The sequence below is a fragment of the Citrobacter sp. Cpo089 genome, assembly GCF_030332695.1.
GTDB classification, from domain to species: domain Bacteria; phylum Pseudomonadota; class Gammaproteobacteria; order Enterobacterales; family Enterobacteriaceae; genus Citrobacter; species Citrobacter portucalensis.
The window spans coordinates 1-57,671 of the sequence record NZ_JAOWHJ010000058.1; the positions used below are offsets into that span (position 1 = coordinate 1).

Below are 57,671 nucleotides of genomic sequence, written 5' to 3' on the forward strand. Positions count from 1 at the left end.
GACAGGCTCCGGAAGACGGTTGTTGCGCACGTATTCGGTGAACGCACTATGGCGACGCTGGGGCGTCTTATGAGCCTGCTGTCACCCTTTGACGTGGTGATATGGATGACGGATGGCTGGCCGCTGTATGAATCCCGCCTGAAGGGAAAGCTGCACGTAATCAGCAAGCGATATACGCAGCGAATTGAGCGGCATAACCTGAATCTGAGGCAGCACCTGGCACGGCTGGGACGGAAGTCGCTGTCGTTCTCAAAATCGGTGGAGCTGCATGACAAAGTCATCGGGCATTATCTGAACATAAAACACTATCAATAAGTTGGAGTCATTACCTATCGTGACATTTATCTTTCCTTTGTTAGACTCAAAATCAGATTGTATTAATTTGAGACTGAGCGCAGATGAAAAAACTTACCTTACCAAAAGATTTTTTATGGGGTGGCGCGGTTGCGGCGCACCAGGTTGAAGGCGGCTGGAACAAAGGTGGCAAAGGCCCCAGCATTTGCGACGTACTGACCGGAGGGGCACACGGCGTTCCGCGAGAAATCACTCAGGAAGTTGAACCCGGTAAGTACTACCCCAACCACGAAGCTGTCGATTTTTACGGTCATTACAAAGAAGACATCAAGCTGTTTGCTGAGATGGGCTTCAAATGCTTCCGCACCTCAATCGCCTGGACCCGTATCTTCCCCAAAGGGGATGAAAGCCAGCCGAATGAAGAAGGGCTAAAGTTCTACGACGACATGTTCGATGAACTGCTGAAGTACAACATCGAACCGGTCATCACCCTTTCCCACTTTGAAATGCCGCTGTACCTTGTTCAACAGTACGGTAGCTGGACCAATCGTAAAGTCGTCGATTTCTTTGTCCGATTTGCTGAAGTCGTTTTTGAGCGCTACAAACACAAGGTCAAATACTGGATGACCTTTAACGAGATCAATAACCAGCGCAACTGGCGCGCACCGCTGTTTGGTTATTGCTGCTCCGGCGTGGTGTATACCGAGCATGAAAACCCGGAAGAAACCATGTACCAGGTGCTGCATCACCAGTTCGTGGCCAGCGCTCTGGCAGTGAAAGCCGCACGCCGCATCAACCCGGAAATGAAAGTCGGCTGCATGCTGGCGATGGTGCCACTGTACCCGTTCTCCTGTAAGCCTGAAGATGTGATGTTCGCGCAGGAATCGATGCGTGAGCGCTACGTTTTCACCGATGTTCAGCTGCGCGGCTACTATCCATCATATGTACTGAACGAGTGGGAACGCCTCGAATTCAATATCCGAATGGAAGCCGGAGATGAGCAAATCCTGCGTGAAGGCACCTGTGACTATCTCGGATTCAGTTACTACATGACCAACGCGGTAAAAGCGGAAGGCGGCAGCGGCGATGCCATTTCTGGTTTTGAGGGCAGCGTACCGAACCCGCACGTAAAAGCGTCCGACTGGGGCTGGCAGATTGATCCGGTCGGTCTGCGTTACGCCTTATGTGAACTGTATGAGCGCTATCAGAAACCGCTATTTATCGTAGAAAACGGATTTGGTGCCTACGACAAAGTGGAAGAAGACGGCAGCATCAACGACGACTATCGCATCGACTATTTGCGCGCCCACGTTGAAGAGATGATGAAAGCGGTAACCTATGATGGCGTAGACCTGATGGGCTACACGCCGTGGGGCTGCATCGACTGTGTCTCGTTCACCACCGGTCAGTACAGCAAACGTTACGGCTTTATCTACGTGAACAAACACGACGACGGCACCGGCGATATGTCGCGTTCACGCAAGAAAAGTTTTAACTGGTACAAAGAGGTGATTGCCAGCAACGGCGAGAAACTTTGATTTTTTGCCGGATGGCGGCGTAAACGCCTTATCCAGCCTACAGATTAAATTCCCGTAGGCTGGATAAGCATAGCGCCATCCGGCGATTAAATCCTACTTCCCGCCAGCCAGTTCCAGAAAACTTCCCGTTACGTAGGACGCCTTCTCGCTCAGCAGCCAGGTAATCGCCTGCGCGACCTCCTCCGGTTGTCCGCCGCGCTGCATAGGCAACATCGATTTCACGCGATCGACCCTTCCCGGCTCGCCGCCTGATGCGTGCATTTCAGTGTAGATAAGACCAGGTCGCACGCAGTTTACGCGGATCCCTTGCGCCGCAACCTCCAGCGCAAGGCCGGTGGTGAGCGTGTCCACAGCGCCTTTTGAGGCTGCGTAATCAACATATTCGAATGGCGCACCAAGCCGCGATGCAGCCGAAGAGACATTTACAATCGCCCCGCCTTGCCCTCCGTGTTTGAACGACATCCGCTTTACCGCTTCCCGACAACACAAAAAATAGCCGGTAACATTGGTCGCCAGCACGCGGTTAATTCTTTCAGCGGTTAGGCTTTCCACCGTGCTCTGTTCAAACAAAATCCCGGCATTATTCACTAACGCAGTCAGTGGTTCACCTTCGCGGTCAATAGATTCAAACATTGCCACAACCTGGCTTTCATCGCTGATATCAGCCCGTAGAGCAAACGCCTTTCCCCCGGCAGCGACAATGGTATTCACCACCTCCGTTGCCGCACGGATATTGTGATGAAAGTTAACCGCAACCGTGTAACCCTCTTGCGCTAACTGCAGCGCAGTTGCCCGCCCGATGCCGCGACTGCCGCCAGTAACCAGTGCGATTCCCATGGATACCTCCAGATATGAAAAAGCCGGGAGGCGACTTCGCCTTACCCGGCCTACAAAAGCTTTACTGCGCGGAAAAGTTACTGATATTCGCTCATCGGCACGCAGGAGCAGAACAGGTTACGGTCACCGTAAACATCATCAAGGCGTTTCACGGTCGGCCAGTATTTGTTCGCCACACCAGCCGGGAAGACGGCGATTTCGCGGCTATAACCGTGATTCCACTCCGCGACAAGCTCGTTTTGCGTGTGCGGCGAGTTAACCAGCGGGTTATCTTCCAGTGACCATTCACCGGCTTTCACGCGATCGATTTCAGCGCGGATTGCCAGCATCGCATTGATAAAGCGATCAAGTTCCACTTTGCTTTCAGATTCAGTCGGTTCAACCATCAGGGTACCCGCGACCGGGAATGACATAGTCGGCGCATGGAAACCGTAATCGATCAGACGCTTGGCAATATCCAGTTCGCTGATGCCGGTCTCTTCTTTCAGTGGGCGAATGTCGAGAATACATTCATGCGCCACGCGACCGTCGCGACCGGTATACAGTACCGGATAAGCATCTTTCAGACGGCTGGCAATGTAGTTAGCGTTAAGGATAGCCACCTGGCTTGCCTGCTTCAGACCTTCTGCGCCCATCATACGGATGTACATCCAGCTGATTGGCAGAATAGATGCGCTACCGAACGGCGCCGCAGAAACTGCGCCCTGACGGGTGAGCATTCCTTCAATCTGCACTACGCTGTGACCCGGTACGAACGGTGCCAAATGTGATTTGACGCCAATCGGTCCCATACCTGGGCCGCCGCCGCCGTGCGGAATGCAGAATGTTTTATGCAGGTTGAGGTGCGAGACATCTGCGCCGATAAAGCCTGGCGTGGTGATCCCAACCTGAGCGTTCATGTTCGCGCCATCAAGGTAAACCTGGCCGCCAAACTGGTGTACAACGTCGCACACTTCACGGATCGTTTCTTCATACACGCCGTGAGTAGACGGATAGGTCACCATGATGCAGGAGAGGTTCGCAGCATGTTGTTCTGCTTTTGCTCGCAGATCGTCCAGGTCAATGTTGCCGTTCTTATCACAGGCGACAACCACTACCTGCATCCCCGCCATCTGTGCGGATGCCGGATTGGTGCCGTGGGCAGAAGCCGGGATCAGACAGATATCGCGATGGCCTTCGTTACGGCTTTCGTGATAGTGACGAATCGCCAGCAGACCCGCATACTCGCCCTGCGCGCCGGAGTTCGGCTGCATGCAGACGGCGTCATAACCGGTCAGTTTTACCAGCCACTCGGAAAGCTGGCCGATCATCTGGTGATAACCTTCTGCCTGCTCTGGCGGGCAGAACGGGTGAAGTTCAGCGAATTCCGGCCAGGTGATAGGGATCATCTCGGCGGCAGCGTTCAGCTTCATGGTGCAAGAACCCAGCGGGATCATTGCCTGGTTCAGCGCCAGATCTTTGCGCTCCAGCGAGTGCATGTAGCGCATCATCTCGGTTTCGCTGTGATAGCGATTAAACACCGGATGGCTGAGGATCGCATCGTCACGCAGCATGCTGTCCTGAATGGAACGGCTGTCGAGCGCCACATCTTTATCCAGCGTATCGATATTCAAACCGTGGCTGTCGCCCAGCAGAACATTGAACAACTGCACCACGTTTTCACGGGTGGTGGTTTCATCAAGCGTAATACCTACCGCGTTATGGATATCGCTACGCAGGTTGATTTCTGCCGCTTCGGCACGCGCCAGCACAGCCGCTTTGTCGGCCACTTCAACACACAGAGTGTCGAAGTAGTGCGCATGGCGCAGCTTCAGCCCTTTCTGCTGCAGACCGGCCGCCAGAATATCAGTCAGGCGGTGGATGCGATTAGCGATACGTTTCAGGCCAACCGGACCATGATAAACGGCATACAGGCTGGCGATGTTGGCCAGCAGAACCTGCGAGGTACAAATGTTGGAGTTCGCTTTCTCGCGGCGGATATGCTGCTCGCGAGTCTGCATCGCCATGCGCAGTGCGGTATTGCCCGCAGCATCTTTCGATACGCCGATAATACGGCCTGGCATGGAGCGTTTGAATTCGTCTTTAGCGGCGAAGAATGCCGCGTGTGGGCCGCCGTAACCCATCGGAACGCCGAAGCGTTGCGCAGAGCCGAAAACAATATCCGCGCCCTGTTTGCCCGGTGCAGTCAGCAGTACCAGCGCCATAAAGTCGGCAGCGACACTGACCACAACTTTACGGGATTTCAGCTCGGCAATCAGTTTGCTGTAGTCGTGCACTTCACCGGTGGTGCCAACCTGCTGCAACAGCACGCCAAACACATCCTGGTGATCCAGAGCTTTCGCCGCGTCATCAACAATGACGTCAAAGCCAAAGGTTTCTGCACGGGTGCGAACCACGTCCAGCGTTTGCGGGTGAACATCAGCCGCCACAAAGAAACGGTTGGCATTTTTCAGTTTGCTGACACGTTTGGCCATCGCCATGGCTTCAGCAGCCGCAGTGGCTTCATCCAGCAGAGAAGCAGAAGCCATATCCAGGCCCGTCAGGTCCAGTGTGACCTGTTGGAAGTTCAGCAGAGCTTCCAGTCGTCCCTGGGAGACTTCCGGCTGATACGGCGTATATGCGGTGTACCAGCCTGGGTTTTCCAGCATGTTACGCAGAATAACCGGTGGCAACTGCACGGCGGTGTAGCCCATGCCAATGTAGGACGTGAAGCGCTTGTTACGCCCGGCGATGGCTTTTAATTCAGCCAGCGCAGCGTATTCGGTCGCCGCCTCGCCCACCTGTGGCGGGGTTGCGAGCTGAATGTCTTTCGGCACAATCTGGCCGATCAGCGCGTTTAACGACTCGGCGCCAACCGCATTCAGCATCTCTTGCTGCTGCGCGGCGTCCGGTCCGATGTGGCGTTCAATGAAAGCGCCGCTGTTTTCAAGCTGGCTTAACGTCTGTGTCATGGGCGATGGTTCCTGAAACGTGCAGTGAATCGTGATGGTCTCTGTCTACGTGCCCGGTGGCGCTAGCGCTTACCGGGCCTACGCATGCTTTGTAGGCCGGATAAGCGCAGCGCCATCCGGCAAAAGTGTATTTACTCGTCTTCTAACAAAGCTTCGTATGCGGTCGCATCCAACAGCGATTCAATTTCGCTTTCATCGCTGGCTTTGATTTTGAAAATCCAGCCACCCGCATACGGCTCGCTGTTGACCAGTTCCGGGGAGTCGCTGAGCGCATCGTTAACCGCAACAATCTCACCGCCTACTGGCGCATAGATATCGGATGCCGCTTTTACGGACTCCGCAACGGCGCAATCATCGCCCGCGCTGACGGTGGCGCCAACTTCTGGCAGGTCAACGAAAACCATGTCACCTAACAGCTCCTGAGCGTGTTCGGTGATACCAACGGTGTAAGAGCCGTCAGCTTCTTTGCGCAGCCATTCGTGTTCTTTGCTGTATTTCAGTTCTGCAGGTACGTTGCTCATCAATCAATCTCCAAAAAAGGATGAATTACGCGACGGCTTTGCCGTTACGCACAAAAACAGGTTTAGTCACTTTTACCGGCATTTCACGGTTACGGATCTGTACGATCGCAGTCTCACCGATACCCGCAGGCACACGCGCCAACGCGATGCTGTAACCCAGGGTTGGGGAGAATGTGCCACTGGTGATAATGCCTTCATGCTGGTTGCCAGAAGCATCGGTGAAACGCACCGGCAGTTCATTACGCAGCACGCCCTTCTCAGTCATCACCAGCCCGACCAGCTGTTCGTGGCCTTTTTCACGCTGCATTTCCAGCGCTTCACGACCAATAAAGTCGCGGTCAGCCGGTTCCCACGCGATGGTCCAGCCCATGTTGGCCGCCAGCGGAGAAATACCTTCGTCCATCTCCTGGCCATACAGGTTCATACCCGCTTCCAGACGCAGGGTGTCACGCGCGCCGAGACCGCAAGGTTTGACACCAGCCTGAACCAGCGCACGCCAGAAATCTGCCGCCTTTTCATTCGGCATGGCAATTTCATAACCTGCTTCGCCGGTATAACCGGTGGTTGCGATAAACAAATCACCTGCCTGAACGCCGAAAAACGGCTTCATGCCTTCAACCGCATGACGCTGCTCGTCAGTAAACAACGTAGCTGCTTTTTCCTGCGCGTTTGGCCCCTGCACCGCAATCAGCGACAGGTCGTCACGAACGGTGATGTCGATGGCGTAAGGTTCAGCGTGTTGGGTAATCCAGGAGAGGTCTTTTTCGCGGGTGGCGGAGTTTACAACGAGGCGGAAGAAATCTTCAGTGAAGTAGTAGACAATCAGGTCATCTATCACGCCGCCCGAAGCGTTGAGCATCCCGGAGTAGAGGGCTTTACCCGTCTTCGTTAGCTTCGAGACGTCGTTTGCCAGCAGATAACGCAAGAACTCCCGGGTGCGGCTACCGCGCAGGTCGACGATGGTCATATGCGACACATCAAACATTCCGGCGTCGGTGCGAACAGCATGGTGTTCATCGAGCTGAGAACCGTAATGCAGTGGCATCATCCAGCCATGGAAATCGACCATGCGCGCGCCACATAGCGTGTGTTGTTCGTACAAAGGAGTCTGTTGAGCCATCTTTTCCTCGTTGAATAAGCGGGGCTACCAACTCTTTCGCGGTGAAATTTTCGCCACGAAACCCAGCACCGCAGCCGCTCCAGGGGCTACGACGCAAACGTTCTCTTTGTCCTGAACTTACCACCGAAACAGACGCTAAACCATAAGTCAAAATTAACCATCACATTAGCTTATGGCGAAAAACAGCCAGATCGCTAACAGAATAAAACTCCATACACATAACAATTAATCAGAACAACAAACGAATATAAGCGCAAAATTACAGCACCAATCCATATTAAATGTGGAAAAAATGTCAAAAATGGCGTTATGAAAAAAACGTAAAATTAGAAAAACTAATGCGAAAAAAGGCGTGAAATTAGATTATTTCAAATGAGAGAAGCCCCCCGACGCGCAGGCCGGGAGAGGAAAGTGTGACGGGTCTCAAACTCTTAAGATTGTCCTTACGGACACTAACGTAACCACTCGGGAAGATCGTTCAGTCCCATCGCCTGACGGATGAGTTGTGGTTTTACGCCCGGCAGGGTATCGGCCAGTTTCAGACCGATATCACGTAGCAGTTTTTTCGCCGGATTCTCGCCTGCAAACAGTTCACGGAAACCCTGCATCCCCGCCAGCATCAGCGCTGCGCTATGCTTACGGCTGCGCTCGTAGCGGCGTAAATAGAGATACTGACCAATATCTTTTCCCTGACGCTGTAGCCGCTTAAGCTCATCGATCAGTTCCGCCGCATCCATAAAGCCAAGGTTAACCCCCTGACCCGCCAGCGGGTGGATGGTATGCGCCGCATCCCCCACCAGCGCCAGACGATGGGCCGCGAACTGGCGGGCATAACGTCCCGTCAGCGGAAACGCCTGACGTTCGCTTTCAAGGCTGCACAGCCCCAGACGATTATCAAAGGCGATATTCAGCGCCTGATTAAACTCGTCAACGCTTGCCTGCTGCATACGTTCTGCTTCCTGCGGCGAGAGCGACCAGACGATAGAGCACAGGTGCGGATCGCTGAGTGGCAGGAATGCCAGAATCCCCTCGCCATGAAACGCCTGACGCGCAACCGCACCGTGAGCTTCCTGCGTACGGATAGTCGCCACCAGCGCATGATGACGGTAGTCCCAGAAGGTGAGCGGAATGTCCGCTTTATTGCGCAGCCAGGAATTAGCGCCATCGGCACCGACGACCAGACGCGCCGTCAGCATTGTGCCATCTTTGAGGCTCAGAAATGCCTCGTTCTCGCCCCAGGCCACCTGCTGTATTTCAGCTGGCGCCATCATCGTAATATCCGCTGAACGCTGCGCCTTTTGCCACAGCGCATAATGGATTTCTGAGTTTTCAACGATGTGACCCAAATGGCTGTAGCCCATGCTCTGGTCATCAAACGCAATACGTCCAAAGCTGTCTTTGTCCCAGACTTCCATGCCGTGGTAGCAGCAAGCGCGACGAGCAACAATGTCGGACCAGACGCCAAGACGGGTAAGCAGTTTTTCGCTGGCTGCATTAATGGCCGAAACGCGAAGCTGAGGAGGAGCATCCGCCGCCAACGGCTGCGGAACATGTTGTTCTAACACCGCAACGCGCAACCCGCTGCCCTGCAGGCCGCAGGCAACCGCCAGTCCCACCATGCCGCCACCAACAATTGCTACATCAACACTTTGCACTGTTTATACCTCGAAACCTGTAATCCGTAGGCCTGATAAGCGCAGCGCCATCAGGCATTTTTGCGGGGACCCTTGCCGGATGTCGGCGTTGCCTTATCCGACCTACAGGTCATATTTATCGTGCAACCCAACCCAGGGTCCGCTCCGCCAGCGCATCGCGCGCAGGGGTGAATAATTCCATCGCCATCAACCCGACATTGCGCCCAACAACCAGCGGGGCCCAGTGATTGGCAAACAAATACACTAAATTGTTGGTCACACCAATCGTCGTCTCGCGATCGCGCTCGCGGCGCTGCTGATAACGTGCCAGCACCGCATAATCACCGACATCTTCCGCGCCGTTTTGCGCCTGCGTCAGCGTCTCAGCAAGGCTCATTACATCGCGCAGGCCAAGGTTGAAACCTTGCCCGGCAATGGGATGCAGCGTCTGGGCGGCGTTCCCTACCAGCACGGTACGATGGGTAATCGCTTTCAGCGCCGTAGTTAACGAAAGCGGATAAGCGCTGCGTTTACCAGCCTGGGTAATACGTCCCAGTCGCCAGCCAAAAGCGGTTTGTAGTTCACGGCAAAACTGTTCGTCGGACCAGGTCATGATCTCATCACGCTGCTCCAGTGGATGGCACCACACCAGCGAGCAGCGACCGTCAGACATTGGCAGCATTGCCAGCGGGCCATATTGCGTGAAGCGTTCAAACGCTCGCCCGTCGTGCGGTACAGAGGTCGTGACGTTGGCAATCACCGCCAGTTGCTCATAAGGCTGTTGCAGCCAGTCAACACCGCAGGCAGTCGCCAGTGCGGAACGCGTGCCGTCAGCAGCCACCAGCAGGCGACCGGTAATCATTTCACCATTCTCCAGCGTCACTTCAACGCGCTCCTGCGTGCGCGACACGCTGGCTACGCGGTCGGGGCAGTGCAATGTGACACCCGGTGCTTTGCGCAGCAGCGCAAACAGACGCAGCCCGACGTCGTGCAGTTCTACCACCTGGCCCAGAGCTGGAATACGGTATTCCTGCGCATCCAGCGTCACAAATCCGGCATGGCCGCGATCGCTGACGTGAACCGTTTTAATGGCCGTTGCGCAATCGGCAATCGCCTGCCATACGCCAATTCGCGCCAGCTGTTGGCAGGTTCCTGCCGCCAGCGCGATCGCCCGGGCGTCAAACCCGGGATGGCGGTCAGTTTCAGGTTCGCTCGCTTCTATCAGATGAACCGGCAGAGTCCCATGGCTGAGCTGAGAAATGGCCAGCGCCAGCGTCGCGCCAACCATACCACCACCAACGATAATCACACTCATTGCAGTCGCGCCGCAGCCATTAAGGCTTCAATGTCATCAGCTTTCTTCACTACGCTGGCGGTCAGGTTTTCATTGCCGTCCTCGGTGATGAGGATGTCATCCTCAATACGAATGCCGATACCACGATAAGCCGGTGGTACATCAGCATCCGGCGCGATATACAGTCCCGGTTCGACGGTGAGTACCATTCCCGGCTCAAGAATACGTGAGCGGTCCTGACCATAAACGCCGACGTCGTGCACATCCAGACCCAGCCAGTGACTTAGACCATGCATAAAGAATGGGCGGTGCGCATTTTCGGTAATCAACTGATCGACATCACCGTGCAGAATGCCAAGCTGCACCAGGCCCGTAATCATGATACGCACCACTTCGCCAGTGACTTCCTGAATGGACGTTCCGGGACGATACAGACGCAGGCTGGTCTCTAAGGATTCCAGTACGATATCGTAGATTTCACGCTGTGCTGGGGTAAATTTACCGTTTACCGGGAAGGTACGCGTAATGTCACCCGCATAGCCTTTGTATTCACAGCCAGCGTCAATCAGCACCAAATCGCCATCGCGCATTTCACTTTCATTTTCGGTGTAATGCAGGATACAGCCGTTTTCACCGCTGCCGACAATCGTGTTATAGGACGGATAACGCGCGCCATGACGGGTAAATTCATGGTGAATCTCCCCTTCTAACTGGTATTCAAACATTCCCGGACGGCATTTTTCCATCGCGCGGGTATGCGCCAGTGCGGTGATTTCTCCGGCACGACGCATGACCGCGATTTCTTCCGGTGATTTGAACAGGCGCATTTCATGCACCATCGGACGCCAGTCGATAATCGCGGCAGGCGCGTGCAGATTTTGTCTGGAGCCTTTGCGCAGTTTATCCAGCGCCGTGCACACAATCTCGTCGGCCCAGGCATACTCGCCCTGGGCGTGGTATACCGCGTCCAGACCATTGAGCAGCAAATACAGCTGTTGATTGATTTCACTGAAGGCCAGCGCCCGGTCAACGCCAAGTTTTGCCGGGGCAGCATCCTGGCCTAGACGGCGGCCAAACCAGATCTCCGCCGTCAGATCGCGAACCCGATTGAACAAAACGCTGTGGTTATGAGTGTCATCACTTTTGATCAGCACCAGCACGGCTTCAGGTTCGTTAAAACCGGTGAAGTACCAGAAATCACTGCTTTGGCGGTAAGGGTATTCACTGTCCGCGCTACGCGTCGTTTCCGGTGCGGCAAAAATCAGCGCGGCGCTGCCGGGCTGCATTTGTGCCAGTAAAGCCTGGCGACGACGCTGGAATTCTTGCTGAGATATCTCGCTCATCACACTCTCCTTTGCGTTTCGTTCTTAGTGCAGAGTCGGTTTACGGACTTCCGGCGCGGTCGGCTGCTGACGCGTAAACGTGTCATGACACAGCAAGGCGGCTACGCGCACGTATTCGATGATCTCTTCGAGCGACATTTCCAGCTCTTCCTGATCTTCGTCTTCGTCATATCCCAATTGAGCGATATTGCGCAGGTCGTCAATCGCTTCCCCGGTTTCGCCGGTCACTTTGTCGAGCTTCGGTTGCGTGACGCCAAGGCCCAGTAAAAAGTGGTTTACCCATCCCGCCAGCGCATCGGCGCGATCGAACACGCTGACGTCATCCCCTTCAGGCAGATAAAGCTGAAAAAGGAAGCCGTCGTCTTCGAGGGCATCACTGGTGGCTGAGTGCATTTTCAGCAGCGCCTGAGCCAGCTCGTGACCAAAGGCCAGACCTTCGTTCGTCAGGTCGTGCAGCAGCGGCTGCCATGAGCTGTCGTTATTTCCGCCGCAAATCATTCCGCTTATCAAGCCGTGCATTTCGGCCGGGGTTAATCCAGCCCCTTGTTGGTTCAAAAACTGGCTAACTTCGTTGTAACCAGGCATTTCGTTCTGTATAGACATAAGCATTCGTCATCAAAGGGAGGAATATTCATGGTATGCTACCACTTTGGACCCTGGTGGACCAGAAAAGGGCTTGTATCTTGATACCAGGGTAGCTATAGTGTCGCCCCTTCGCGGACCCACGGTCTGGAGACGAAGGCAGCGCAGTCAATCAGCAGGAAGGTGGCATGTCTGCACAACCCGTCGATATCCAAATATTTGGCCGTTCACTGCGAGTGAATTGCCCGCCTGAACAAAGGGATGCGTTGAATCAGGCTGCGGACGATCTCAATCAGCGATTGCAAGATCTGAAAGTTCGCACTAGAGTCACAAATACTGAGCAGTTGGTTTTCATCGCCGCGTTGAACATCAGCTATGAATTAACTCAGGAAAAAGCGAAGACGCGTGAGTACGCGGCGAGCATGGAACAACGTATTCGGATGCTACAACAGACCATCGAACAGGCGTTGCTTGATCAGGGTCGCATAACCGAAAAAACGGGCCAAAACTTTGAATAACACTTTTCGGTTTACTGTGGTAGAGTGACCGTGAAGACAAAATTTCTCTGAGATGTTTGCAAGCGGGCCAGTCCCCTGAGCCGATATTTCATACCACAAGAATGTGGCGCTCCACGGTTGGTGAGCATGCTCGGCCCGTCCGAGAAGCCTTAAAACTGTGACGACGCATTCACCTTGAACCAAGGGTTCAAGGGTTACAGCCTGCGGCGGCATCTCGGAGATTCCCTTCTACCTGGCAACAGCCATGACATTACTTTCTGAACTCCCTTTATCCCGGCAAGAAATCCGTCAACTGATTCGGCAGCGTCGTCGTGCGCTTACTTCCGAACAGCAACGACAATACGGTCAGCAAGCCGCGACCCGAATGCTCAGTTATCCCCCTGTTGTACTCGCTCATACCGTGGCGGTATTCCTCTCGTTCGATGGCGAACTCGATACCCAGCCGCTAATAGATCAGCTGTGGCGAGCGGGCAAGCGCGTCTATCTTCCAGTTCTTCATCCCTTCAGCCCTGGCAACCTGCTGTTCCTGCACTATCATCCGCACAGCGACCTGGTAACCAATCGCTTAAAGATCCAGGAACCACGACTTGATGTACGTGACGTATTGCCGCTCTCACAACTGGATGTACTGATTACGCCGTTAGTGGCGTTTGATGAGGTCGGGCAACGCCTGGGTATGGGCGGTGGATTTTATGACCGTACGTTGCAAAACTGGCAGCAGCATAAGATCCAGCCCGTAGGCTACGCGCACGATTGTCAGCGAGTGGAAAAGCTGCCTGTCGAAGAATGGGATATCCCACTGCCTGCGGTGGTGACGCCATCCAAAATCTGGGAGTGGTAGCTTTTTTTGCCAATTACGGCAAGGCTCGAAAACAGAATGTATGCGTGACAGGAAGAGATTTTGAGGCCGGGAAATCAGAGGGAAGATGGGCAGGTCAACCGCCTGCCCATGTAGATGAAATCAGTACAGCAGACGAGCGCGAATGGTTCCCGGAAGGGCTTTCATCGCCAGCAGCGCTTTCTCTGCCACATCTTCATCCGCTTCAATATCAATAACCACGTAACCTACCTGTGCGGAAGTCTGCAGATACTGCGCGGCAATGTTGACGCCCTGCTCGGCAAAAATCTGGTTCAGCGCAGTCAGTACGCCCGGACGGTTTTCGTGAATGTGCATCAGACGACGACCGCCGTGCAGCGGCAGCGAAACTTCCGGGAAGTTAACTGCAGACAGCGTAGAGCCGTTGTCGGAATACTTGGTCAGTTTCCCAGCCACTTCCAGACCGATGTTTTCCTGTGCTTCCAGCGTTGAACCACCAATGTGCGGCGTCAGGATCACGTTGTCGAAATCACACAGCGGCGAAGTGAAAGGATCGCTGTTGGTTGCCGGCTCGGTTGGGAATACGTCGATTGCTGCCCCTGCCAGGTGCTTGGTCGCTAACGCGTCGCACAGCGCAGGAATATCAACAACTGTGCCGCGTGCGGCGTTAATCAGCAGCGCGCCTGGTTTCATCAAGGCAATCTCACGCGCGCCCATCAGATTTTTGGTGGAGGCATTTTCCGGTACGTGCAAACTGACCACGTCGCTCATATTGAGCAGGTCGGAAAGATGCTGCACCTGCGTGGCGTTGCCGAGCGGGAGTTTATTTTCAATATCATAGAAATAGACGTGCATCCCCAGCGATTCCGCCAGAATGCCTAGCTGAGTACCAATGTGGCCGTAGCCGATGATCCCCAGTTTTTTGCCACGCGCTTCAAACGAGCCGGTAGCCAGTTTATTCCACACGCCGCGGTGTGCTTTGGCGTTTGCTTCGGGTACGCCGCGTAGCAGGAGCAGCAGTTCGCCAATCACCAGTTCCGCAACGGAACGCGTGTTAGAGAATGGCGCATTAAACACGGGGATCCCGCGCTTTGCCGCAGCGCTGAGATCAACCTGGTTGGTGCCGATACAGAAGCAGCCAATCGCGACCAGTTTCTCTGCGGCGTCAATCACATCTTCAGTCAGATGGGTACGGGATCGCAGGCCAATGAAGTGGGCATCACGGATGGACTCTTTCAGTTGTTCAGTGTCCAGAGCGCCTTTATGAAACTCGATGTTGGTATAACCTGCTGCACGAAGGCTTTCGAGCGCTTTTTGATGCACGCCTTCAACCAGCAGAAATTTAATCTTATCTTTCTCCAGTGATACCTTTGCCATTTCCCCGACCCTGTCTTTTTTTGTTCAAACTGATGTGTTGTGTGTGGGATTTTCATCCGTCTCTTCAACATATCAAAAAATAATATTGCGGCAATATGAACGTTTGCGTCGCCGTGCTGAAGAAATGTCATTCAGAGAGAAATGTCAGAGGAAAATACTGGCGATAACTTTTTCTTTGGAGAGATCGGCAGGACAATATTATAAACGTGACACAAGTCACCAAATTTGCCCTGCCAAAATTTTTTTAACGGGAGAAGACACTCCCGTCAGATCATTTTACGATAGTTTTCACGCCGTCTGGCGTACCGATCAGCGCGACATCCGCACCACGGTTGGCAAACAGACCGACGGTTACCACGCCCGGAATCGCATTGATGGCGTTTTCCATCGCGATGGCATCGAGGATCTCCAGACCGTGTACATCAAGGATCACGTTACCATTGTCCGTCACTACGCCCTGACGGTATTCAGGACGACCGCCCAGCTTCACCAACTGGCGAGCCACAGCGCTGCGCGCCATTGGGATCACTTCAACCGGCAGCGGGAAGTTACCGAGAATATCGACTTCTTTGGACGCGTCGGCAATGCAGATAAATTTCTTCGCCACGGAAGCAATAATTTTTTCACGGGTCAACGCTGCGCCGCCGCCCTTGATCATCTGCATGTGGCCGTTGATTTCATCCGCGCCGTCAACGTATACGCCGAGGCTGTCCACTTCGTTAAGATCGAACACGTGGATACCGAGGCTTTTGAGTTTTTCGGTTGAAGCGTCCGAACTGGATACCGCACCTTCAATCTGACCTTTCATTGTGCCCAGCGCATCAATAAAGTGTGCGGCTGTTGAACCTGTACCTACGCCCACAATGGTACCGGGCTGTACATACTGAAGTGCCGCCCATCCTACTGCTTTTTTCAGTTCATCCTGCGTCATGATCGTTTCGCCTGTGGTGTGAATATGGTGGGAAAATTCACGCGCATTATAGAACATTGTGCAGAAAAATGTTCCCACACCCGCTCGCAAGCGGCGGATTTCGTCTTTACCCAACCTAAATTTGTGTCATAGTGCAGAACAAGCAAAATTTTCAGGAGTGCGTCAAAGCAATGAAACGTCCGGACTACAGAACACTACAAGCACTGGATGCGGTTATTCGTGAACGAGGATTTGAGCGCGCGGCGCAAAAGCTGTGCATCACGCAATCCGCGGTTTCACAGCGCATAAAACAGCTTGAGAATATGTTCGGACAACCGCTGCTGGTGCGTACCGTACCACCACGCCCAACCGAACAGGGGCAAAAACTACTGGCGCTTTTGCGTCAAGTTGAACTGCTGGAAGACGAGTGGCTGGGTGATGAACAAACCGGTTCGACGCCGCTGCTGCTCTCACTGGCGGTGAACGCCGACAGTCTGGCGACCTGGTTGCTTCCGGCGCTGGCTCCGGTACTGGCAAATTCGCCGATTCGGCTTAACTTGCAGGTTGAGGATGAAACCCGAACTCAGGAACGTCTGCGTCGTGGTGAAGTGGTCGGTGCGGTGAGTATTCAACATCAGGCGCTGCCAAGCTGTCTGGTGGATAAACTCGGCGCGCTGGACTACCTGTTTGTTGGCTCTAAACCTTTCGCCGAGCGTTATTTCCCTAACGGCGTCACCCGCTCTGCCCTGCTGAAAGCTCCAGCGGTAGCGTTTGACCATCTTGATGATATGCACCAGGCGTTCCTGCAACAAAACTTCGACCTGCCGCCGGGCAGCGTGCCGTGCCATATCGTTAACTCGTCTGAAGCCTTTGTTCAATTGGCGCGTCAGGGAACGACCTGCTGCATGATCCCCCACTTGCAGATTGAGAAAGAACTGGAAAGCGGCGAGCTTATCGACTTAACGCCGGGCCTGTTCCAGCGCCGGATGCTGTACTGGCACCGTTTTGCGCCGGAAAGCCGCATGATGCGCAACGTCACCGATGCGCTGCTGGCCTATGGTCACAACGTACTGCGTCAGGATTAAACCGCTCATAACCTCTGAGTGCCGGATGGTGGCGTAACGCCCTATCCGGCCGACAAGTCTTTTACCCTCTTTTCATGCTATTCCCGCCACGTCTTTGAAATAAATCACAAAATCAAACACGCCACGCGGCAAAAAACGACGCCCTGTTGGCTATTTTTTGCTGGCGACAAGCCAAATCAAAAAGCTCACCGTATTCGCAAAGATTCAACTTATTGCGTAATACGGAGCAAAAAATGGCAAACGTGCAGGAGTGGCAAACACTCGCCAATAAAGAACTCAGTCGACGGGAAAAAACCGTCGAGTCGCTGGAAAGACAGACGGCGGAAGGGATTGCCATCAAGCCGCTGTACACCGAAGAAGACCTCGATAATCTGGAAGTCACGGGCACCCTTCCCGGTCTGCCGCCTTACGTGCGTGGCCCGCGCGCCACCATGTATACCGCGCAGCCGTGGACCATTCGTCAATACGCTGGTTTCTCTACCGCCAAAGAGTCCAACGCCTTTTACCGCCGCAACCTCGCCGCCGGGCAAAAAGGGCTTTCCGTCGCCTTTGACCTTGCCACCCATCGTGGATATGACTCTGACAACCCGCGCGTGGCGGGTGACGTCGGCAAAGCGGGCGTGGCGATCGATACCGTCGAAGATATGAAGATACTGTTCGACCAGATCCCGCTGGATAAGATGTCGGTATCGATGACCATGAACGGCGCGGTTCTACCGGTGCTGGCGTTTTATATCGTCGCTGCAGAAGAACAAGGCGTAACGCCGGAACAACTCACCGGAACCATTCAGAACGATATTCTGAAAGAGTACCTGTGCCGCAACACCTACATTTATCCACCAAAACCGTCCATGCGCATTATCGCCGACATCATCGCCTGGTGCTCCGGCAACATGCCGCGCTTTAACACCATCAGCATCAGCGGCTATCACATGGGTGAAGCCGGAGCGAACTGCGTGCAGCAGGTAGCGTTTACGCTGGCAGACGGTATTGAATACATCAAAGCCGCACTCTCCGCCGGACTAAAAATTGATGACTTCGCCCCGCGCCTGTCGTTCTTCTTCGGTATCGGCATGGATCTGTTTATGAACGTCGCCATGCTGCGCGCAGCGCGCTATTTGTGGAGTGAAGCGGTCAGTAGCTTTGGTGCGACCAACCCGAAATCTCTCGCTCTGCGTACCCACTGCCAGACGTCCGGCTGGAGCCTGACCGAGCAGGACCCGTACAACAACGTGGTGCGTACTACCATTGAAGCACTCGGCGCTACGCTTGGCGGTACCCAGTCGCTGCATACCAACGCCTTTGATGAAGCGCTCGGTCTGCCCACCGATTTCTCCGCCCGTATTGCGCGTAATACGCAAATCATCATTCAGGAAGAATCAGAGATCTGCCGCACCGTCGATCCGCTGGCCGGATCGTATTACGTCGAGTCACTCACCGATCAAATCGTGAAGCAGGCACGCACGATCATCAAACAGATTGATGAGGCAGGCGGCATGGCGAAAGCGATCGAAGCCGGGCTCCCTAAACGGATGATCGAAGAAGCTTCCGCGCGTGAACAGTCGCTGATCGACCAGGGTAAGCGCGTTATCGTCGGCGTCAATAAGTACAAGCTGGATAAAGAAGACGAGACGTCGGTATTGGAGATCGACAACGTGAAGGTGCGCAACGAGCAGATTGCCTCGCTGAAACATATCCGCACCACCCGCGACAACGATGCCGTCAAGACCGCGCTATCCGCGCTGACCCACGCCGCGCAACATAATGAAAACCTGCTGGCTGCTGCCGTCAACGCCGCCCGTGTTCGCGCCACGCTGGGTGAAATCTCCGACGCGCTGGAAGTCGCTTTTGATCGGTATCTGGTTCCCAGCCAGTGCGTCACCGGAGTGATTGCGCAAAGCTATCATCAGTCTGATAAATCCGCCGATGAGTTCGATACCATCGTTGCGCAAACCGAACAGTTCCTCGCGGAAAATGGCCGCCGCCCGCGTATTCTGATCGCCAAGATGGGTCAGGACGGCCACGATCGCGGCGCGAAGGTGATCGCCAGCGCCTACTCCGATCTCGGCTTTGATGTCGATCTCAGCCCGATGTTCTCCACACCGGAAGAGATCGCCCGCCTGGCGGTAGAAAACGATGTGCATGTGATTGGTGCCTCATCGCTGGCCGCCGGCCATAAAACGCTGATCCCGGAACTGGTTACCGCACTCAAAAAATGGGGGCGTGAAGATATCTGCGTGGTAGCAGGAGGTGTTATTCCGCCGCAGGATTACGCTTTCCTGCACGAACATGGCGTGGCAGCCATTTATGGCCCCGGCACACCAATGCTCGACAGCGTCCGCGATGTGTTAACCCGTATCAGTCAGCATCATGATTAACGCCGCCACGCTTGAAGATACCGTCCGTCGTTTGCGACTCGGTGAACGGGCTACGCTCGCCCAGGCGATGACGCTGGTCGAAAGCAACCACCCGCGCCACCAGCCGCTGAGTACGCAATTGCTGGACGCGATTATGCCGTTCACCGGTAACGCCCTGCGCTTAGGGATCACCGGTACGCCGGGCGCGGGCAAAAGCACTTTCCTGGAAGCATTCGGCATGTTGCTTATCCGCCACGGATTACGGGTAGCGGTGATCGCCGTCGATCCCAGCAGCCCGGTCAGCGGCGGCAGCATTCTTGGCGATAAAACCCGCATGACGGAGCTGGCCCGCGCCGAATCTGCGTTTATTCGACCGGTCCCTTCCAGCGGTCATTTAGGCGGTGCCAGCCAGCGCGCCCGGGAATTAATGCTGCTGTGCGAAGCGGCTGGCTTTGACGTGGTGATTGTAGAAACCGTCGGCGTAGGGCAGTCAGAAACCGAAGTCGCAGGCATGGTGGATTGCTTTATCTCACTGCAAATCGCTGGCGGTGGCGACGATTTACAGGGCATCAAAAAAGGCCTGATGGAAATGGCGGATCTGGTCGTCATCAATAAGGACGACGGTGATAACCATACCAGCGTGGCCATCGCCCGCCATATGTACGAATCCGCCCTGCATATTCTGCGTCGTAAATATGACGAGTGGCAGCCGCGGGTATTAACCTGTAGCGCCCTGGAAAAACGCGGCATTGAGGAGGTCTGGCAAGCAATAACCGATTTTAAAACGTGCCTGACCGCCAGCGGTAAACTGGGAAAAGTTCGCCAGCAGCAGGCGGTGGACTGGTTACACCAGCAGGCTGAAGAAGAAGCCCTGCATCTGTTGTTTGCCCGCACTGATTTCGACCGCTATTTCCAGCAGACGCTACAGGCCGTCAAAAACAATGATCTTTCGCCACGCACCGGTCTGCGGCACATCAGCGAATTTATTCAGCATCATTACTTTCAATAAAGAGAACATTATGTCTTATCAATACGTCAACGTGGTCATCATCCAGAAAGTCGCGGTTATTGAGTTCAATTACGCCCGCAAGCTCAATGCCCTGAGTAAAGTGTTTATTGACGATCTGATGCAGGCGCTGAGCGATCTCAATCGTGCGGACATTCGCTGCATCATTCTGCGCGCCCCGAGCGGGGCCAAAGTGTTTTCTGCCGGGCATGATATTCATGAACTCCCGACCGGACGTCGCGATCCGCTCTCCTATGACGATCCGCTGCGTCAGATAACCCGTATGATCCAAAAATATCCGAAACCGGTGATCTCCATGGTCGAAGGCAGCGTCTGGGGCGGCGCGTTTGAAATGATCATGAGTTCCGATCTCATCATCGCCGCTGAAACGTCCACCTTCTCAATGACCCCAGTCAACCTTGGCGTACCGTATAACCTGGTGGGCATCCACAACCTGACCCGCGACGCTGGTTTTCACATCGTTAAAGAGCTGATTTTTACCGCTTCACCCATCACCGCTCAACGCGCCATGGCGGTCGGGATCCTTAACCATGTCGTGCCCGTCGAGGAACTGGAAGATTTCACTCTGCAAATGGCGCACCACATCTCGGAAAAAGCACCGCTGGCCATCGCCGTCATCAAAGAAGAACTTCGCGTGCTGGGTGAAGCGCACACCATGAATTCCGATGAGTTCGAGCGTATTCAGGGCATGCGCCGCGCGGTGTACGACAGCGAGGATTATCAGGAAGGGATGAACGCGTTTATGGAAAAACGTAAACCTAATTTTGTTGGCCATTAATCTCGTCCGAGGAAGGAGACGGCCATGAAACGGATGAGCGCCGAACAGGCGGCAGAAATTATCCAGCACGATGATATGGTGGCGTTTAGCGGCTTTACCCCTGCGGGTTCACCCAAAGCGTTACCCAGCGCAATTGCCCAACGCGCCTGCGAACGGCATCAGAACGGGCAGCCTTTTCAGATCCGCCTGCTGACCGGAGCATCAATTGGTGCCGCCGCTGATGATGTTCTATCCGCGGCGGATGCCGTTTCCTGGCGTGCGCCTTATCAAACGTCATCGGGCCTGCGCGAGAAAATTAATCAGGGCCAGGTGAGGTTTGTCGATCTCCATTTGAGTGAAGTGGCGCAAATGGTTAATTACGGTTTTTTTGGCGAAATCGATGTTGCCGTCATTGAAGCCTCCGCTATCGCGCCAGATGGCCGGATTTGGCTTTCCAGCGGTATTGGCAATGCACCCACCTGGCTGCTGCGGGCGAAAAAGGTGATAATCGAGCTGAATCATTACCATAATCCGCGTGTGGCGGAGTTTGCCGACATCGTGATACCCGGTGCGCCACCACGGCGTAACAGCGTACCCATTTTTCATACCATGGATCGCGTAGGCAGTCAGTGCGTACAGATAGACCCCAAAAAGGTGGTTGCGGTGGTGGATACCGAGCTGCCCGATGCCGGAAATGCGGCGGATAAAACCAATCCGGTCAGCCAGCAAATTGCCGATAACGTCGTCACTTTCCTGCTGGCAGAAATGGCTCACAAACGTATTCCAGCTGAGTTTCTACCCTTACAAAGCGGCGTGGGCAATATCAACAACGCGGTAATGGCGCGACTGGGCGAGAACCCGGATATCCCGCCCTTTATGATGTATTCGGAGGTGTTGCAGGAGTCGGTGGTGCATCTGCTGGAAACGGGCAAGATAACAGGTGCCAGCGCCTCCAGCCTGACCATTTCAGCCCCGTCGCTACAGAAGATTTACGACAACATGGACTTCTTCGCCAGCCGGATTGTGCTGCGCCCGCAGGAGATCTCCAATAACCCAGAGATCATCCGTCGGCTGGGGGTTATTGCGCTCAACGTCGGTCTGGAGTTTGATATCTACGGCCATGCCAATTCCACGCACGTTGCGGGGGTGAACCTGATGAATGGCATCGGCGGCAGCGGGGATTTCGAGCGCAATGCCTACCTGTCTATCTTTATGGCGCCGTCGATTGCCAAAGGCGGGAAAATCTCCACCATCGTACCGATGTGCAGCCATGTCGACCACAGCGAACATAGCGTTAAAGTGATCGTGACCGAACAAGGGATTGCCGATCTGCGTGGGCTATCTCCGATGCAGCGGGCGCACACGATTATCGATAACTGTGCACACCCTCTTTACCGGGATTATCTGCACCGCTATCTGGAGAAAGCGCCCGGCGGGCATATCCATCACGATCTCAGCCATGCGTTCGATCTGCATCGCAACCTTCTCGAGACTGGATCGATGCTCGGTTAACTTGCGCTACCGTCACGATCTTCAGCAATATGCTGGAGCATGGTGGCGGTATAGCGATGATTTTTCAGCGAATAGAGAAACTCCTGCATATACATGGGGCTGCCGGGTGCATCGAAATACTTTAACGTCGACGGGTTCACCAGCCGCCAGGCGAAGTGAGGGATTACCGTCAAAAACTGCCCGCGCTCTACCGCGCTAATCTTGGCCATAAAGCTATACGGACGGTAGATAATCGTCGGGTTGATCCCGCAGGGTCGCATGTATGCATCCAGCATCGCCTCAAAGTTGGCGCGATTCTGGAAGCGCATTTGCAGCCAGGGCAGCTCACGCAGCAGATCCTGCGGCTGTTTTTCTTCGTAGCGCCGGGAAACGAGAAACCCCAGACGCAGCGGAGGCAGCTCGCTAATCGCCAGATTCTCCAGTTCCTGGACGCGGGGGGAAACGTGCTGCGGCGAGATAATAAAATCCAGTTTGCGATCGAACAGGTTATCAATCACCCCATTCTCGCTGAATTCAACGGCCTGAGCCGTCACGCCGTCATACTTGTCACCAAGGCTAATCAACTGGTCAAAAATAATCGTTGGGTAGGTATTGTCGATACCGATGACGATTTCCCGCGAGCGGCGAGAGGCGTTATGGATTTCGTTATCAATGGCAGAAAGGCGCTGATAAACGGGAAACAGCTTCTGATACAGTTCCTGTCCGGCTTTATTCAGACTGATGTTGTTATCTTTGCGGGTAAACAGCGTATAGCCGATTTGATCCTCCAGTGCGGCAATGCTTTTACCGAAAGGCGATGCGGTCATATGTATTTTTTCTGCCGCTCTGGCAATGTTATTGGTTTGCGCCAGCAGAATGAAATTACGCATCTTTTTCGAGATAAAAATATCCATAGCGTCCCCTTAAAAATCGCTATGGCCTATCCTCATTACGGCGAAAAAAAAGACTGGATGTGGGGTCTCATTTTTACAGTTGCTCACAGAAAAAACCCGGCTGGAAAGCCGGGTCTGCAATGATTACTGGGTTTTGGCTGGCGTTGCTGCTGGCTGCCCCGCCGTCGGCTCAATCTGGAAGACCACATCAACCTGATCGTCAAACTGAATAACCGGCTGTTCGTAGGTTTCCTGAGCGGATGTCGCAGGCGCTGCATCTGCTTTCATCATCCGTACCATCGGGCTCGGTTGATAATTGGAAACGTGGTAACGCACGCTGTAAACGGGCCCCAATTTGCTGTTAAAGCCCGCAGCTAACTGCTCAGCCTGATGAATAGCATCATCAATTGCTGCTTTACGCGCTTTATCTTTGTAAGTATCCGGCTGGGCAACGCCAAGCGATACCGAACGGATCTCATTCAGACCGGCCTTCAGCGCACCATCAAGCAGCGCGTTGAGTTTGTCCAACTGACGCAGCGTGACCTCAACGGTACGTACCGCACGATAGCCTTTAAGGACGCTTTTACCATTCTGGTAGTCGTAGTCCGGCTGGGTGCGCAGGTTTGCCGCGCTAATATCTTTCTTCGCTATCTGGTTCTGTTCAAGGAAGGACAGATATTGCGCCACGCGCTCATCTGCCTGCTTCTTCGCTGAAGCCGCATCCTTTGCAGCAACGTTCACTTCAATCGCCAGAGTAGCGATGTCTGGTGTCGCATCCACGCTTGCCGTTCCGGAAGTCACGATGTGCGGTCCATTTGGCAACTCATTTGCCTGTACCGATAGTGCGCTGAATCCGACTAATGCCGCCAGGGCCATTATTTTGAACTTCACGGTCGTTCCTCCATGTTTCATTAATTACCCCGAAACTCAGGGCACATGCAGGCAAGCTTAGCCGATCTCGCTGCGTTGTCCATCAGACAACACTTAGTTGAACAACGCATGAACGTGCGCAACACCTTCTTTTGCCAACTGAAAAGCGATAAACCACATCACCAATCCTACCAGGGTATTGATGATCCGCTGTGCTTTAGCAGTGCGCAAACGCGGAGCGAGCCAGGCCGCCAGCAATGCCAGGCCGAAGAACCACAGGAACGAAGCGCTGACGGTACCCAGCGCAAACCAGCGCTTAGGCTCAACGTCCAGTTGGCCTCCCAGACTCCCCAGCACCACAAAGGTATCCAGGTAAACATGGGGGTTGAGCCATGTCACCGCCAGCATAGTAGCGATAATTTTCCAGCGGCCCTGCTTCATCACCTCGGCGCTGGCCAGTTCCAGGTTACTGCTCATCGCCGTTTTTAACGCCCCGAAACCGTACCAGAGTAAAAATGCCACCCCACCCCAGGTGACAAGCGCCATCAGCCATGGTGACTGCATCAGCAAGGCGCTACCGCCAAAGATCCCCGCGCAAATCAGCACTAAGTCGCTGATAGCGCAGAGTAAAGCAATCATGATGTGATACTGGCGACGGATCCCCTGATTCATCACGAAGGCGTTTTGCGGACCGAGCGGAAGTATCATAGCCGCACCAAGTGCAAGCCCTTGAAAATAATACGATAACACGTTAATCATCCCGAACTGTTTCTCTTAGGAGCAGACTATAGCGCGGGGAAAACATTAGCGGAAATGGATAATTTTAATCAGGTATAAGAAGAATTAATACCAAGGGGGGGGGAAATGCCGGATGACGCCTTATCCGGCCTACAAAACCTGCGGGCCCGGTAAGCGATAGCGCCACCGGGCACGCGATTACTCTGCCGCGCTCTCTTTCACACGCTTGAAGTTCACATCCATCTGCGGGTACGGGAAGCTGATACCGTTGGCGTCAAACTCGCGTTTAATACGCTCCAGTACGTCCCAGTAGACGCTTTGCAGATCGCTACTGTTGCTCCAGACGCGTACCACAAAATTGATCGAGGAAGCGCCCAGCTCATTCAGGCGCACCGTCATTTCACGATCTTTAAGGATACGCTCGTCAGACAGAATGATATCGGTGAGGATTTTTTTCACCTGATCGATATCGGAGTCGTAAGCCACGCCGATGATAAATTCGTTACGACGAACCGGCTCACGAGAGAAGTTAATGATGTTCCCGGCAATGATTTTACCGTTTGGGATCACCACAATCTTACCGTCTACGGTACGCATAGTCGTGGAGAAAATCTGCACGTTGAGTACGGTTCCCGCTACGCCTCCGAGGTCTACATACTCACCTGCGCGGAACGGACGGAACATCACCAGCAGCACGCCAGCGGCGAGGTTGGACAGCGAACCTTGCAGTGCCAGACCAACGGCTAAACCTGCGGCACCGAGAACGGCAATCACAGAAGCGGTTTGTACCCCAACTCGGCCCAGAGCGGCAATCAGCGTGAACGCGATAATACCGTAACGCACCAGTGCAGAGAGGAAGTCAGCAACGGTTGCATCAATTTTACGTGCCACCATCAGGCGGTTAACGGTGTTTGATACGATGCGCGCCACAATCATACCGATAATGACAATGGCGATGGCCGCAACGATGTTGACGGCATAGCTTAACAGCAGCTCCTGATTGCGGACCAGCCAGGTGCCCGCACCATTTATGCTGTCGACAACATTCAAATCTTCCATTCAATATTCCTTTTTTGCTTACCCAAATGGGAAAAATAAAGCCGTCCCAACGGGACTGGCAATCTGACAAGGGTAAACAATAAACCTGGATTTTGCCAAACAGATCACAGAATTCTCTGCCAGCAGCATATTGAAATGGCAATAAAAAAGGCCCGCATTTGCGGGCCTCATGTCATGTAGAACGGCGTAAATTACAGAACGTCAACCGCGTTCAGTTCTTTGAAAGCCTGTTCCAGACGGGTGATCATGGTTGCCTGACCAGCACGCAGCCATACGCGCGGATCGTAGTATTTCTTGTTCGGCTGATCTTCGCCTTTCGGGTTGCCCAGCTGGCCCTGCAGGTAAGCTTCGTTCGCTTTGTAGTAGTTCAGAACGCCTTCCCAGGTAGCCCATTGGGTATCGGTGTCGATGTTCATTTTCACTACGCCGTAGCTTACGGAGTCTTTGATTTCCTGAGCAGTAGAACCGGAACCGCCGTGGAAGACGAAGTTCAGGCTGTTGTGCGGCAGGTTATGTTTCTTAGAAACATAGTCCTGAGAGTCGCGCAGGATGGTCGGGGTCAGAACAACGTTACCCGGCTTGTAAACGCCGTGAACGTTACCGAAGGAAGCTGCGATGGTGAAACGCGGGCTGATTTTGCTCAGCTCGGTGTATGCGTAATCAACGTCTTCCGGCTGGGTGTACAGTGCAGAAGCGTCCATGTGGCTGTTGTCCACGCCGTCTTCTTCGCCACCGGTGCAACCCAATTCGATTTCCAGGGTCATGCCCATTTTGGACATGCGCGCCAGGTATTTGGAGCAGATTTCGATGTTCTCTTCCAGAGACTCTTCAGACAGGTCGATCATGTGAGAAGAGAACAGCGGTTTGCCGGTTGCTGCGAAGTGTTTTTCACCCGCGTCCAGCAGACCGTCGATCCACGGCAGCAGTTTCTTCGCGCAGTGGTCAGTGTGCAGGATAACCGGAACACCGTAGTGTTCAGCCATCTGGTGAACGTGATGCGCGCCAGAGATAGCACCCAGGATTGCAGCGCCCTGAGGAACGTCAGACTTCACGCCTTTACCCGCGATGAAAGAAGCACCACCGTTGGAGAACTGTACGATTACCGGCGCTTTAACTTTTGCAGCGGTTTCCAGAACGGCGTTGATGGAGTCGGTACCCACGCAGTTAACAGCTGGCAGAGCAAAGTTGTTTTCTTTTGCTACCTGGAAAACTTTCTGTACGTCATCACCAGTGATTACGCCTGGTTTTACGAAATCAAAAATTTTAGACATATTACGAATCCTGTATCTTCGGCCTTGGAAAGGGCGCGCGCTCTAAAGCGCGCTAATAATTGGGCAGGTTTCCCTGCCCATTAAATGCTTACTTTTTAGCGCGCTCTTCGAGCATCGCTACTGCTGGCAATACTTTACCTTCCACGAATTCGAGGAAAGCGCCGCCGCCAGTGGAGATGTAGGAGATTTTGTCAGCAATGCCGAACAGGTCGATTGCTGCCAGGGTGTCACCGCCGCCTGCGATAGAGAACGCTTCGCTGTCTGCGATAGCGTTAGCAACGATTTCAGTACCTTTGCGGAAGTTCGGGAACTCGAACACGCCAACCGGGCCGTTCCACAGAATGGTTTTCGCATTCTTCAGGATGTCAGCCAGCTGCTGTGCAGAAGCGTCGCCGATGTCCAGGATCTGCTCGTCTTCTTTCACATCGCTAACGGACTTCAGAGTAGCCGGTGCAGTTTCAGAGAATTCAGTCGCTACGCGAACGTCGGTCGGGACCGGGATGTCACAAGTGGTCAGCAGACGCTTAGCTTCGTCAACCAGGTCAGCTTCGTACAGGGATTTACCCACGTTGTGGCCTTGAGCGGCAACGAAGGTGTTCGCGATACCACCGCCAACGATCAGCTGGTCAGCGATTTTTGACAGAGAATCCAGAACGGTCAGTTTGGTGGAAACTTTAGAACCGCCAACGATAGCAACCATCGGACGAGCAGGTTCTTTCAGTGCTTTACCCAGCGCATCCAGCTCAGCAGCCAGCAGCGGGCCTGCGCAAGCTACATCAGCGAATTTACCGATACCGTGAGTAGAAGCCTGTGCACGGTGAGCTGTACCGAAAGCGTCCATTACGAATACGTCGCACAGCGCAGCATATTTTTTGGACAGTGCTTCGTCGTCTTTCTTCTCGCCTTTGTTGAAGCGAACGTTTTCCAGAACCACCAGTTCACCGGCAGCGACTTCAACGCCGTCCAGGTAATCTTTTACCAGGCGAACCGGAGCAGACAGTTTGTCTTTCAGGTAGTTAACAACCGGCAGCAGAGAGAATTCTTCGTTGTACTCGCCTTCGGTAGGACGACCCAGGTGGGAAGTTACCATCACTTTCGCACCCTGTTTCAGGGCCAGTTCGATGGTCGGCAGAGAAGCACGGATACGCGCATCGCTGGTTACTTTCCCTTCTTTAACTGGTACGTTCAGGTCCGCACGGATAAAAACGCGTTTACCAGCCAGATCCAGATCGGTCATCTTAATTACAGACATGGTGAATCCTCTCGTTGATTCATAAAGTTTTGTCGACGCTCAAGCGTCGAGCCTGAAACCAATAGCAGCCATCGCTAACGTAGTGTCGAGCATACGGTTAGCAAAGCCCCATTCATTATCACACCAGACCAGCGTTTTGATCAGGTGAGCGCCACTCACACGCGTTTGCGTACCATCAACGATGGCGCTGTGCGGGTCGTGGTTAAAATCTACAGAGACCAACGGTAATTCCGTATAGTCAACTATACCATGAAATGCACCTTGTGCTGCTTTTTGCAGCAACTGGTTGACTTCACTGGCTTTTACTGGTTTTTTCACCGTCACGCTTAAGTCGATCGCCGTCACATTTATGGTTGGTACACGCACCGCTATCGCTTCAAAACGATCGTTAAACTGCGGGAAAATTCGCGTGATGCCCGCCGCCAGTTTGGTATCAACCGGAATAATCGACTGGCTGGCCGCTCGCGTGCGACGCAGGTCAGGATGATAAGCATCAATAACCTGCTGATCGTGCATCGCAGAGTGGATCGTGGTGACGGTACCAGACTCAATGCCGTAAGCATCATCCAGCAATTTAATGACGGGTATTATGCAATTCGTGGTGCAGGAAGCGTTGGAAACGATCCGGTGCTCAGCGCGCAGCTGATCCTGATTAACGCCATACACAACGGTTGCGTCGATGTCGTGACTACCAGGATGTGAAAAGAGCACTTTTTTTGCACCAGCGGCAATATGCGCCTCGCCGTGTTCGCGATTGCCGAAGACCCCCGTACAATCCAGCACGATGTCGACACCCAGTTCGCGCCATGGAAGTGCATCGAGTGTTCGCTCATGCAGAATGCGGATAGCGTCATCGCCAACGATGAGCTGGTCACGTTCCTGACGAACATCCCAGGCAAAACGTCCATGGCTGGTGTCATATTTCAACAAATGCGCCATGCCTGCAGCATCCGCAAGTTCGTTGATTGCCACCACGGTGATTTCCGCCCGACGCCCGGATTCATACAAAGCACGAACCACGTTGCGTCCGATGCGACCGAAACCATTAATCGCTACGCGTACGGTCATAGGTCTCCTGCAAGGATTTCTCAGAAACGATGTGGCAGACAGAGTAATGCAGCAAATCGCTCAGGGAAACCTTACCTGTCGCAAACTGCGACTAATTGGTTAATTGTCGAACATTTAATCGACTGAAACGCTTCAGCTAGAATAAGCGAAACGCGGAATAAAAGGAATGATTGTCCAGCAACAGAACACAGTTATCTGACTTGCGTCACATTTTAACGCCCTTCAACGCTAAATTTATTCCATATTCCAGAATGACGAATAACCGTAGCAAAATTATTTCGTTGTCGTGTTACACACCCTGATTTAAATCAGAAAGCCCCCTAACCTACATCTAATCACCAGCGCGAGGTCCGAGTCCCGGAGCCCTTCAACGATGCCGCAGACGGTCTGGATAGCAGACTGCGCCGTGCGATTGCGCAACGCGCGGCGCGTTCCGGAAAAGCAAAAAAAAACGGGTCGCCTGAGCGACCCGTTTTCACCTGTAATCGAAATTACAGCAGTTCTTTTGCTTTCGCGACAACGTTGTCTACGGTGAAGCCGAACTCTTCAAACAGCAGCTCTGCCGGAGCAGACTCACCAAAGGTGGTCATACCGACGATTGCGCCGTTCAGGCCCACGTATTTGAACCAGTAGTCAGCGATACCTGCTTCCACTGCAACGCGAGCGGAAACCGCTTTCGGCAGCACAGACTCACGGTAAGCGGCATCCTGTTTGTCGAACGCGTCGGTAGACGGCATGGAAACCACGCGAGCCTTCACGCCTTCGGCAGTCAGTTTGTCCCACGCAGCCACAGCCAGCTCAACTTCAGAACCGGTAGCGATGAAGATCAGTTCCGGCTGACCGTCGCAGTCTTTAAGCACGTAACCACCGCGAGCGATGTTTGCCAGCTGCTCTTCGGTACGCTCCTGCTGTGCCAGGTTCTGGCGGGAGAGGATCAGCGCGGTCGGGCCGTCCTGACGCTCAACACCGTATTTCCACGCAACGGCGGATTCAACCTGGTCACACGGACGCCATGTGCTCATGTTCGGGGTCACACGCAGAGAAGCAACCTGCTCTACCGGCTGGTGAGTCGGGCCGTCTTCGCCCAGACCGATGGAGTCGTGGGTGTAGACCATGACCTGACGCTGTTTCATCAGCGCAGCCATACGCACCGCGTTACGGGCATATTCCACGAACATCAGGAAGGTGGAGGTGTACGGCAGGAAACCACCGTGCAGCGAGATACCGTTGGCAATCGCGGTCATACCAAATTCACGCACGCCGTAATGGATGTAGTTACCGGCAGTATCTTCGTTAATCGCTTTCGAACCAGACCACAGCGTCAGGTTAGACGGTGCCAGGTCAGCGGAGCCGCCGAGGAATTCAGGCAGCAGAGGACCGAAGGCTTCAATCGCGTTCTGAGAAGCTTTACGGCTGGCGATTTTCGCCGGATTAGCCTGCAGCTTAGCAATGAACTCGTTCGCTTTTGCGTCGAAGTCAGACGGCATTTCACCTTTCATACGACGGGTAAATTCAGCCGCTTCCTGCGGGTAGGCTTTCGCATAAGCAGCGAACTTCTCGTTCCATGCAGCTTCTTTTGCCTGACCGGCTTCTTTCGCATCCCACTGCGCGTAGATTTCAGACGGGATTTCGAACGGCGCGTATTTCCAGCCCAGCTGTTCACGGGTCAGTGCGATTTCTGCATCGCCCAGCGGTGCACCGTGAGAGTCGTGAGTACCCGCTTTGTTCGGAGAACCGAAACCGATGATGGTTTTGCACATCAGCAGGGACGGTTTGTCGGTCACTGCGCGTGCTTCTTCTACTGCACGTTTAATGGCGTCAGCATCGTGGCCATCAACGCCACGAACCACATGCCAGCCGTAAGCTTCAAAACGCTTCGCGGTGTCATCGGTGAACCAGCCTTCAACGTGGCCATCGATAGAGATGCCGTTGTCATCGTAGAACGCAACCAGTTTACCCAGCTTCAACGTACCAGCCAGGGAACATACCTCGTGAGAGATACCTTCCATCATGCAGCCGTCGCCCATGAAAGCATAGGTGAAGTGGTCAACGATGTCGTGACCTGGACGGTTAAACTGCGCCGCCAGCGTTTTTTCAGCGATAGCCATACCCACTGCATTCGCAATGCCCTGACCCAGAGGACCTGTAGTGGTTTCAACACCCGCGGTGTAACCCACTTCCGGGTGACCCGGAGTTTTGGAGTGCAGTTGACGGAAGTTCTGCAGCTCGGACATCGGCAGATCGTAGCCGGTGAGGTGCAGCAGGCTATAAATCAGCATGGAGCCGTGGCCGTTGGACAGCACGAAGCGGTCACGGTCAGCCCAGGACGGGTTAGTCGGGTTGTGGTTCAGGAAATCACGCCACAGGACTTCGGCAATGTCAGCCATACCCATCGGGGCACCCGGGTGACCGGATTTGGCTTTCTGTACTGCGTCCATGCTCAGCGCACGAATAGCATTGGCAAGCTCTTTACGTGAGGACATTTTGACTCCAGATCGGATAATGAAGGCTGAGCCCTTAACGACTTGACGACAGCGCGTTTTGGGCTACGCCGGAAAAAAGTGCCAACAATGTAACCCAAGCCGCGTGTCATGTACATGGAGCATCCTTTTGCCGCTTCAGAAATCTCTGGATCATGCGCGCAAGTTGCGCAATCTTCTCGCCCGCGTATTGTTCTTTTCTTTATACTTAGGCCGAGCGTCGGTTCACCTGCAAACGACGTAATTTTTAGAATAATCCTGACTTTGTGCGGAAGAGAAAAAATGAAAATTCGCGCTTTACTGCTTGCTACGAGCATGGCTGCGGCATTGACCGGCTGCCAGAACATGGACTCCAATGGACTGCTTTCTTCTGGCGCGGAGGCTTTTCAGGCCTACAGTCTGAGGGATGCTCAGGTAAAAGCGCTGAGCGATCAGGCCTGTAAAGATATGGACAGCAAGGCTACTATCGCTCCGGCCAGCAGCGAGTACGCAACGCGTCTTGGCAAAATCGCCGCCGCGCTTGGCGATAACATAAACGGCCAGCCGGTGAACTACAAAGTCTATATGGCGAAAGATGTGAATGCCTTTGCCATGGCAAACGGCTGTATCCGCGTGTACAGCGGCCTGATGGATATGATGACCGACAACGAAGTCGAAGCGGTAATCGGCCATGAAATGGGCCACGTCGCGCTGGGTCACGTGAAAAAAGGTATGCAGGTTGCGCTGGGTACTAACGCCGTACGTGCAGCGGCGGCATCCGCTGGCGGCATTGTCGGCAGCCTGTCGCAGTCGCAATTGGGCGATCTTGGCGAGAAACTGGTGAACTCGCAGTTCTCCCAGCGTCAGGAATCCGAGGCGGATGATTACTCGTATGATTTGTTGCGCAAACGCGGGATCAATCCGGCAGGTTTAGCCACCAGCTTTGAGAAACTGGCCAAACTGGAAGCTGGACGTCAAAGCTCAATGTTTGACGATCACCCGGCATCCGCAGAACGTGCGCAACATATTCGCGATCGCATGAGCGCAGACGGGATCAAATAACCGTTAATCATGCCGGATGCGGCGTGAACGCCTTATCCGGCCTACAAACATCAACCAGCTGTAGGCCGGATAAGCGTTAGCGCCATCCGGCAAAACAACTTATTCGCCTTTTTTCGCTGCCTGGATGTACAGCATTTCCAGAGCCAGCGTAGCCGCTGCCAGCGCGGTGATCTCTGACTGATCGTAAGCCGGAGCCACTTCAACAACGTCCATCCCGACGATGTTCAGATCTTTCAGACCACGTACCAGCTTGATCGCGCGATCGGAAGTCAGACCGCCAATCACTGGCGTACCGGTACCCGGCGCAAACGCTGGATCCAGACAGTCGATATCAAAGGTCAGATACACCGGCATATCACCGACAATCTGCTTAACCTGGGCGATGATGTCATCTACGCTGCGATCGTTCACCTGGCAGGCATCCAGCACGGTAAAGCCGTTGTCTTTGTCGAATTCGGTACGAATACCAATCTGCACAGAGTGATTCGGATCGATCAGCCCTTCGTTCGGCGCAGTGTAGAACATGGTGCCGTGGTCGAATTCGCAGCCGTTCGCGTAGGTATCTGTGTGGGCATCAAAGTGCACCAGCGCCATTTTACCAAAATGCTTAGCGTGCGCGCGCAACAGCGGCAGCGTGACGAAGTGGTCGCCGCCGAAGGAGAGCATCCGCTTACCGGCAGAAAGCAGCTTCTCAGCATGAGCCTGCAGTTTTTCACTCATTTCACGCGCATCACCGAAGGCATAAACCAGATCGCCGCAGTCCACCACGTTCAGGCGCTCGCGCATATCGAAGTTCCACGGGAAGCGGTTGTGTTCCCACGCCAGGTTAGTGGAAACCTGACGGATTGCCGCCGGACCATGACGCCCGCCCGCACGACCAGACGTTGCCATATCAAACGGTACGCCGGTGATCACCCAATCGGCGTCGCTTTCGTATGGCATGAAGTTCATCGGCAGACGTAAAAAACCAAAGGCGTTAGAAACCAGGGAGTTGTCGTATTGATGACCTAAGGTGCTCATGTACTGACCTCTTTAAAAATCGATGAAAAAAAATCCCCTCCGCGTCGTTAAGCCCGACGAGGAAGGGATTGATTTGGTAGCTGCATATTTACGGCAAATTATCGCCGTTATTTTGTACGGATTCAAGTAAGTGCCACAAATGCGGCTTCGCCTTATCCAACCTACTTTCGTAGGCCCGGTAAGCGTAGCGCCAGCAGGCATTTATCGTTACTCATCTTCCAGATAAGTATAACCGTACAGACCGGCCTCAAACTCTTCGAGGAACTGTTGCTGCAGCTCGGTATCCAGATCGGTGTTTTTCACCTGGTCACGGAACTGCGTCAGCAGGGTGTTCGGATCCAGTTGCACGTACTGCAACATATCCGCCACGGTATCCCCTTCATCAGACAGCTCAACTTCCACACTGCCGTCAGGGAAGACGAACACGTCAACCGCTTCGGTATCACCAAAAAGGTTGTGCATGTTGCCGAGGATCTCCTGGTACGCCCCCACCATAAAGAAGCCCAGCATCGGCGGGTTCTCCGGATCGTATTCCGGCATCGGCATGGTGGTCGCAATGCCATCACCGTCAACATAGTGGTCGATAGCGCCATCAGAGTCACAGGTGATATCCAACAGCACCGCACGGCGCTCAGGTACCTGGTTCAGTCCTTCCAGCGGCATTACCGGGAACAGCTGATCGATCCCCCACGCATCCGGCATCGACTGGAACAGCGAGAAGTTGACGTAAATCTTATCCGCCATACGCTCCTGCAGCTCGTCGATAATCGGGCGATGCGCGCGGTTGCTCGGGTCGAGTTGTTTCTGCACTTCATGGCACATGTTCAGATAAAGCTGCTCAGCCCACGCGCGCTCTTGCAGGCTAAAGGTACCTGAAGAGTAACCAACGTGAATATCGTGCAGATCCATCTGGCTGTCGTGCAGCCATTCACGCAGCGAACGGCGAGTTCCCGGTTCATGCATTTCTTGCCAGGTTTCCCACATGCTTTGCAGAGCACGCGGCGCATCGTCAGCCGGAGGCGTTGCTTCTGTGTGTTCGCTACGCTCAACGCCGATAATGTTAGATACCAGCACGGTATGGTGCGCGGTAACCGCGCGGCCAGACTCGGTGATTACCGTCGGATGAGGCAGACCGTGTTCTTCACAGGCGTCGCCAATAGCCCAGATGATGTTGTTGGCATATTCGTTCAGGCCGTAGTTTACAGAACAGTCAGACTGCGAACGGGTACCTTCGTAATCCACGCCCAGACCACCGCCCACGTCGAAGCACTGGATATTGACGCCAAGCTTGTGCAGCTCAACGTAGAAACGCGCCGATTCACGTACGCCGGTGGCGATATCACGAATGTTCGCCATCTGCGAGCCAAGGTGGAAGTGCAGCAACTGAATGCTGTCCAGACGACCGCGCTCGCGCAGAATTTCGACCAGTTGCAGCACCTGGTTTGCCGCCAGGCCGAATTTCGATTTTTCCCCGCCGGAGGACTGCCACTTGCCAGAGCCCTGCGACGCCAGACGCGCACGCACGCCCAGACGCGGAACGACATTCAGGCGTTCAGCTTCATCCAGCACGATAGCGATTTCAGACATCTTCTCGATGACCAGATAGACCTTATGGCCCATCTTCTCGCCAATCAGCGCCAGACGGATATATTCGCGGTCTTTATAACCGTTACACACGATCACGCTACGGGTCATTCCGGCATGGGCCAGAACGGCCATCAGTTCAGCTTTGGAACCCGCTTCCAGTCCCAGCGGTTCACCGGAGTGGATCAGCGATTCAATCACGCGACGGTGCTGGTTGACCTTGATCGGGTAAACGAGAAAATAGTCACCGTTGTAACCGTAAGATTCACGGGCACGTTTAAACGCGGCGTTAATCGAACGCAGACGGTGTTGCAGGATCTGCGGGAAGCAGAACAATGCAGGCAAACGCTGGCCCTGCGCTTCACGGGCTTTCACCAACTCAGCAAGGTCAACGCGCGCTTCGGGTACGTCCGGATCCGGGCACACGCTGATGTGACCCAGTTCATTGACGTCGTAGTAGTTATTACCCCACCAGGCAATATTGTAAGTACGCAGCATCTTGCTGGCTTCCTGGGAACTCATTGCAACCTCCTGCATGGAGCGTAGTACACCGTGTTCGCCTGCTGACGAAGGCGAACCCAAAGAAATGTCGTCAGACATAGCGAACCTCAAATTTTATTAACAAGTGTAAAACAGTTGACTACTATCGCAATCCGAAGACGCGATAACAACCCAAATACAGGCAGAATTTGCAGCAGATAGTGCTGACGCTCCGACTGTGCGACCGGTTTCTTTTTCATATCAATGTAAACACGTAACCGAACTTAATGCTGACGGTTCGGCGAAACCACGAGAAAACTCTTGTTTACCAAGAGCGCCCTTGTTCAGTTCTTAGTGACCGTTACCGGCTCTTGAGTCCTGAGATACGCCGAGATGGGTATACACTTCATCCTTCATGCAGCCTCTTTGTTGGCTACGCTCATTCGCCCCAGTCACGTACTACTCGTACGTTCAGGGGACTCATTCACTTGCCGCCTCGACGCAGCATAAATGATTTTGTGTATATAACATCGACAGGTATGCAAAGCAGAGATGCAGATTGCGGGGGACATATGTACACCAGAACGGTGCGACAGATTCTGCAGAATACAACGGTTCATTATCTCGTATCACCTCCACGGTTGCTCCTTACGGAACGAACCCACAAGCCAAAGCTAAAGTTTTAACCCGGCTGGAAGTGGCAACACGATGAAAACGTCGTGTGCTTTTGTATGAGCCGCGCGCCGCGTTTTATACCGATAAGAAAGTCAAAAAGCAAAAGATAAATATGCACATTGCCAGCACCGTCAGGAAAAATTTCCAGTTACATTTTCAGTACAATGCGACCTCAATCAAAAAAAGCTGGAAATCAGGCGAAGAACTGTCCTAAAATAGCCGTCCAGATGTTAATCCATCTATACCGATTAACACTCAGACTGCCAGTGTCCGTCATCTGCAGACTCATGGTAGAATCTTCTACACATGGCTATTCCACTCGACAGTTTGAGCTAACCAAATTCTCCTTAGGTGAAATTAAATATGGCAAAACACCTTTTTACGTCCGAGTCCGTATCAGAAGGGCATCCTGACAAAATCGCTGACCAAATCTCTGATGCTGTGCTGGATGCAATCCTGGAACAGGATCCAAAAGCACGCGTTGCCTGCGAAACCTACGTCAAAACCGGTATGGTTTTAGTTGGCGGTGAGATCACCACCAGCGCATGGGTTGATATCGAAGAGATCACCCGTAACACGGTTCGCGAAATTGGCTATGTGCATTCCGACATGGGCTTTGACGCCAACTCTTGCGCGGTACTGAGCGCGATTGGTAAACAGTCTCCGGACATCAACCAGGGTGTTGACCGTGCCGATCCGCTGGAACAGGGCGCAGGCGACCAGGGCCTGATGTTTGGTTATGCAACCAACGAAACCGACGTGCTGATGCCAGCACCTATTACCTATGCTCACCGTCTGGTGCAGCGTCAGGCTGAAGTGCGTAAAAACGGCACCTTATCCTGGCTGCGTCCGGATGCAAAAAGCCAGGTAACCTTCCAGTATGACGACGGCAAAATCGTCGGTATTGATGCGGTTGTTCTGTCTACTCAGCACTCTGAAGATATCGACCAGAAATCGCTGCAAGAAGCCGTTATGGAAGAGATCATCAAGCCGGTACTGCCGACTGAATGGCTGACCGCTTCGACCAAATTCTTCATCAACCCAACTGGTCGTTTCGTTATCGGCGGCCCGATGGGCGACTGCGGTCTGACCGGTCGTAAAATCATCGTTGATACCTACGGCGGCATGGCGCGTCACGGCGGCGGTGCATTCTCTGGTAAAGATCCGTCTAAAGTTGACCGTTCCGCAGCCTATGCAGCCCGTTACGTAGCGAAAAACATCGTTGCCGCAGGCCTGGCTGACCGTTGTGAGATTCAGGTTTCCTACGCAATCGGCGTGGCGGAACCGACATCTATCATGGTGGAAACGTTCGGTACTGAAAAAGTGCCTTCAGAGCAGCTGACCCTTTTGGTGCGTGAGTTCTTCGACTTGCGCCCGTATGGCCTGATTCAGATGCTGGATCTGCTGCACCCGATTTACAAAGAAACCGCTGCTTACGGTCACTTTGGTCGCGAACATTTCCCATGGGAAAAAACCGACAAAGCACAGTTGCTGCGCGACGCTGCCGGTCTGAAGTAATTTAAACCAGACTTAACGCTTATGAAGACCAGCCTCGCGCTGGTCTTTTTTTATACCTATTTCCTCTCCCACATCCATCACCAAACCGCGCTGATTACTATTGCTTTAAATGAAAATGAAAGCGATTACATCACACCATATTTCCCTCTACCTTGAATTAACATCTCTTAGCCAGCACACTTGCATCACTGTTACATTATCTTTCATCATTGTCTTAAATTCAGACGACAAACATTATTTAATCCCAATAAATAATGTTAACTTTCAATGAATTAACTGATAACCCGCATGAATGACAGTGTAAGCGATTACACTAATGTGATGTGATTCGCATTTTTTTACCCCGTACTCACCTACCCTTAACATCAACAAAACTAGCTACCCAACCGGAGGGCATCATGCCTGACAATAAAAAAACGGGGCGTTCCAACAAAGCCATGACATTTTTTGTCTGCTTTCTGGCAGCCCTGGCTGGATTACTTTTTGGCCTGGATATCGGTGTTATTGCCGGTGCTTTACCGTTCATCACCGACGAGTTTCAAATTACCCCGCACACTCAGGAATGGGTGGTGAGTTCCATGATGTTTGGTGCGGCGGTAGGTGCTGTCGGCAGCGGTTGGCTCTCCTTCAAACTGGGACGCAAAAAAAGCCTGATGATCGGTGCGATCTTGTTTGTTGCGGGTTCACTGTTCTCCGCCGCTGCGCCAAACGTTGAAGTCCTGCTGGTTTCCCGCGTGCTGCTCGGCCTGGCTGTAGGTGTTGCGTCTTATACCGCGCCGCTGTACCTGTCTGAAATTGCCCCGGAAAAGATTCGTGGCAGCATGATCTCCATGTATCAGCTGATGATCACCATCGGTATTTTGGGCGCGTATCTTTCCGATACAGCGTTTAGCTACAGCGGCGCATGGCGCTGGATGCTGGGTGTAATCATCATCCCTGCCCTGCTGCTGCTGGTTGGCGTTATCTTCCTGCCGGACAGCCCACGTTGGTTTGCAGCTAAACGTCGTTTTGTTGATGCCGAACGCGTCCTGTTGCGTCTGCGTGACACCAGCGCAGAAGCCAAACGCGAGCTGGATGAAATCCGTGAAAGTCTGCAGGTGAAGCAGAGCGGCTGGGCGCTGTTTAAAGAAAACAGCAACTTCCGTCGCGCGGTATTCCTTGGCGTTCTGTTACAGGTGATGCAGCAGTTCACCGGGATGAACGTCATCATGTATTACGCACCGAAAATCTTTGAGCTGGCGGGCTACACCAACACCACTGAGCAGATGTGGGGGACTGTTATCGTCGGTCTGACCAACGTACTGGCAACCTTTATCGCCATTGGCCTGGTTGACCGTTGGGGCCGCAAACCTACTCTGATCCTTGGCTTTATCGTGATGGCTGTTGGTATGGGCGTTCTGGGGACAATGATGCACGTTGGTATTCACTCGGCATCCGCACAATACTTCGCAGTACTGATGCTGCTGATGTTTATCGTTGGCTTTGCCATGAGCGCTGGTCCGCTGATTTGGGTACTGTGCTCTGAAATCCAGCCGCTGAAAGGCCGCGATTTCGGCATCACCTGCTCTACTGCAACCAACTGGATTGCCAACATGATCGTCGGCGCAACCTTCCTGACGATGCTGAACTCACTGGGCAGCGCCAACACCTTCTGGGTCTACGGCGGCCTGAACGTACTGTTCATCTTCCTGACTCTGTGGCTGATCCCTGAAACTAAAAACGTCTCTCTGGAACACATTGAGCGTAACCTGATGAAGGGTCGTAAACTGCGCGAAATTGGCGCACACGACTAATCACCAAAGGCTTCCTCCCCAGCGGAGGAAGCCTTCCTCTTGCAGTCCCTTCCCTGTCGCACTATCCTCTGGCGTTATGAAAACCGCCCGTCTCCCTATCGCCATCCAGCAAGCCGTTATGCGTAGCCTGCGGGAAAAACTCGCCCAGGCCAATCTCAAGCTCGAACGCCAATACCCGGAGCCAAAGCTGGTTTACCAACAGCGCGGCACCGCCGCGGGCACTGCGTGGCTACAAACCTATGAAATTCGCCTTAATCCCGTCCTGCTGATGGAAAACGTCGACGCATTCATTAACGAAGTTGTGCCCCATGAACTGGCGCATTTACTGGTGTGGAAGCACTTTGGGCGCGTGCCGCCACACGGGAAAGAGTGGAAATGGATGATGGAAAGCGTTCTGGGCGTACCGGCCCGGCGCACGCATCAGTTTGAACTGCAATCGGTGCAGCGCAAGACTTTTACTTACCGCTGTAAGTGTCAGGAGCACCAACTGACCGTCCGCCGCCATAACCGCGTTGTGCGCGGTGAGGCCACCTACCGCTGTGTTCACTGCGGCGAACCACTGGTTGCAGAATAATCTTCAGAATTATCAGGAACTTTTCTGACCTAACTGATTGCATACTGGAATAACTTTCGCTACGTTGCGGGCTCGTTTTGACACGGAGTTTGTGATGTACCGTCATTTTTCTTTTGCTGCGGCCCTGTTAGCCGCTGCGTTTTCAGGCCCGGTTTTAGCCGAAGGCATCAACAGTTTTTCTCAGGCAAAAGCAGCAGGCGTCAAGGTTAACGCCGATGCGCCGGGCGATTTCTACTGCGGTTGTAAAATTAACTGGCAAGGCAAAAAAGGGGTCGTTGACCTCGAATCCTGCGGCTATAAAGTGCGAAAAAATGAAAACCGCGCCAGTCGAATTGAATGGGAGCACGTTGTCCCCGCCTGGCAATTTGGTCATCAGCGTCAGTGCTGGCAGGACGGAGGGCGTAAAAACTGCGCCAAAGATCCGGTCTATCGTAAGATGGAAAGCGACATGCATAACCTGCAACCTGCGGTGGGTGAGGTAAATGGCGATCGCGCTAACTTCATGTACAGCCAGTGGAACGGTGGCGAGGGTCAGTATGGGCAATGCGCCATGAAGGTCGACTTCAAAGAGAAAGTTGCCGAGCCGCCGGCCCGCGCCCGCGGTGCCATTGCTCGTACCTATTTTTACATGCGCGACCAGTACGATCTGACGCTCTCCCGCCAGCAAACTCAGCTTTTTAACGCCTGGATTAAGCAATATCCGGTCACCGACTGGGAGTGTGAGCGCGACGAACGCATTGCAAAGGTACAGGGGAACCATAACCCATATGTGCAACGCGCTTGCCAGGCGCAAAAGAGCTAACCTACACTAGCGTCAATATTTTTAACCATGCCCTGGCCTTTCGCAGCCCAGGGCCATGACGCGGATGTTTAACTATGCGCATTCCTCGCATTTATCACCCTGAGCCAATCACTTCCGGCAGCCAAATTTCACTGTGTGAAGATGCAGCCAACCATATCGGCCGCGTGCTGCGTATGGGACCGGGCCAGGCGCTACAGCTGTTTGATGGCAGCAATCAGGTATTCGACGCTGAAATCACCCACGCCAGTAAAAAAAGCGTGGACGTGAAGGTACTTAACGCTGAACTCGACGATCGTGAGTCGCCGTTGCACATCCACCTGGGTCAGGTGATGTCGCGCGGTGAAAAAATGGAATTCACTATCCAGAAATCGATCGAATTGGGTGTAAGCCTCATTACGCCACTTTTTTCTGAGCGCTGCGGCGTTAAACTGGACAGTGAACGCCTGAACAAGAAGCTCCAGCAGTGGCAGAAAATCGCCATTGCCGCCTGCGAACAGTGCGGTCGTAACCGGGTGCCCGAAATTCGCCCGGCAATGGATTTGGAAGCATGGTGCGCGGAACAGGACGAAGGTCTGAAACTGAACCTGCATCCGCGCGCCAGCGCCAGCATCAATACGCTGCCGCTGCCGGTGGAACGCATCCGCTTGCTGATTGGCCCGGAAGGCGGGTTGTCGGCAGATGAAATTGCCATGACCGCACGTTATCAGTTTACTGATATTCTGTTAGGACCTCGCGTTCTGCGTACTGAGACAACCGCGCTCACCGCCATTACTGCGCTACAGGTGCGTTTTGGCGATCTAGGCTAAGGCATAAACGGAGAAGAAAATGATCAAGCTCGGCATCGTGATGGATCCCATCGCAAGCATCAACATCAAGAAAGATTCCAGCTTCGCTATGCTGCTGGAAGCGCAACGTCGCGGTTACGAAATTCATTATATGGAGATGGCCGATCTTTATCTGATCAACGGTGAAGCCCGCGCCCATACGCGTACCCTGAGCGTAGAGCAGAACTACGACAAATGGTATGAGTTCAAGAGCGAGCAGGATCTCCCGCTGGCAGACCTGGACGTTATTCTGATGCGTAAGGATCCGCCGTTTGATACCGAGTTCATCTACGCAACCTATATTCTGGAACGTGCAGAAGAAAAAGGGACGCTGATCGTCAACAAACCGCAGAGCCTGCGCGACTGCAACGAAAAGCTGTTCACCGCATGGTTTGCCGACCTGACGCCGGAAACGCTGGTCACGCGTAACAAAGCGCAGCTGAAAGCCTTCTGGCAAAAACACAGCGACATCATTCTCAAACCGCTGGACGGCATGGGCGGCGCATCTATTTTCCGTGTGAAGGAAGGCGACCCGAACCTTGGCGTCATTGCTGAAACGCTGACCGAGCACGGTACCCGCTACTGCATGGCGCAGAACTATCTGCCAGCAATTAAAGATGGCGATAAACGCGTCCTGGTGGTCGATGGCGAACCCGTTCCTTATTGCCTGGCGCGTATTCCGCAGGGCGGCGAAACCCGTGGCAACCTGGCCGCTGGCGGTCGTGGCGAGCCGCGTCCATTGACCGACAGCGACTGGGAAATTGCACGTCGCATTGGGCCAACGCTGAAAGCGAAAGGTTTGATTTTTGTCGGTCTGGATATCATTGGCGATCGTCTGACGGAAATTAACGTTACCAGCCCAACCTGTATTCGTGAAATTGAAGCGGAGTTCCCGGTTTCGATTACCGGTATGCTGATGGATGCCATTGAGGCGCGTTTACAGAAATAAATACGTTGCCGGATAGCGACGCTATCGCGTCTTATCCGGCCTGGAATTGCACCCCGCAGGCCGGATTAGGCGAAGCCGTCATCCGGCAATGCTATCTTCAGAGGGTGACATCTTCGAGCTTTGCCCACATACTGGGCTCTGTTGCTTTTTTGAACCAGGAAACAGAACCTCTGACAATGAATTTACAGCATCACTTTCTGATTGCCATGCCTGCTCTCCAGGATCCGATTTTCCGCCGTTCCGTGGTGTACATCTGTGAACATAATGAGAACGGAGCAATGGGGATTATCGTCAATAAGCCTCTGGAAAACTTACAAATTGAAGGGATTCTGGAAAAGCTGAAGATTACCCCAGAAGAACGCGATCCGGCCATTCGTCTGGATAAACCAGTGATGCTCGGCGGCCCGCTGGCGGAAGACCGTGGATTTATTCTCCACACTCCACCGTCACGCTTTGCCTCCAGTATTCGCATCTCAGATAACACCATCATCACAACCTCCCGCGATGTACTAGAAACCCTGGGCACGCAAGAACAACCGTCCGAAGTGCTGGTTGCTCTGGGTTATTCATCATGGGAAAAAGGTCAACTGGAACAAGAGCTACTGGATAACGCCTGGCTCACGGCGCCCGCAGACCTCAACATCTTATTCAAAACGCCGATTGCCGACCGCTGGCGCGATGCGGCGAAGCTTATCGGGATAGATATTCAGACCATGCCTGGCGTGGCGGGACATGCCTGATGAGCGGAACATTACTCTCTTTTGATTTTGGTACGAAAAGTATTGGTGTTGCTGTTGGTCAGCGCATTACCGGTACGGCCAGACCGTTGCCCGCCATTAAGGCGCAGGACGGTACGCCAGACTGGAGTTTGATTGAACGCCTGCTGAAAGAATGGCAGCCGGATGAAATCATTGTCGGCCTACCACTCAACATGGATGGCACAGAACAGCCCCTTACCGCACGCGCGCGTAAGTTCGCTAACCGTATTCACGGTCGCTTTGGCGTAACCGTAACGCTGCACGATGAACGCTTGAGCACCGTCGAGGCCCGCTCCGGCCTGTTCGAACAAGGCGGATACCGGGCGTTGAATAAAGGCAAAGTGGACTCCGCTTCTGCCGTTATTATTCTCGAAAGCTATTTCGAGCAGGGCTACTAAAGCCGACCCTGCGCCTGGCGCTGCTGCTGGCTCTGCGTAAACGTCTGCATACCTGTCTGCTGCCCGGTTTGAATTACGCCGGGTAGCTGATGCGTTTTCCCTTCACGAATCAAATTGCCCACGGCTGGCGTGTTGACGAGCAGCTCAAATAGCGCCACGCGTCCTCCCAACTTATCTTCCTCCAGCTTTTGCGAAAGTACCGCCCGTAGGCTGTCTGCCAGCTGATTACGCACCGGATCTTTCTCCTGTGCGGGAAAGGTATCCACCAGCCGCGCGATGGCCTGCGCCGCCCCTCGCGTATGTAACGTTGCCAGCACCAGATGCCCGGTTTCCGCTGCCGTTAACGCCAGGCGAATAGTTTCCGCGTCGCGCAGTTCGCCCAGCAAAATGACGTCGGGATCTTCACGCAGCGCGCCGCGTAAACCGGCGGCAAAAGAAGCGCAGTGTACGCCCACCTCCCGTTGGTGAATAAGACAACGCTGGCTGGTGTAGCGATATTCAATGGGATCTTCCAGCGTCAAAATATGTCCCGCAACGTGCTGGTTAAGATATGCCACCATCGCCGCCAGGGTCGTTGATTTACCGCTACCGGTAGCGCCTGTCACCAGAATTAACCCATTTTCACTGCGCAGCAGTTCAGGTATGACGTCAGGGGTCTGGAGATCGTCTAAACGTGGACAATCAAGCGGGAGCAATCTTAGCGCCAGCGAGGTTCCCTGTTGATGAACAAAAGCACTGGCGCGCAGCCGCTGGGAACCTGCCAGCGCAATAGCAAAATCCAACTGCCCCTGTTCCTGCCACTGTACCTGTTGTTGCTCATTGAGCCAGCACATCAGCAGATTCTCCACGTCAGGCGTAGTAAAGGGTGCGATTTCGACTTTTCCACGTATGCGCCAGCGCGCAGGCCATGCATTGCACAGGTGTAGATCCGACACGTTATGCTTTACACTAAGGGCCACTATTTCTTCCATATTCATATGAACATCCTCGGAAAATGAACGATATCGCGCATAACCTGGCACATGTCCGGGACAAAATCTCAGCCGCCGCGACGCGTTGCGGGCGGTCTTCAGAAGAAGTTACGTTGCTTGCAGTCAGTAAAACCAAACCTGCGAGCGCCATCGAAGAAGCCATTACCGCAGGGCAGCGTGCCTTCGGTGAAAACTATGTGCAGGAAGGGGTGGATAAAATCCGCTACTTCCAGGAAAAAGGCGTCAACGATCTGCAGTGGCACTTTATCGGCCCGCTGCAGTCCAACAAAAGTCGTCTGGTCGCCGAGCACTTTGACTGGTGCCATACGATCGACCGTCTGCGTATCGCTGCCCGTCTGAGCGAACAGCGCCCGGCGGAACTGCCGCCGCTCAATGTACTGATTCAAATTAATATCAGCGATGAGAACAGTAAGTCAGGCATTCCGCTGGCAGAGCTTGATGCACTGGCCGCTGAAGTCGCTGCACTGCCGCGCATTACCCTGCGTGGTCTGATGGCGATTCCGGCTCCAGAGTCAGATTATGTAAGGCAGTTTGAAGTTGCACAGCAAATGGCGGTAGCATTTGCCGGGTTGAAAACACGCTACCCAGGCATCGACACTCTCTCACTGGGAATGTCTGATGATATGGATGCCGCCATCGCGGCGGGTAGCACGATGGTGCGCATTGGCACTGCCATTTTTGGTGCTCGTGATTACACTAAAAAATAAGGAAAACTAAGGAACACCATGAATACGTTGACCTTCCTGCTCTCAACGGTAATTGAGCTGTATACCATGGCGCTGCTGCTGCGCGTGTGGATGCAATGGTCTCGCTGCGATTTTTACAACCCGTTCTCGCAGTTTATAGTGAAAATCACTCAGCCCATCATTGGGCCGTTACGCCGCATTATTCCCCCGATAGGACCGATCGACAGCGCATCGGCATTAGTTGCGCTCGTTCTCAGCTTTATCAAAGCAATCGTGCTGTTTAAGGTGGTCACGTTCCAGCCGATCATCTGGATCGCCGCCGTACTGATTGTCCTGAAGACTATCGGGCTGCTGATTTTCTGGGTGCTGCTGGTGATGGCAATTATGAGCTGGGTCAGCCAGGGCCGCAGTCCTGTAGAGTACGTGCTGATTCAACTGGCAGATCCGCTGCTGCGTCCTATCCGTCGCATACTTCCAGGCATGGGCGGGATCGATTTCTCCCCAATGATTCTGGTTCTGCTGCTCTACGTTATTAACATGGGCATCGCGGAAGTGTTACAGGCGACAGGCAACATGCTGCTGCCGGGGCTGTGGATGGCGCTATGAGTGCCGTTACACCCTGCGACGACGGTCTGGTTTTACGGCTCTACATTCAGCCTAAAGCCAGCCGTGACAGTATTGTGGGTTTACATGGCGACGAAGTTAAAGTCGCCATTACCGCCCCACCGGTAGATGGCCAGGCCAATAGCCATCTGGTGAAGTTTCTCGGCAAACAGTTCCGTGTGGCAAAAAGCCAGGTCGTCATTGAGAAGGGCGAGCTTGGTCGTCACAAACAGGTTAAAATCATTCATCCGCAACAGATCCCGCCCGAAATTGCGGCGTTAACTGATTAGGTATCCCATGCAAAAAGTTGTCCTCGCGACCGGCAATGCCGGTAAAGTGCGTGAACTCGCCTCTCTTCTGAGTGATTTCGGTCTTGATGTTGTTGCCCAAACGGAACTGGGTGTTGATTCTGCAGACGAGACCGGGCTGACGTTTATTGAGAACGCCATTCTGAAGGCGCGTCATGCCGCGCAAATTACCGGCTTACCGGCCATTGCTGATGACTCAGGTCTGGCAGTAAATGCCCTTGGCGGCGCGCCGGGTATCTATTCAGCCCGCTATTCCGGCGAAGATGCGACCGATCAGCAGAACCTGGAAAAACTGCTTCACACCCTGCGGGATATTCCTGATGACAAGCGCCAGGCGCAGTTCCACTGCGTGCTGGTGTATATGCGCCATGCAGACGATCCAACGCCTGTTGTTTGCCACGGAAGCTGGCCGGGCGTGATTACCCGTGAACCTGCCGGAAACGGTGGTTTTGGCTACGACCCGATCTTCTTTGTGCCGTCTGAAGGGAAAACCGCAGCCGAACTGACCCGTGAAGAAAAGAGTGCGATTTCTCACCGCGGACAGGCACTGAAGCTGTTGCTGGATGCCCTGCGTAATGGTTAAGCTTCCACCGCTAAGTCTTTATATTCACATCCCGTGGTGCGTGCAGAAATGCCCGTACTGCGACTTCAACTCGCATGCGCTAAAGGGCGAAGTCCCTCATGATGACTATGTGCAGCATCTGCTGAGCGATCTGGATACTGAGGTGGCCCACGCCCAGGGACGTGAAGTAAAGACGATTTTTATCGGTGGTGGCACGCCGAGCCTGCTTTCTGGCCCGGCGATGCAAACGCTGCTCGACGGCGTGCGAGCACGGCTGAATCTGGCCGAAGATGCAGAAATCACGATGGAGGCGAATCCCGGGACGGTGGAAGCCGATCGCTTTGTGGATTATCAACGCGCTGGCGTCAACCGTATCTCGATTGGCGTACAGAGCTTTAGCTCCGCCAAACTCGAACGTCTAGGACGTATTCACGGGCCGGAAGAAGCCAAACGAGCTGCACACCTGGCGAGCGGTCTGGGGCTACGCAGCTTTAACCTCGACCTGATGCATGGTTTGCCGGATCAGACGCTGGAAGAGGCGCTGGGTGATTTACAGCAGGCCATCGCGCTCAACCCACCGCATCTTTCCTGGTATCAGTTGACCATCGAACCCAACACGCTGTTCGGTTCCCGACCGCCGGTTTTACCGGACGATGACGCGCTGTGGGATATTTTTGAGCAAGGCCACCAGCTACTGACCGCCGCGGGATATCAGCAGTACGAAACCTCAGCCTACGCCAGACCGGGTTATCAGTGTCAGCACAACCTTAACTACTGGCGTTTTGGCGACTATCTTGGCATTGGCTGCGGCGCACACGGTAAGATCACATTCCCTGACGGACGCATCCTGCGCACCACCAAAACACGGCATCCGCGTGGGTATATGCAAGGGCGTTATCTCGAAAGCCAGCGCGATGTCGCCGAAGCCGATAAGCCGTTCGAGTTCTTCATGAATCGTTTCCGGCTGCTGGAAGCCGCGCCTCGCGCGGAGTTCACGCAATATACCGGTCTTACCGAAGACGTTATTCGTCGACAGATCGATGAGGCTATTTCCCTGGGCTACCTGAGTGAATGCGATGAATACTGGCAGATTACCCAACACGGTAAGCTGTTCTTGAATTCGCTGCTGGAGCTGTTTCTGGCGGAGTGATGGCTGGTGAACGTAGGCCAGATAAGCGTAGCGCCATCAGGCAAATTGCCGGATGGCGGCTGCGTCTTATCCGGCCTACAGGGTTAGGGCGGTAAGCGCAGCCACCTTCATCGATTAATACTGATTAAACATTTCCTGGATCTGCTTAGGATCCTTGGTTTGAGTCAGCGCAAGCTGCAGCAGAACACGTGCTTTTTGCGGGTTCAGGGAACCTGAAGCCACAAATCCGTATTTTGCATCATCAACTTCTGCATCCTGTGTAGTGGCGCCCGTTGGTACACGGGATGAACGCACTACAACGGTACCTTTATGCGCGGCGGTTGCCAGCGTATCGAAAATGGTTTTATACAGGTTACCGTTACCTACACCCGCACTGACGATCCCAGCGTAACCCGCATCCACCAGCGCTTTTGCCGGCAGATCGGAGGCATTAGCGTAGTTATAAACAATCCCAACTTTCGGCAGTTCGGTCAGCTTAGACACATCGAACGGAGTAGACGTGGTGTGCTTACGCGCAGGCGTACGCTGGTAGTCGATTTTACCGTTATGGATGTAACCCAACGGGCCGTAGTTAACGGATTTGAAGGTAGCGACGTCGGTAGTGTTGGTTTTAGTCACGTCACGACCATCCATAACGGTGTCGTTCATCACCACCAGCACTCCGCGGTTGGCAGAGGCTTTGTCTGCGGCAGTTACTACTGCGTTATACAGGTTAAACGGGCCATCAGCGCTCATACCCGTAGACGGACGCATTGCGCCGACCAGCACCACCGGCTTGTTGCACTTGACGGTCAGGTCGAGGAAATAGGCGGTTTCTTCCATGGTATCCGTACCATGTGTTACCACGAAGCCGTCGGTTTTATCACACTCGGTATTAATCTTTTTCGCCAGCGTTAACCAGACTTCGTCATTCATATCCTGGGAGCCGATATTCACCACCTGCTCGCCTTTAACGACAGCGATATCTTTCAATTGAGGTACGGCCTCAACCAGATTTTCTACGCCAACCTTGCCTGCCGTGTAGTTAGATTTTGTCGCGGAATCACCGCCGCCGGCAATCGTCCCACCGGTCGCTAAAATGGTGATGTTTGGCAGTGCAAGCGCCGCGCCGCTGAAACCCATAACCAGTGCGGCAAGTGCCGTTTTCTTGAAAAACTCCATGTTATTTCTCCAGTTACTTGAATTTGCAGCATTATGTCTATCCTACAGATGAATAATGTGACGAGTTCCAATTAACCAGATTTATATCTCCACCAAATTGCCGTTCTTAGAGATGGATATCAAAAAAACAGAAATATACAAAATAAAACGGCACAGAATGTTTCTGTGCCGTTAATAAGAGGTGAAGATTATTTCAGAGTGCTAACCAGCGTTTTACGATCGTTTTCCAGCGTCACAACGCGGGAACAGACATCTTTGCCAAACTGCTGGAAGTCTTGTTCCTGATTCTTCCATTCGTTCTGAATTGAGGTCTGCAAACCACCGAGGCTTCCGAGTACGCCCTGCAGTGGATTACCACCGCCTTTGAGCACGGCTTTCGCCCCCATTTCGTTGATGCTGTCCTGCAAAATTCCGCCCATCGCCTGATTAACCAGCTGTTGTCCGTCCGCGCGGACCTGATCAATCGCCTTATAATGGAAAGTCAGGCCATCAGTTCGATGCTCGATGATGCGGTTCATCTGCTCTTTCAATTGCGCATCCAGCTTGGTTAAGCGGCCACGCATGTTGCTGCTTTCACCGACCTCTTTGGCGATGATTTTGTCCAGCGCCACGCGACCTTTCTCTACGCGCGCTCTGGCACCTTCGTCGATCCACGGCAGGCTGCTACGCAACGCCGCCTGATAATCTTTGGCCTGCTCACGCTGTGCGGCGTTCAGGTTGTACTGTTTACCGTTGAAGGTGACATCGCCGGCCTGGGTAATAACCAGGTCGCCATTTTCACCCTTCACCTGCACCGTTTGTGGGCTCAAAATCACATCGTCACGCGGGGTGACGCTGCACTGGTAATCTGCATGTGCGGCCATCGCCGTGAACGTTAGGACTGCCGCCAGCAGCGTTTTGCGCATCATATCTTTCCCTCAATACAAATCGGGTCGGCATTTGCCGACCCTGTGCTACTTAGTCCCACCAAATATCGAAAAGTTCGCTGGTACGCACTTCTTCGAGTTTGTGCTCTTCCAGCCACTTACGCACGATTGCCTGGTGTTCTTCGGTGCATTTGCCGATTTCCTGCAGACAGATCAGACCTTCCCAGGCCAGATAGCCGCTGCCGTCAAAAGCCAGCTTGTTCGGTTCGATGACTTCATTGATAAAGTCATCAACGATTTGATCGACCTGCTCTCCAGATGTACCTTCCGGGAAACGCCATGCAACCGAAAATCCTACTTCCTGGAATTCTTCGATGTGCATCTTTTTACGCAGACGACGGCTACGGTTCTTTGCCATTATTTCACCCTCTCGAACATTAAGTCCCATACGCCGTGGCCAAGACGATGACCACGTTGTTCAAATTTGGTTACCGGGCGCGATTCCGGGCGCGGTACATAATCGTTACTCTCTGACTGGTTTTTATACCCGTCAATCGAGGACATCACTTCAAGCATGTGCTCCGCATACGCTTCCCAGTCGGTCGCCATATGGAACACGCCGCCCAGCTTCAGCTTACTTAAGATATGCTCAGCAAACGGTACCTGAACGATACGGCGTTTATTATGACGTGCTTTGTGCCATGGGTCAGGGAAAAACAGCTGAACCATAGATAAAGAATTGTCAGGAATCATTTTATGCAGGACTTCAACGGCATCATGGCACATGACGCGCAGGTTCTCGACACCCTCTTCATGGGCTGAAGCCAGACACGCACCAACGCCAGGTGAGTGAACCTCAATGCCGAGGAAATTCTGTTCCGGACGCGCTTTCGCCATTGCAACCAGCGACGCTCCCATACCAAAACCGATTTCCAGCGTGACTGGCGCGTCACGGCCAAACAGTTCTGCGAAATCTACAGGCTCTTCGCTGAACTCAACGCCCATCACCGGCCAGTAGTTTTCCAGCGCGTGTTCCTGCCCTTTCGTCAGTCGCCCCTGGCGACGAACAAAACTACGAATCCGGCGCAGAGGGCGGCCGTTTTCATCAAATTCCGGTGAAATGACGTCGTTCTTCATAAAAGTTTAGTCTGCTGTGTTTGAGTTCTGAAAACGGGCATTATCCAAAGTTAGTTGCCGGATGCAAGTAAAGGAAGAAAGTGAGCAGCGGAAAGTTCCGGTTTACACCCCGTTGCCGCTGTGCTGCAATCTTGCCCCCGGCAATAATGAAACGGTAATCATGCAAGCGTCTCAATTTTCGGCTCAGGTTTTGAGCTGGTACGACAAATACGGGCGGAAAACGCTGCCCTGGCAAATTGACAAGACGCCTTACAAAGTATGGCTCTCTGAGGTAATGCTGCAACAAACTCAGGTTGCGACCGTTATCCCTTATTTTGAGCGCTTTATGGCGCGCTTCCCAACGGTAACGGATTTAGCCCATGCGCCGCTGGATGAAGTTCTGCATTTGTGGACCGGGCTGGGTTATTACGCCCGTGCGCGTAATCTGCATAAAGCCGCGCAGCAGGTTGTGACGCTGCATAGCGGTATATTTCCGCAAACCTTTGATGAAGTAGCCGCCCTACCTGGCGTCGGACGTTCAACCGCAGGCGCGATCCTTTCTCTCTCTCTGGGTCAGCATTTTCCGATTCTCGACGGTAACGTCAAACGCGTGCTGGCTCGCTGTTATGCTGTAAGCGGCTGGCCGGGTAAAAAAGAGGTCGAAAAGAAGCTGTGGGAGCTGAGCGAGCAAGTTACGCCGGCCCAGGGTGTTGAGCGTTTTAATCAGGCGATGATGGATTTAGGCGCAATGGTCTGTACGCGCTCAAAACCTAAATGTTCCCTGTGTCCGTTGGAAAATGGCTGTGTGGCGAGCGCCAATACAAGTTGGGCGCTGTATCCCGGTAAAAAGCCCAAACAGACGCTACCGGAACGAACGGGCTATTTTTTACTGATGCAGCATGATGACGAAGTGCTGCTTGCACAGCGACCGCCCAGCGGCTTATGGGGTGGTTTATACTGTTTTCCGCAGTTTGACGACGAAGATGGACTGCGCAACTGGCTGGCGCAACGACAAATTAACGCAGATAATCTGACCCAACTTAATGCGTTTCGCCATACCTTTAGCCATTTCCACTTAGATATTGTGCCTATGTGGCTTCCCGTGTCTTCATTCACCTCATGCATGGATGAAGGCAACGCGCTCTGGTATAACTTAGCGCAACCGCCGTCGGTCGGACTGGCGGCTCCCGTGGAGCGTTTGTTACAGCAATTACGTGCCGGTACACACGTTTAACGTACCGGACGATAGAGAGGACTTTTTATGAGCAGAACGATTTTTTGCACTTTCCTGCAACGCGAAGCAGAAGGCCAGGATTTTCAGCTGTACCCGGGCGATCTGGGAAAACGCATTTATAACGAGATTTCTAAAGAAGCATGGGCGCAATGGCAGCATAAACAGACCATGCTGATTAACGAGAAAAAACTCAATATGATGAACGTCGAACACCGTAAGTTACTGGAACAGGAGATGATTAACTTCCTGTTTGAAGGTAAGGATGTGCATATTGAAGGCTATACGCCAGAATCATAAGAACCGTTGCCGGATGGCGCTGCGCTTATCCGGCCTACGTTTTAATCTGGTCCTTGCAAACAACAAACACAACACGCACTCCCGGAATGATGAAAAAATTTCTCGCGCTTGCCGTTATTGCGCCGTTGCTCATCTCCTGTTCCAGTTCGACCAAAAAAGGCGATTCCTATAACGAAGCCTGGGTCAAGGATACCAACGGTTTTGATATTCTGATGGGGCAATTTGCCCATAATATTGAGAATTTGTGGGGATTTAAGGAAGTGCTGATTGCGGGTCCGAAGGACTACGTCAAGTATACCGATCAGTATCAAACCCGCAGCCACATCAACTTTGATGACGGTACGATAACCGTCGAGACCATTGCCGGGACAGATCCCGCCGGACACCTGCGTCGGGCGATTATCAAGACATTGCTGATGGGCGATGATCCGGGTTCTATCGACCTCTATTCCGATGTCGACGACATTAAGATTTCCAAAGAGCCATTCCTGTACGGACAGGTGGTTGATAATACCGGCCAGCCCATTCGTTGGGAGGGGCGTGCCACCAACTTTGCCAACTACCTGCTGCAAACACGACTTAAAAGCCGCAGCAATGGCCTGCGTATCATCTATAGCGTGACGATCAATCTGGTGCCGAACCACCTTGATAAGCGCGCGCATAAATACGTCGGTATGGTGCGTCAGGCTTCACGTAAGTACGGCGTCGACGAGTCGCTGATTCTGGCTATCATGCAAACCGAATCCTCGTTTAACCCGTATGCGGTGAGCCATGCCGATGCGCTGGGACTGATGCAGGTGGTACAGCACAGCGCCGGGAAAGATGTGTTCCGCTCGCAAGGGCGCTCAGGCACACCAAGCCGTAGCTTCTTGTTTGACCCGGCCAGCAACATTGATACCGGTACGGCCTATCTGGCAATGCTCAACAATGTCTATTTGGGTGGTATCGATAATCCGACCTCACGTCGCTATGCGGTAATCACCGCGTATAACGGCGGCGCGGGCAGCGTGCTGCGCGTGTTCTCGAACGATAAAATTCAGGCCGCGAATATCATTAACAGCATGTCTCCAGGTGACGTTTATCAAACGCTGACCACCCGACATCCCTCTGCTGAATCACGCCGATACCTTTACAAGGTCAATTCCGCACAAAAATCCTATCGACGCCGCTAATGTATTCCTCTTCAGCCCCCTAAAACGGGGGCCTGAAGCACCAAAAATGTTAACTCCATCACTCTTTTGCTTTGCAATCAGAAATTGTTTGCAAATATTTGTCACAGGTAACAAAAAAAGAGTGCCTCTCATTGATAGAATCACATCATATAGCCACGGCAAATGTGCCTTTTAAAACATTCATCCGCATTACGGTGTGAGGAAATTAACATGAATCTTAAGCTGCAGCTGAAAGTTCTCTCGTTTCTGCAGTTCTGCTTATGGGGTAGTTGGCTCACTACCCTCGGCTCCTATATGTTTGTCACCCTTAAATTCGATGGTGCATCCATTGGCGCGGTGTATAGCTCGCTGGGGATCGCCGCCGTGTTTATGCCAACGCTGTTAGGGATCGTGGCCGATAAATGGATCAGTGCGAAGTGGGTTTACGCCCTTTGCCACCTGGTCGGCGCAGGAACGCTGTTTGCCGCAGCCGAAGTCACCACGCCAGGGGCCATGTTCTTTGTGATCTTGCTTAACTCCCTGGCCTATATGCCAACACTGGGGCTAATCAACACCATCTCCTACTATCGCCTGCAATCTGCCGGGATGGATATCGTTACTGACTTCCCGCCAATTCGTATCTGGGGCACCATCGGCTTTATTCTGGCGATGTGGGCAGTGAGCTTCTCCGGCTTTGAACTGAGCCATATGCAGCTGTACATCGGTGCGACATTGTCCCTGGTACTGGTACTGTTCACCCTGACGCTGCCGCATATTCCGGTTGCCAATCAGCAGAAAAACCAGAGCTGGACATCAATGCTCGGTCTGGATGCTTTCGCGCTGTTTAAAAACAAGCGTATGGCGATTTTCTTCATCTTCTCAATGATGCTGGGCGCAGAGCTGCAGATTACCAATATGTTTGGTAACACCTTCCTGCACAGCTTCGATAACAACCCGCTGTTCTCCGGTAGCTTTATCGTGGAACACGCATCGGTGATGATGTCGATTTCACAGATTTCCGAGACGCTGTTTATCCTGACCATCCCGTTCTTCTTAAGCCGTTACGGTATTAAGAACGTGATGCTTATCAGTATTGTGGCGTGGATGCTGCGCTTCGGCCTGTTTGCCTACGGCGATCCAACGCCGTTCGGTACCGTGCTGCTGGTTCTGTCGATGATTGTTTACGGCTGCGCCTTCGACTTCTTCAACATCTCTGGTTCTGTGTTCGTGGAGAAAGAAGTACGCCCTGAAATCCGCGCCAGCGCACAGGGTATGTTCCTGATGATGACCAACGGCTTCGGTTGTATTCTGGGCGGACTGGTGAGCGGTAAAGTCGTTGAACACTATACGCTGAACGGTATTACCGACTGGCAGACCGTGTGGTTGATCTTCGCAGGTTACTCGCTGGTTCTGGCTTTTGCCTTCGTTGCGCTGTTTAAATACAAACACGTACGCGTTCCAGCAGGCACACAGACTATCGCGCACTAACGTTTACGCAGAGAAAAGCGGGTTACCAAAAGGTAACCCGCTTTTTTTGCGCTTACTTCACCACATATCCATACAGACGCTTAATACCGTCTGCATCCGTTTCACTGTAAACACCTTGCAGCTCCGGCGAGAAGCCTGGCAGCAGGTTTACGCCCTCTTCCAGCGCCAGAAAATATTGCTGTACCGCCCCACCCCATACTTCGCCCGGTACCACGCACAGCACGCCCGGAGGATAAGGCAGCGCACCTTCCGCCGCAATGCGGCCAGCTGCTTCACTAATCCGCACCAGTTCAACATCACCACGGATAAAAGCGCTGTTCGCATCCTGTGGGTTCATCGCCACGGCAGGTAAACTTTCCTGACGGAACATCGCTTTTTGCAGATCTTTCACATCAAAGCTGACGTACAGTGAGTGCATCTCCTGGCACAGTTCACGCAGGGTGTAATCCCGATAGCGTACCGGATACTTGTTGAAGATAGTGGGCAGCACATCTGCCAGCGGCGTATCGTCTTCAATATGCTGCTCAAACTGCGCCAGCATCGCCACCAGTTGCGCCAGTTTCTCTGCGCTTTCTGCCGGGGTCAGCAGGAACAGAATCGAGTTAAGGTCGCATTTCTCCGGCACGATGCCGTTTTCACGCAGGTAATGCGCCAGAATCGTCGCCGGAATACCAAACTCGGTATATTGCCCGGTTTGTGAGTCAATGCCCGGAGTGGTTAACAGCAGTTTGCAAGGGTCAACGAAATACTGGTCGCGCGCGTAGCCGGAAAAACCATGCCATTTAGCACCTGGTTCGAAGCTAAAGAAGCGACGCTCGCTGGCAATCACCTGCGTCGGATAGCTTTCCCACGGTTTGCCATCGACTACCGGGGGAACAAACGGCTGAATCATCTTACAGCGGGTAATAATCGCTTTACGGGCCTCAATGCCCAGCGTCACACACTCCGCCCACAGCCGACGACCGCTCTCGCCTTCATGGATTTTGGCGTTAACGTCCAGCGCCGCAAACAGCGGGTAAAACGGACTGGTAGAAGCATGCAGCATAAATGCATTATTCAGACGCTTATGCGGGCAGAACCGCGCCTGACCGCGAATATGGTTATCCTTTTTGTGGATCTGCGAGGTTTGCGAGAATCCGGCCTGCTGTTTGTGTACCGACTGGGTGACAAAGATCCCCGGATCGTTAGCATCGAGATCCAACAGCAGCGGTGACCCATCGGCCATCATCGGAATAAATTGTTCGTAGCCGACCCATGCTGAGTCAAACAGGATGTAATCACACAGATGACCGATCTTGTCGATCACCTGCCGGGCATTGTAGATCGTACCGTCATAAGTGCCGAGCTGAATGATCGCCAGACGGAACGGGCGCGGTTGTTCTGCCTTTTGCGGCGCAATATCACGAAGTTGCTGGCGCAGATACTCCTCATCAAAGCAGTGCTCGTCAATGCCGCCAATAAAGCCAAACGGATTACGCGCCGCTTCCAGATACACCGGCGTCGCACCCGCCTGGATCAGCGCACCGTGGTGGTTCGACTTATGGTTATTACGGTCAA

General features: G+C 53.4%; 53 protein-coding genes, 1 other RNA gene and 2 pseudogenes (1 of these 56 running past the window's edge). 28 read left to right on the forward strand and 28 right to left on the reverse strand.

Features of this window, described 5'->3' with window-relative positions; all coding sequences use genetic code 11:
* Positions 1–315: pseudogene (locus tag OGX92_RS12680) on the forward strand (IS1-like element IS1B family transposase); the annotation flags it as partial.
* A gap of 83 nt (positions 316–398) precedes the next feature.
* The gene (gene bglA, locus OGX92_RS12685; RefSeq protein ID WP_286586614.1) at positions 399–1,832 is read left to right on the forward strand and encodes a 6-phospho-beta-glucosidase BglA; all 1,434 of its coding nucleotides are present in this window, start codon (positions 399–401) and stop codon (positions 1,830–1,832) included.
* Between the two features lie 93 nt (positions 1,833–1,925).
* Here bglA and OGX92_RS12690 read toward each other — a convergent pair whose 3' ends face one another.
* The 8 genes from OGX92_RS12690 to OGX92_RS12725 all read right to left on the reverse strand — a co-directional run bounded on the left by OGX92_RS12690 (position 1,926) and on the right by OGX92_RS12725 (position 12,135).
* Positions 1,926–2,669 carry an SDR family oxidoreductase gene (locus OGX92_RS12690; RefSeq protein ID WP_003825501.1) on the reverse strand — a complete coding sequence of 248 codons (744 nt, stop codon included), beginning with the start codon at positions 2,667–2,669 and terminating at the stop codon, positions 1,926–1,928.
* A 77-nt stretch (positions 2,670–2,746) separates the two neighbouring features.
* Positions 2,747–5,620 carry an aminomethyl-transferring glycine dehydrogenase gene (gene gcvP, locus OGX92_RS12695; RefSeq protein WP_003825499.1) on the reverse strand — a complete coding sequence of 958 codons (2,874 nt, stop codon included), beginning with the start codon at positions 5,618–5,620 and terminating at the stop codon, positions 2,747–2,749.
* Between the two features lie 131 nt (positions 5,621–5,751).
* Positions 5,752–6,141 carry a glycine cleavage system protein GcvH gene (gene gcvH / locus OGX92_RS12700; RefSeq protein WP_003026965.1) on the reverse strand — a complete coding sequence of 130 codons (390 nt, stop codon included), beginning with the start codon at positions 6,139–6,141 and terminating at the stop codon, positions 5,752–5,754.
* A 25-nt stretch (positions 6,142–6,166) separates the two neighbouring features.
* Positions 6,167–7,261, reverse strand: a complete 1,095-nt coding sequence (gene gcvT, locus OGX92_RS12705) for a glycine cleavage system aminomethyltransferase GcvT (RefSeq protein ID WP_286586615.1) — start codon at positions 7,259–7,261, stop codon at positions 6,167–6,169.
* 452 nt (positions 7,262–7,713) lie between these two features.
* The gene (gene ubiI / locus OGX92_RS12710; RefSeq protein ID WP_063940909.1) at positions 7,714–8,916 is read right to left on the reverse strand and encodes an FAD-dependent 2-octaprenylphenol hydroxylase; all 1,203 of its coding nucleotides are present in this window, start codon (positions 8,914–8,916) and stop codon (positions 7,714–7,716) included.
* A 115-nt stretch (positions 8,917–9,031) separates the two neighbouring features.
* Positions 9,032–10,210 carry a 2-octaprenyl-6-methoxyphenyl hydroxylase gene (gene ubiH, locus OGX92_RS12715; RefSeq protein ID WP_003825490.1) on the reverse strand — a complete coding sequence of 393 codons (1,179 nt, stop codon included), beginning with the start codon at positions 10,208–10,210 and terminating at the stop codon, positions 9,032–9,034.
* Positions 10,207–11,532, reverse strand: a complete 1,326-nt coding sequence (gene pepP, locus OGX92_RS12720; RefSeq protein WP_063940908.1) for a Xaa-Pro aminopeptidase — start codon at positions 11,530–11,532, stop codon at positions 10,207–10,209. The genes ubiH and pepP overlap by 4 nt, the downstream gene beginning before the upstream one ends.
* A 24-nt stretch (positions 11,533–11,556) precedes the next feature.
* On the reverse strand, positions 11,557–12,135 hold the full coding sequence (locus OGX92_RS12725; RefSeq protein WP_003026978.1) for a YecA/YgfB family protein: 579 nt from the start codon (positions 12,133–12,135) through the stop codon (positions 11,557–11,559).
* A gap of 167 nt (positions 12,136–12,302) precedes the next feature.
* On the opposite strand from OGX92_RS12725, the gene zapA reads away from it, so the two are divergent.
* The 3 genes from zapA (at position 12,303) to OGX92_RS12740 (ending at position 13,473) form a co-directional block, all read left to right on the forward strand.
* Complete coding sequence (gene zapA / locus OGX92_RS12730; RefSeq protein WP_003026980.1) at positions 12,303–12,632, forward strand: cell division protein ZapA; 330 nt, start codon at positions 12,303–12,305, stop codon at positions 12,630–12,632.
* Between the two features lie 41 nt (positions 12,633–12,673).
* A non-coding RNA gene (ssrS, locus tag OGX92_RS12735) (6S RNA) lies at positions 12,674–12,857 on the forward strand.
* Positions 12,858–12,876: 19 nt separating this feature from the next.
* On the forward strand, positions 12,877–13,473 hold the full coding sequence (locus tag OGX92_RS12740) for a 5-formyltetrahydrofolate cyclo-ligase (RefSeq protein ID WP_003825482.1): 597 nt from the start codon (positions 12,877–12,879) through the stop codon (positions 13,471–13,473).
* A gap of 120 nt (positions 13,474–13,593) precedes the next feature.
* Here the strand turns inward: OGX92_RS12740 and serA are convergent, their stop codons facing one another.
* Entirely contained in the window at positions 13,594–14,826 is a 1,233-nt protein-coding gene (gene serA / locus OGX92_RS12745; protein ID WP_003825480.1) for a phosphoglycerate dehydrogenase, read from the reverse strand.
* A 271-nt stretch (positions 14,827–15,097) separates the two neighbouring features.
* Positions 15,098–15,757 (reverse strand): ribose-5-phosphate isomerase RpiA, encoded by a 660-nt coding sequence (rpiA, locus tag OGX92_RS12750; RefSeq protein ID WP_003825479.1) that lies wholly within the window; start codon positions 15,755–15,757, stop codon positions 15,098–15,100.
* A gap of 170 nt (positions 15,758–15,927) precedes the next feature.
* On the opposite strand from rpiA, the gene argP reads away from it, so the two are divergent.
* The 5 genes from argP to scpC all read left to right on the forward strand — a co-directional run bounded on the left by argP (position 15,928) and on the right by scpC (position 22,474).
* Complete coding sequence (gene argP, locus OGX92_RS12755; protein ID WP_003825477.1) at positions 15,928–16,821, forward strand: DNA-binding transcriptional regulator ArgP; 894 nt, start codon at positions 15,928–15,930, stop codon at positions 16,819–16,821.
* Between the two features lie 233 nt (positions 16,822–17,054).
* Complete coding sequence (scpA, locus tag OGX92_RS12760) at positions 17,055–19,199, forward strand: methylmalonyl-CoA mutase (RefSeq protein ID WP_164562490.1); 2,145 nt, start codon at positions 17,055–17,057, stop codon at positions 19,197–19,199.
* Entirely contained in the window at positions 19,192–20,187 is a 996-nt protein-coding gene (meaB, locus tag OGX92_RS12765; RefSeq protein WP_003825474.1) for a methylmalonyl Co-A mutase-associated GTPase MeaB, read from the forward strand. Before scpA ends, meaB begins: the two co-directional genes overlap by 8 nt.
* 10 nt (positions 20,188–20,197) lie before the next feature.
* The gene (gene scpB / locus OGX92_RS12770) at positions 20,198–20,983 is read left to right on the forward strand and encodes a methylmalonyl-CoA decarboxylase (RefSeq protein WP_003825473.1); all 786 of its coding nucleotides are present in this window, start codon (positions 20,198–20,200) and stop codon (positions 20,981–20,983) included.
* A 24-nt stretch (positions 20,984–21,007) separates the two neighbouring features.
* Complete coding sequence (scpC, locus tag OGX92_RS12775; RefSeq protein WP_048225482.1) at positions 21,008–22,474, forward strand: succinyl-CoA:acetate CoA-transferase ScpC; 1,467 nt, start codon at positions 21,008–21,010, stop codon at positions 22,472–22,474.
* Here scpC and srsR read toward each other — a convergent pair.
* The 8 genes from srsR to tkt form a co-directional block, all read right to left on the reverse strand.
* On the reverse strand, positions 22,471–23,367 hold the full coding sequence (gene srsR, locus OGX92_RS12780; RefSeq protein ID WP_003026999.1) for a LysR family transcriptional regulator SrsR: 897 nt from the start codon (positions 23,365–23,367) through the stop codon (positions 22,471–22,473). The two genes, scpC and srsR, sit on opposite strands and share 4 nt — an antisense overlap.
* 123 nt (positions 23,368–23,490) lie before the next feature.
* A complete protein-coding gene (locus tag OGX92_RS12785; RefSeq protein ID WP_003825465.1) occupies positions 23,491–24,237 on the reverse strand; it encodes an oxidative stress defense protein in 747 nt (248 codons plus the stop codon).
* A 93-nt stretch (positions 24,238–24,330) separates the two neighbouring features.
* The gene (argO, locus tag OGX92_RS12790) at positions 24,331–24,966 is read right to left on the reverse strand and encodes an arginine exporter ArgO (RefSeq protein WP_003027005.1); all 636 of its coding nucleotides are present in this window, start codon (positions 24,964–24,966) and stop codon (positions 24,331–24,333) included.
* A 186-nt stretch (positions 24,967–25,152) separates the two neighbouring features.
* On the reverse strand, positions 25,153–26,013 hold the full coding sequence (locus OGX92_RS12795) for a small-conductance mechanosensitive channel MscS (RefSeq protein ID WP_125363297.1): 861 nt from the start codon (positions 26,011–26,013) through the stop codon (positions 25,153–25,155).
* A 191-nt stretch (positions 26,014–26,204) separates the two neighbouring features.
* Entirely contained in the window at positions 26,205–27,284 is a 1,080-nt protein-coding gene (fbaA, locus tag OGX92_RS12800; RefSeq protein ID WP_003027029.1) for a class II fructose-bisphosphate aldolase, read from the reverse strand.
* An 88-nt stretch (positions 27,285–27,372) separates the two neighbouring features.
* Positions 27,373–28,536: a phosphoglycerate kinase gene (pgk, locus tag OGX92_RS12805; RefSeq protein ID WP_003027032.1), complete on the reverse strand. Its 1,164-nt coding sequence runs from the start codon at positions 28,534–28,536 to the stop codon at positions 27,373–27,375.
* Between the two features lie 39 nt (positions 28,537–28,575).
* Positions 28,576–29,604 (reverse strand): erythrose-4-phosphate dehydrogenase, encoded by a 1,029-nt coding sequence (gene epd, locus OGX92_RS12810; RefSeq protein ID WP_008785759.1) that lies wholly within the window; start codon positions 29,602–29,604, stop codon positions 28,576–28,578.
* Between the two features lie 491 nt (positions 29,605–30,095).
* Entirely contained in the window at positions 30,096–32,087 is a 1,992-nt protein-coding gene (tkt, locus tag OGX92_RS12815; protein ID WP_003825453.1) for a transketolase, read from the reverse strand.
* 279 nt (positions 32,088–32,366) lie between these two features.
* Between tkt and loiP the strand changes: the two genes are divergently transcribed.
* Positions 32,367–33,125 carry a metalloprotease LoiP gene (loiP, locus tag OGX92_RS12820; RefSeq protein WP_286586616.1) on the forward strand — a complete coding sequence of 253 codons (759 nt, stop codon included), beginning with the start codon at positions 32,367–32,369 and terminating at the stop codon, positions 33,123–33,125.
* A 99-nt stretch (positions 33,126–33,224) separates the two neighbouring features.
* On the opposite strand, the gene speB is transcribed toward loiP, so the two are convergent.
* The 4 genes and pseudogenes from speB to yqgG form a co-directional block, all read right to left on the reverse strand.
* A complete protein-coding gene (gene speB, locus OGX92_RS12825; RefSeq protein ID WP_003825449.1) occupies positions 33,225–34,145 on the reverse strand; it encodes an agmatinase in 921 nt (306 codons plus the stop codon).
* 207 nt (positions 34,146–34,352) lie between these two features.
* A complete protein-coding gene (gene speA, locus OGX92_RS12830) occupies positions 34,353–36,329 on the reverse strand; it encodes a biosynthetic arginine decarboxylase (RefSeq protein ID WP_071692619.1) in 1,977 nt (658 codons plus the stop codon).
* 8 nt (positions 36,330–36,337) lie between these two features.
* Entirely contained in the window at positions 36,338–36,469 is a 132-nt protein-coding gene (yqgB, locus tag OGX92_RS12835; protein ID WP_003027062.1) for an acid stress response protein YqgB, read from the reverse strand.
* A gap of 258 nt (positions 36,470–36,727) precedes the next feature.
* Positions 36,728–36,829 (reverse strand): annotated as a pseudogene (gene yqgG, locus OGX92_RS12840) (small protein YqgG); the annotation flags it as partial.
* Positions 36,830–37,247: 418 nt separating this feature from the next.
* On the opposite strand from yqgG, the gene metK reads away from it, so the two are divergent.
* The 8 genes from metK (at position 37,248) to ruvX (ending at position 44,500) form a co-directional block, all read left to right on the forward strand.
* Positions 37,248–38,402 carry a methionine adenosyltransferase gene (gene metK, locus OGX92_RS12845; RefSeq protein WP_020996311.1) on the forward strand — a complete coding sequence of 385 codons (1,155 nt, stop codon included), beginning with the start codon at positions 37,248–37,250 and terminating at the stop codon, positions 38,400–38,402.
* Between the two features lie 398 nt (positions 38,403–38,800).
* Positions 38,801–40,195 (forward strand): galactose/proton symporter, encoded by a 1,395-nt coding sequence (gene galP, locus OGX92_RS12850; protein WP_008785766.1) that lies wholly within the window; start codon positions 38,801–38,803, stop codon positions 40,193–40,195.
* A 76-nt stretch (positions 40,196–40,271) separates the two neighbouring features.
* Positions 40,272–40,769 carry a SprT family zinc-dependent metalloprotease gene (locus OGX92_RS12855; protein ID WP_200921210.1) on the forward strand — a complete coding sequence of 166 codons (498 nt, stop codon included), beginning with the start codon at positions 40,272–40,274 and terminating at the stop codon, positions 40,767–40,769.
* 94 nt (positions 40,770–40,863) lie between these two features.
* Positions 40,864–41,571: a deoxyribonuclease I gene (gene endA, locus OGX92_RS12860; protein ID WP_286586617.1), complete on the forward strand. Its 708-nt coding sequence runs from the start codon at positions 40,864–40,866 to the stop codon at positions 41,569–41,571.
* Positions 41,572–41,645: 74 nt separating this feature from the next.
* The gene (gene rsmE / locus OGX92_RS12865) at positions 41,646–42,377 is read left to right on the forward strand and encodes a 16S rRNA (uracil(1498)-N(3))-methyltransferase (RefSeq protein WP_008785768.1); all 732 of its coding nucleotides are present in this window, start codon (positions 41,646–41,648) and stop codon (positions 42,375–42,377) included.
* Between the two features lie 19 nt (positions 42,378–42,396).
* Positions 42,397–43,344: a glutathione synthase gene (gene gshB / locus OGX92_RS12870; protein ID WP_003027083.1), complete on the forward strand. Its 948-nt coding sequence runs from the start codon at positions 42,397–42,399 to the stop codon at positions 43,342–43,344.
* A gap of 176 nt (positions 43,345–43,520) precedes the next feature.
* Positions 43,521–44,084 carry a YqgE/AlgH family protein gene (locus tag OGX92_RS12875; protein ID WP_003027086.1) on the forward strand — a complete coding sequence of 188 codons (564 nt, stop codon included), beginning with the start codon at positions 43,521–43,523 and terminating at the stop codon, positions 44,082–44,084.
* Complete coding sequence (gene ruvX, locus OGX92_RS12880) at positions 44,084–44,500, forward strand: Holliday junction resolvase RuvX (protein WP_003825428.1); 417 nt, start codon at positions 44,084–44,086, stop codon at positions 44,498–44,500. Before OGX92_RS12875 ends, ruvX begins: the two co-directional genes overlap by 1 nt.
* On the opposite strand, the gene OGX92_RS12885 is transcribed toward ruvX, so the two are convergent.
* The gene (locus OGX92_RS12885) at positions 44,497–45,477 is read right to left on the reverse strand and encodes a type IV pilus twitching motility protein PilT (protein WP_003825426.1); all 981 of its coding nucleotides are present in this window, start codon (positions 45,475–45,477) and stop codon (positions 44,497–44,499) included. The genes ruvX and OGX92_RS12885 overlap by 4 nt on opposite strands.
* Positions 45,478–45,494: 17 nt before the next feature.
* Between OGX92_RS12885 and OGX92_RS12890 the strand changes: the two genes are divergently transcribed.
* From OGX92_RS12890 to hemW, 5 genes are read left to right on the forward strand one after another with little or no spacing between them, the layout of a single operon-like run.
* Positions 45,495–46,199 carry a YggS family pyridoxal phosphate-dependent enzyme gene (locus OGX92_RS12890; protein ID WP_057067562.1) on the forward strand — a complete coding sequence of 235 codons (705 nt, stop codon included), beginning with the start codon at positions 45,495–45,497 and terminating at the stop codon, positions 46,197–46,199.
* 18 nt (positions 46,200–46,217) lie between these two features.
* Complete coding sequence (locus tag OGX92_RS12895) at positions 46,218–46,784, forward strand: YggT family protein (protein WP_200921209.1); 567 nt, start codon at positions 46,218–46,220, stop codon at positions 46,782–46,784.
* Positions 46,781–47,071, forward strand: a complete 291-nt coding sequence (yggU, locus tag OGX92_RS12900; RefSeq protein WP_003027101.1) for a DUF167 family protein YggU — start codon at positions 46,781–46,783, stop codon at positions 47,069–47,071. The genes OGX92_RS12895 and yggU overlap by 4 nt, the downstream gene beginning before the upstream one ends.
* A 7-nt stretch (positions 47,072–47,078) precedes the next feature.
* Positions 47,079–47,672: an XTP/dITP diphosphatase gene (locus OGX92_RS12905; RefSeq protein WP_286586618.1), complete on the forward strand. Its 594-nt coding sequence runs from the start codon at positions 47,079–47,081 to the stop codon at positions 47,670–47,672.
* Complete coding sequence (gene hemW, locus OGX92_RS12910; protein ID WP_286586619.1) at positions 47,665–48,801, forward strand: radical SAM family heme chaperone HemW; 1,137 nt, start codon at positions 47,665–47,667, stop codon at positions 48,799–48,801. Before OGX92_RS12905 ends, hemW begins: the two co-directional genes overlap by 8 nt.
* Positions 48,802–48,915: 114 nt before the next feature.
* Here the strand turns inward: hemW and ansB are convergent, their stop codons facing one another.
* The 4 genes from ansB to trmB form a co-directional block, all read right to left on the reverse strand.
* A complete protein-coding gene (gene ansB / locus OGX92_RS12915) occupies positions 48,916–49,962 on the reverse strand; it encodes an L-asparaginase 2 (RefSeq protein ID WP_003027108.1) in 1,047 nt (348 codons plus the stop codon).
* A gap of 188 nt (positions 49,963–50,150) precedes the next feature.
* Positions 50,151–50,870, reverse strand: a complete 720-nt coding sequence (locus OGX92_RS12920) for a YggN family protein (protein ID WP_003825409.1) — start codon at positions 50,868–50,870, stop codon at positions 50,151–50,153.
* A gap of 49 nt (positions 50,871–50,919) precedes the next feature.
* On the reverse strand, positions 50,920–51,246 hold the full coding sequence (locus OGX92_RS12925; protein WP_003027115.1) for a YggL family protein: 327 nt from the start codon (positions 51,244–51,246) through the stop codon (positions 50,920–50,922).
* Positions 51,246–51,965 carry a tRNA (guanosine(46)-N7)-methyltransferase TrmB gene (trmB, locus tag OGX92_RS12930; protein WP_003825406.1) on the reverse strand — a complete coding sequence of 240 codons (720 nt, stop codon included), beginning with the start codon at positions 51,963–51,965 and terminating at the stop codon, positions 51,246–51,248. Before trmB ends, OGX92_RS12925 begins: the two co-directional genes overlap by 1 nt.
* 160 nt (positions 51,966–52,125) lie before the next feature.
* Between trmB and mutY the strand changes: the two genes are divergently transcribed.
* From mutY to OGX92_RS12950, 4 genes are all read left to right on the forward strand, one after another.
* Positions 52,126–53,178, forward strand: coding sequence for an A/G-specific adenine glycosylase (gene mutY / locus OGX92_RS12935; protein WP_063941016.1), 1,053 nt, complete (start codon positions 52,126–52,128; stop codon positions 53,176–53,178).
* A gap of 27 nt (positions 53,179–53,205) precedes the next feature.
* Positions 53,206–53,475 (forward strand): oxidative damage protection protein, encoded by a 270-nt coding sequence (locus OGX92_RS12940; RefSeq protein WP_003027126.1) that lies wholly within the window; start codon positions 53,206–53,208, stop codon positions 53,473–53,475.
* A gap of 86 nt (positions 53,476–53,561) precedes the next feature.
* Entirely contained in the window at positions 53,562–54,647 is a 1,086-nt protein-coding gene (mltC, locus tag OGX92_RS12945) for a membrane-bound lytic murein transglycosylase MltC (protein ID WP_008785777.1), read from the forward strand.
* A gap of 210 nt (positions 54,648–54,857) precedes the next feature.
* Positions 54,858–56,114, forward strand: a complete 1,257-nt coding sequence (locus OGX92_RS12950) for a nucleoside permease (protein WP_008785778.1) — start codon at positions 54,858–54,860, stop codon at positions 56,112–56,114.
* A gap of 52 nt (positions 56,115–56,166) precedes the next feature.
* Here OGX92_RS12950 and OGX92_RS12955 read toward each other — a convergent pair whose 3' ends face one another.
* Positions 56,167–57,671: the 3' portion of an ornithine decarboxylase gene (locus OGX92_RS12955; RefSeq protein WP_063941015.1), read on the reverse strand. Its footprint extends 631 nt past the window's final position; only the last 1,505 of its 2,136 coding nucleotides appear in the window; its start codon lies off the right edge, out of view — the gene reads right to left on this strand; the stop codon is at positions 56,167–56,169.

Bases quoted from the DNA above. Each gene is read 5' to 3' on its own strand.
- epd (WP_008785759.1), bottom strand. From the start codon at position 29,604: ATGACCGTACGCGTAGCGATTAATGGTTTCGGTCGCATCGGACGCAAC.
- OGX92_RS12690 (WP_003825501.1), bottom strand. From the start codon at position 2,669: ATGGGAATCGCACTGGTTACTGGCGGCAGTCGCGGCATCGGGCGGGCA.
- OGX92_RS12855 (WP_200921210.1), top strand. From the start codon at position 40,272: ATGAAAACCGCCCGTCTCCCTATCGCCATCCAGCAAGCCGTTATGCGT.
- ruvX (WP_003825428.1), top strand. From the start codon at position 44,084: ATGAGCGGAACATTACTCTCTTTTGATTTTGGTACGAAAAGTATTGGT.
- OGX92_RS12740 (WP_003825482.1), top strand. From the start codon at position 12,877: ATGACATTACTTTCTGAACTCCCTTTATCCCGGCAAGAAATCCGTCAA.
- fbaA (WP_003027029.1), bottom strand. From the start codon at position 27,284: ATGTCTAAAATTTTTGATTTCGTAAAACCAGGCGTAATCACTGGTGAT.
- bglA (WP_286586614.1), top strand. From the start codon at position 399: ATGAAAAAACTTACCTTACCAAAAGATTTTTTATGGGGTGGCGCGGTT.
- gcvP (WP_003825499.1), bottom strand. From the start codon at position 5,620: ATGACACAGACGTTAAGCCAGCTTGAAAACAGCGGCGCTTTCATTGAA.
- OGX92_RS12950 (WP_008785778.1), top strand. From the start codon at position 54,858: ATGAATCTTAAGCTGCAGCTGAAAGTTCTCTCGTTTCTGCAGTTCTGC.
- gcvH (WP_003026965.1), bottom strand. From the start codon at position 6,141: ATGAGCAACGTACCTGCAGAACTGAAATACAGCAAAGAACACGAATGG.
- serA (WP_003825480.1), bottom strand. From the start codon at position 14,826: ATGGCAAAGGTATCACTGGAGAAAGATAAGATTAAATTTCTGCTGGTT.
- yqgB (WP_003027062.1), bottom strand. From the start codon at position 36,469: ATGAAAAAGAAACCGGTCGCACAGTCGGAGCGTCAGCACTATCTGCTG.
- endA (WP_286586617.1), top strand. From the start codon at position 40,864: ATGTACCGTCATTTTTCTTTTGCTGCGGCCCTGTTAGCCGCTGCGTTT.
- OGX92_RS12885 (WP_003825426.1), bottom strand. From the start codon at position 45,477: ATGAATATGGAAGAAATAGTGGCCCTTAGTGTAAAGCATAACGTGTCG.
- scpB (WP_003825473.1), top strand. From the start codon at position 20,198: ATGTCTTATCAATACGTCAACGTGGTCATCATCCAGAAAGTCGCGGTT.
- gshB (WP_003027083.1), top strand. From the start codon at position 42,397: ATGATCAAGCTCGGCATCGTGATGGATCCCATCGCAAGCATCAACATC.
- ubiH (WP_003825490.1), bottom strand. From the start codon at position 10,210: ATGAGTGTGATTATCGTTGGTGGTGGTATGGTTGGCGCGACGCTGGCG.
- OGX92_RS12940 (WP_003027126.1), top strand. From the start codon at position 53,206: ATGAGCAGAACGATTTTTTGCACTTTCCTGCAACGCGAAGCAGAAGGC.
- zapA (WP_003026980.1), top strand. From the start codon at position 12,303: ATGTCTGCACAACCCGTCGATATCCAAATATTTGGCCGTTCACTGCGA.
- gcvT (WP_286586615.1), bottom strand. From the start codon at position 7,261: ATGGCTCAACAGACTCCTTTGTACGAACAACACACGCTATGTGGCGCG.
- scpC (WP_048225482.1), top strand. From the start codon at position 21,008: ATGAAACGGATGAGCGCCGAACAGGCGGCAGAAATTATCCAGCACGAT.
- srsR (WP_003026999.1), bottom strand. From the start codon at position 23,367: ATGGATATTTTTATCTCGAAAAAGATGCGTAATTTCATTCTGCTGGCG.
- mltC (WP_008785777.1), top strand. From the start codon at position 53,562: ATGATGAAAAAATTTCTCGCGCTTGCCGTTATTGCGCCGTTGCTCATC.
- pgk (WP_003027032.1), bottom strand. From the start codon at position 28,536: ATGTCTGTAATTAAGATGACCGATCTGGATCTGGCTGGTAAACGCGTT.
- speA (WP_071692619.1), bottom strand. From the start codon at position 36,329: ATGTCTGACGACATTTCTTTGGGTTCGCCTTCGTCAGCAGGCGAACAC.
- trmB (WP_003825406.1), bottom strand. From the start codon at position 51,965: ATGAAGAACGACGTCATTTCACCGGAATTTGATGAAAACGGCCGCCCT.
- OGX92_RS12795 (WP_125363297.1), bottom strand. From the start codon at position 26,013: ATGGAAGATTTGAATGTTGTCGACAGCATAAATGGTGCGGGCACCTGG.
- yggU (WP_003027101.1), top strand. From the start codon at position 46,781: ATGAGTGCCGTTACACCCTGCGACGACGGTCTGGTTTTACGGCTCTAC.
- hemW (WP_286586619.1), top strand. From the start codon at position 47,665: ATGGTTAAGCTTCCACCGCTAAGTCTTTATATTCACATCCCGTGGTGC.
- tkt (WP_003825453.1), bottom strand. From the start codon at position 32,087: ATGTCCTCACGTAAAGAGCTTGCCAATGCTATTCGTGCGCTGAGCATG.
- loiP (WP_286586616.1), top strand. From the start codon at position 32,367: ATGAAAATTCGCGCTTTACTGCTTGCTACGAGCATGGCTGCGGCATTG.
- speB (WP_003825449.1), bottom strand. From the start codon at position 34,145: ATGAGCACCTTAGGTCATCAATACGACAACTCCCTGGTTTCTAACGCC.
- rsmE (WP_008785768.1), top strand. From the start codon at position 41,646: ATGCGCATTCCTCGCATTTATCACCCTGAGCCAATCACTTCCGGCAGC.
- scpA (WP_164562490.1), top strand. From the start codon at position 17,055: ATGGCAAACGTGCAGGAGTGGCAAACACTCGCCAATAAAGAACTCAGT.
- mutY (WP_063941016.1), top strand. From the start codon at position 52,126: ATGCAAGCGTCTCAATTTTCGGCTCAGGTTTTGAGCTGGTACGACAAA.
- meaB (WP_003825474.1), top strand. From the start codon at position 19,192: ATGATTAACGCCGCCACGCTTGAAGATACCGTCCGTCGTTTGCGACTC.
- OGX92_RS12725 (WP_003026978.1), bottom strand. From the start codon at position 12,135: ATGTCTATACAGAACGAAATGCCTGGTTACAACGAAGTTAGCCAGTTT.
- OGX92_RS12895 (WP_200921209.1), top strand. From the start codon at position 46,218: ATGAATACGTTGACCTTCCTGCTCTCAACGGTAATTGAGCTGTATACC.
- OGX92_RS12925 (WP_003027115.1), bottom strand. From the start codon at position 51,246: ATGGCAAAGAACCGTAGCCGTCGTCTGCGTAAAAAGATGCACATCGAA.
- pepP (WP_063940908.1), bottom strand. From the start codon at position 11,532: ATGAGCGAGATATCTCAGCAAGAATTCCAGCGTCGTCGCCAGGCTTTA.
- OGX92_RS12875 (WP_003027086.1), top strand. From the start codon at position 43,521: ATGAATTTACAGCATCACTTTCTGATTGCCATGCCTGCTCTCCAGGAT.
- OGX92_RS12920 (WP_003825409.1), bottom strand. From the start codon at position 50,870: ATGATGCGCAAAACGCTGCTGGCGGCAGTCCTAACGTTCACGGCGATG.
- ansB (WP_003027108.1), bottom strand. From the start codon at position 49,962: ATGGAGTTTTTCAAGAAAACGGCACTTGCCGCACTGGTTATGGGTTTC.
- metK (WP_020996311.1), top strand. From the start codon at position 37,248: ATGGCAAAACACCTTTTTACGTCCGAGTCCGTATCAGAAGGGCATCCT.
- argP (WP_003825477.1), top strand. From the start codon at position 15,928: ATGAAACGTCCGGACTACAGAACACTACAAGCACTGGATGCGGTTATT.
- OGX92_RS12890 (WP_057067562.1), top strand. From the start codon at position 45,495: ATGAACGATATCGCGCATAACCTGGCACATGTCCGGGACAAAATCTCA.
- rpiA (WP_003825479.1), bottom strand. From the start codon at position 15,757: ATGACGCAGGATGAACTGAAAAAAGCAGTAGGATGGGCGGCACTTCAG.
- OGX92_RS12905 (WP_286586618.1), top strand. From the start codon at position 47,079: ATGCAAAAAGTTGTCCTCGCGACCGGCAATGCCGGTAAAGTGCGTGAA.
- galP (WP_008785766.1), top strand. From the start codon at position 38,801: ATGCCTGACAATAAAAAAACGGGGCGTTCCAACAAAGCCATGACATTT.